General features: G+C 54.5%; 52 protein-coding genes, 1 other RNA gene, 1 pseudogene and 1 other annotated feature (2 of these 55 cut by a window edge). Of the genes and pseudogenes, 19 read left to right on the forward strand and 35 right to left on the reverse strand.

Annotation, left to right across the window (positions count from 1 at the left end):
* Nucleotides 1-58 carry the 3' portion of a YbaL family putative K(+) efflux transporter gene (gene ybaL / locus ACMV5H_RS05900; protein WP_024484415.1) on the forward strand. 1,634 nt of this gene lie to the left of the window's left edge, so only the last 58 of its 1,692 coding nucleotides appear in the window; the start codon falls outside the window, past its left edge; it ends in the stop codon at nt 56-58.
* Nucleotides 59-108: 50 nt separating this feature from the next.
* On the opposite strand, the gene ACMV5H_RS05905 is transcribed toward ybaL, so the two are convergent.
* The 11 genes from ACMV5H_RS05905 to ACMV5H_RS05955 form a co-directional block, all read right to left on the reverse strand.
* A complete protein-coding gene (locus ACMV5H_RS05905) occupies nt 109-1,413 on the reverse strand; it encodes an inosine/guanosine kinase (RefSeq protein ID WP_414821588.1) in 1,305 nt (434 codons plus the stop codon).
* A 111-nt stretch (nt 1,414-1,524) separates the two neighbouring features.
* Nucleotides 1,525-2,487: a ferrochelatase gene (gene hemH / locus ACMV5H_RS05910; protein ID WP_024484413.1), complete on the reverse strand. Its 963-nt coding sequence runs from the start codon at nt 2,485-2,487 to the stop codon at nt 1,525-1,527.
* Between the two features lie 127 nt (nt 2,488-2,614).
* Nucleotides 2,615-3,763, reverse strand: coding sequence for a glycerate kinase (locus ACMV5H_RS05915; protein WP_115158631.1), 1,149 nt, complete (start codon nt 3,761-3,763; stop codon nt 2,615-2,617).
* Nucleotides 3,764-3,898: 135 nt separating this feature from the next.
* The gene (locus ACMV5H_RS05920) at nt 3,899-5,032 is read right to left on the reverse strand and encodes a sugar diacid recognition domain-containing protein (protein ID WP_115158630.1); all 1,134 of its coding nucleotides are present in this window, start codon (nt 5,030-5,032) and stop codon (nt 3,899-3,901) included.
* Between the two features lie 112 nt (nt 5,033-5,144).
* Nucleotides 5,145-5,789, reverse strand: coding sequence for an adenylate kinase (gene adk / locus ACMV5H_RS05925; RefSeq protein WP_021805452.1), 645 nt, complete (start codon nt 5,787-5,789; stop codon nt 5,145-5,147).
* A 247-nt stretch (nt 5,790-6,036) separates the two neighbouring features.
* Nucleotides 6,037-7,902, reverse strand: a complete 1,866-nt coding sequence (htpG, locus tag ACMV5H_RS05930) for a molecular chaperone HtpG (protein WP_037375256.1) — start codon at nt 7,900-7,902, stop codon at nt 6,037-6,039.
* Nucleotides 7,903-8,044: 142 nt separating this feature from the next.
* Entirely contained in the window at nt 8,045-8,650 is a 606-nt protein-coding gene (recR, locus tag ACMV5H_RS05935; RefSeq protein ID WP_024484410.1) for a recombination mediator RecR, read from the reverse strand.
* Nucleotides 8,650-8,979 (reverse strand): YbaB/EbfC family nucleoid-associated protein, encoded by a 330-nt coding sequence (locus ACMV5H_RS05940; RefSeq protein WP_021180123.1) that lies wholly within the window; start codon nt 8,977-8,979, stop codon nt 8,650-8,652. The genes recR and ACMV5H_RS05940 overlap by 1 nt, the downstream gene beginning before the upstream one ends.
* Before the next feature lie 40 nt (nt 8,980-9,019).
* A complete protein-coding gene (dnaX, locus tag ACMV5H_RS05945) occupies nt 9,020-10,972 on the reverse strand; it encodes a DNA polymerase III subunit gamma/tau (RefSeq protein WP_414821589.1) in 1,953 nt (650 codons plus the stop codon).
* Nucleotides 9,623-9,687, reverse strand: a sequence feature (DnaX frameshifting element). It overlaps the preceding gene by 65 nt.
* A 352-nt stretch (nt 10,973-11,324) precedes the next feature.
* Entirely contained in the window at nt 11,325-11,876 is a 552-nt protein-coding gene (apt, locus tag ACMV5H_RS05950) for an adenine phosphoribosyltransferase (RefSeq protein ID WP_021180126.1), read from the reverse strand.
* A 147-nt stretch (nt 11,877-12,023) separates the two neighbouring features.
* Nucleotides 12,024-12,404 carry a DUF454 family protein gene (locus tag ACMV5H_RS05955; protein ID WP_059200032.1) on the reverse strand — a complete coding sequence of 127 codons (381 nt, stop codon included), beginning with the start codon at nt 12,402-12,404 and terminating at the stop codon, nt 12,024-12,026.
* 147 nt (nt 12,405-12,551) lie between these two features.
* Here ACMV5H_RS05955 and priC point away from each other — a divergent pair, with 147 nt between their 5' ends.
* Entirely contained in the window at nt 12,552-13,088 is a 537-nt protein-coding gene (gene priC, locus ACMV5H_RS05960; protein ID WP_059200031.1) for a primosomal replication protein PriC, read from the forward strand.
* 132 nt (nt 13,089-13,220) lie between these two features.
* The gene (gene rsmS, locus ACMV5H_RS05965; RefSeq protein ID WP_021180129.1) at nt 13,221-13,400 is read left to right on the forward strand and encodes a pleiotropic regulatory protein RsmS; all 180 of its coding nucleotides are present in this window, start codon (nt 13,221-13,223) and stop codon (nt 13,398-13,400) included.
* A 30-nt stretch (nt 13,401-13,430) separates the two neighbouring features.
* On the opposite strand, the pseudogene mscK reads toward rsmS, so the two are convergent.
* The 3 genes and pseudogenes from mscK to acrR form a co-directional block, all read right to left on the reverse strand.
* Nucleotides 13,431-16,830: pseudogene (gene mscK, locus ACMV5H_RS05970) on the reverse strand (mechanosensitive channel MscK).
* Nucleotides 16,831-16,927: 97 nt separating this feature from the next.
* Nucleotides 16,928-17,281, reverse strand: coding sequence for a DsrE/DsrF/TusD sulfur relay family protein (locus ACMV5H_RS05975; RefSeq protein ID WP_021805459.1), 354 nt, complete (start codon nt 17,279-17,281; stop codon nt 16,928-16,930).
* Nucleotides 17,282-17,302: 21 nt separating this feature from the next.
* Complete coding sequence (gene acrR, locus ACMV5H_RS05980; RefSeq protein WP_021180132.1) at nt 17,303-17,950, reverse strand: multidrug efflux transporter transcriptional repressor AcrR; 648 nt, start codon at nt 17,948-17,950, stop codon at nt 17,303-17,305.
* Between the two features lie 142 nt (nt 17,951-18,092).
* On the opposite strand from acrR, the gene sdeX reads away from it, so the two are divergent.
* The 4 genes from sdeX (at nt 18,093) to ykgO (ending at nt 23,007) form a co-directional block, all read left to right on the forward strand.
* Nucleotides 18,093-19,274, forward strand: coding sequence for a multidrug efflux RND transporter periplasmic adaptor subunit SdeX (gene sdeX, locus ACMV5H_RS05985; RefSeq protein WP_021180133.1), 1,182 nt, complete (start codon nt 18,093-18,095; stop codon nt 19,272-19,274).
* Nucleotides 19,275-19,291: 17 nt separating this feature from the next.
* Nucleotides 19,292-22,438, forward strand: a complete 3,147-nt coding sequence (acrB, locus tag ACMV5H_RS05990) for a multidrug efflux RND transporter permease subunit AcrB (RefSeq protein ID WP_094981187.1) — start codon at nt 19,292-19,294, stop codon at nt 22,436-22,438.
* Between the two features lie 158 nt (nt 22,439-22,596).
* Nucleotides 22,597-22,854 (forward strand): type B 50S ribosomal protein L31, encoded by a 258-nt coding sequence (locus ACMV5H_RS05995; RefSeq protein WP_021180135.1) that lies wholly within the window; start codon nt 22,597-22,599, stop codon nt 22,852-22,854.
* 12 nt (nt 22,855-22,866) lie between these two features.
* Nucleotides 22,867-23,007, forward strand: coding sequence for a type B 50S ribosomal protein L36 (gene ykgO / locus ACMV5H_RS06000; protein WP_115158626.1), 141 nt, complete (start codon nt 22,867-22,869; stop codon nt 23,005-23,007).
* A 107-nt stretch (nt 23,008-23,114) separates the two neighbouring features.
* On the opposite strand, the gene ACMV5H_RS06005 is transcribed toward ykgO, so the two are convergent.
* From ACMV5H_RS06005 to ACMV5H_RS06015, 3 genes are read right to left on the reverse strand one after another with little or no spacing between them, the layout of a single operon-like run.
* Nucleotides 23,115-23,993: a metal ABC transporter solute-binding protein, Zn/Mn family gene (locus ACMV5H_RS06005; protein ID WP_115158625.1), complete on the reverse strand. Its 879-nt coding sequence runs from the start codon at nt 23,991-23,993 to the stop codon at nt 23,115-23,117.
* Between the two features lie 25 nt (nt 23,994-24,018).
* Complete coding sequence (locus tag ACMV5H_RS06010) at nt 24,019-24,876, reverse strand: metal ABC transporter permease (protein ID WP_059200028.1); 858 nt, start codon at nt 24,874-24,876, stop codon at nt 24,019-24,021.
* On the reverse strand, nt 24,876-25,568 hold the full coding sequence (locus tag ACMV5H_RS06015; RefSeq protein ID WP_414821590.1) for a metal ABC transporter ATP-binding protein: 693 nt from the start codon (nt 25,566-25,568) through the stop codon (nt 24,876-24,878). The genes ACMV5H_RS06010 and ACMV5H_RS06015 overlap by 1 nt, the downstream gene beginning before the upstream one ends.
* A 379-nt stretch (nt 25,569-25,947) precedes the next feature.
* Here ACMV5H_RS06015 and ACMV5H_RS06020 point away from each other — a divergent pair, with 379 nt between their 5' ends.
* From ACMV5H_RS06020 to ACMV5H_RS06030, 3 genes are all read left to right on the forward strand, one after another.
* Nucleotides 25,948-26,301 carry a hypothetical protein gene (locus ACMV5H_RS06020; RefSeq protein WP_039995797.1) on the forward strand — a complete coding sequence of 118 codons (354 nt, stop codon included), beginning with the start codon at nt 25,948-25,950 and terminating at the stop codon, nt 26,299-26,301.
* Between the two features lie 156 nt (nt 26,302-26,457).
* Entirely contained in the window at nt 26,458-26,826 is a 369-nt protein-coding gene (gene tomB, locus ACMV5H_RS06025) for an Hha toxicity modulator TomB (protein ID WP_021180141.1), read from the forward strand.
* Between the two features lie 50 nt (nt 26,827-26,876).
* Nucleotides 26,877-27,080, forward strand: coding sequence for an HHA domain-containing protein (locus tag ACMV5H_RS06030; protein ID WP_021180142.1), 204 nt, complete (start codon nt 26,877-26,879; stop codon nt 27,078-27,080).
* A gap of 81 nt (nt 27,081-27,161) precedes the next feature.
* Here ACMV5H_RS06030 and ACMV5H_RS06035 read toward each other — a convergent pair whose 3' ends face one another.
* Nucleotides 27,162-28,088: a LysR family transcriptional regulator gene (locus ACMV5H_RS06035; RefSeq protein ID WP_414821591.1), complete on the reverse strand. Its 927-nt coding sequence runs from the start codon at nt 28,086-28,088 to the stop codon at nt 27,162-27,164.
* Between the two features lie 136 nt (nt 28,089-28,224).
* Between ACMV5H_RS06035 and ACMV5H_RS06040 the strand changes: the two genes are divergently transcribed.
* On the forward strand, nt 28,225-30,012 hold the full coding sequence (locus ACMV5H_RS06040; RefSeq protein ID WP_414821592.1) for an adenine deaminase: 1,788 nt from the start codon (nt 28,225-28,227) through the stop codon (nt 30,010-30,012).
* 73 nt (nt 30,013-30,085) lie between these two features.
* Here the strand turns inward: ACMV5H_RS06040 and ffs are convergent.
* An RNA gene (ffs, locus tag ACMV5H_RS06045) (signal recognition particle sRNA small type) lies at nt 30,086-30,182 on the reverse strand.
* Between the two features lie 209 nt (nt 30,183-30,391).
* Here ffs and ACMV5H_RS06050 point away from each other — a divergent pair.
* Entirely contained in the window at nt 30,392-30,706 is a 315-nt protein-coding gene (locus ACMV5H_RS06050) for an MGMT family protein (protein ID WP_414821593.1), read from the forward strand.
* A gap of 54 nt (nt 30,707-30,760) precedes the next feature.
* On the opposite strand, the gene ACMV5H_RS06055 is transcribed toward ACMV5H_RS06050, so the two are convergent.
* Nucleotides 30,761-31,249 (reverse strand): YbaY family lipoprotein, encoded by a 489-nt coding sequence (locus tag ACMV5H_RS06055; RefSeq protein ID WP_021180151.1) that lies wholly within the window; start codon nt 31,247-31,249, stop codon nt 30,761-30,763.
* Nucleotides 31,250-31,484: 235 nt separating this feature from the next.
* Between ACMV5H_RS06055 and tesB the strand changes: the two genes are divergently transcribed.
* Nucleotides 31,485-32,348, forward strand: a complete 864-nt coding sequence (tesB, locus tag ACMV5H_RS06060) for an acyl-CoA thioesterase II (protein ID WP_021805471.1) — start codon at nt 31,485-31,487, stop codon at nt 32,346-32,348.
* Between the two features lie 53 nt (nt 32,349-32,401).
* On the opposite strand, the gene amtB is transcribed toward tesB, so the two are convergent.
* The 5 genes from amtB to ACMV5H_RS06085 form a co-directional block, all read right to left on the reverse strand.
* Nucleotides 32,402-33,688, reverse strand: coding sequence for an ammonium transporter AmtB (gene amtB, locus ACMV5H_RS06065; protein ID WP_021180153.1), 1,287 nt, complete (start codon nt 33,686-33,688; stop codon nt 32,402-32,404).
* Nucleotides 33,689-33,725: 37 nt separating this feature from the next.
* Nucleotides 33,726-34,064 (reverse strand): P-II family nitrogen regulator, encoded by a 339-nt coding sequence (gene glnK, locus ACMV5H_RS06070; protein WP_004949337.1) that lies wholly within the window; start codon nt 34,062-34,064, stop codon nt 33,726-33,728.
* A gap of 273 nt (nt 34,065-34,337) precedes the next feature.
* The gene (locus tag ACMV5H_RS06075) at nt 34,338-36,107 is read right to left on the reverse strand and encodes a SmdB family multidrug efflux ABC transporter permease/ATP-binding protein (RefSeq protein WP_037375260.1); all 1,770 of its coding nucleotides are present in this window, start codon (nt 36,105-36,107) and stop codon (nt 34,338-34,340) included.
* The gene (locus ACMV5H_RS06080) at nt 36,100-37,875 is read right to left on the reverse strand and encodes a SmdA family multidrug ABC transporter permease/ATP-binding protein (RefSeq protein WP_059200020.1); all 1,776 of its coding nucleotides are present in this window, start codon (nt 37,873-37,875) and stop codon (nt 36,100-36,102) included. The genes ACMV5H_RS06075 and ACMV5H_RS06080 overlap by 8 nt, the downstream gene beginning before the upstream one ends.
* Before the next feature lie 80 nt (nt 37,876-37,955).
* Complete coding sequence (locus ACMV5H_RS06085) at nt 37,956-38,417, reverse strand: Lrp/AsnC family transcriptional regulator (protein WP_021180156.1); 462 nt, start codon at nt 38,415-38,417, stop codon at nt 37,956-37,958.
* A gap of 122 nt (nt 38,418-38,539) precedes the next feature.
* On the opposite strand from ACMV5H_RS06085, the gene ACMV5H_RS06090 reads away from it, so the two are divergent.
* On the forward strand, nt 38,540-39,589 hold the full coding sequence (locus ACMV5H_RS06090) for a PLP-dependent cysteine synthase family protein (RefSeq protein ID WP_094981194.1): 1,050 nt from the start codon (nt 38,540-38,542) through the stop codon (nt 39,587-39,589).
* Nucleotides 39,590-39,668: 79 nt separating this feature from the next.
* Here ACMV5H_RS06090 and cof read toward each other — a convergent pair whose 3' ends face one another.
* Nucleotides 39,669-40,490, reverse strand: a complete 822-nt coding sequence (gene cof, locus ACMV5H_RS06095) for an HMP-PP phosphatase (protein ID WP_414821594.1) — start codon at nt 40,488-40,490, stop codon at nt 39,669-39,671.
* Between the two features lie 131 nt (nt 40,491-40,621).
* Here cof and ACMV5H_RS06100 point away from each other — a divergent pair, with 131 nt between their 5' ends.
* Together ACMV5H_RS06100 and queC are read left to right on the forward strand one after the other, a co-directional pair.
* Complete coding sequence (locus ACMV5H_RS06100) at nt 40,622-42,328, forward strand: SgrR family transcriptional regulator (protein WP_414821595.1); 1,707 nt, start codon at nt 40,622-40,624, stop codon at nt 42,326-42,328.
* 164 nt (nt 42,329-42,492) lie between these two features.
* Nucleotides 42,493-43,191, forward strand: coding sequence for a 7-cyano-7-deazaguanine synthase QueC (queC, locus tag ACMV5H_RS06105; protein WP_414821596.1), 699 nt, complete (start codon nt 42,493-42,495; stop codon nt 43,189-43,191).
* A gap of 36 nt (nt 43,192-43,227) precedes the next feature.
* Here the strand turns inward: queC and ACMV5H_RS06110 are convergent, their stop codons facing one another.
* The 9 genes from ACMV5H_RS06110 to bolA all read right to left on the reverse strand — a co-directional run bounded on the left by ACMV5H_RS06110 (nt 43,228) and on the right by bolA (nt 54,022).
* A complete protein-coding gene (locus ACMV5H_RS06110) occupies nt 43,228-43,641 on the reverse strand; it encodes an acyl-CoA thioesterase (protein WP_039995774.1) in 414 nt (137 codons plus the stop codon).
* A gap of 196 nt (nt 43,642-43,837) precedes the next feature.
* A complete protein-coding gene (locus tag ACMV5H_RS06115; RefSeq protein WP_115158619.1) occupies nt 43,838-44,215 on the reverse strand; it encodes a ComEA family DNA-binding protein in 378 nt (125 codons plus the stop codon).
* Between the two features lie 210 nt (nt 44,216-44,425).
* Entirely contained in the window at nt 44,426-46,306 is a 1,881-nt protein-coding gene (ppiD, locus tag ACMV5H_RS06120; RefSeq protein ID WP_414821597.1) for a peptidylprolyl isomerase, read from the reverse strand.
* A gap of 170 nt (nt 46,307-46,476) precedes the next feature.
* The gene (hupB, locus tag ACMV5H_RS06125) at nt 46,477-46,749 is read right to left on the reverse strand and encodes a nucleoid-associated protein HU-beta (protein WP_004954599.1); all 273 of its coding nucleotides are present in this window, start codon (nt 46,747-46,749) and stop codon (nt 46,477-46,479) included.
* Nucleotides 46,750-46,966: 217 nt separating this feature from the next.
* Nucleotides 46,967-49,321: an endopeptidase La gene (lon, locus tag ACMV5H_RS06130; RefSeq protein ID WP_414821598.1), complete on the reverse strand. Its 2,355-nt coding sequence runs from the start codon at nt 49,319-49,321 to the stop codon at nt 46,967-46,969.
* Nucleotides 49,322-49,514: 193 nt separating this feature from the next.
* Entirely contained in the window at nt 49,515-50,786 is a 1,272-nt protein-coding gene (gene clpX / locus ACMV5H_RS06135; protein ID WP_021180166.1) for an ATP-dependent protease ATP-binding subunit ClpX, read from the reverse strand.
* A gap of 207 nt (nt 50,787-50,993) precedes the next feature.
* Nucleotides 50,994-51,617: an ATP-dependent Clp endopeptidase proteolytic subunit ClpP gene (clpP, locus tag ACMV5H_RS06140; protein WP_021180167.1), complete on the reverse strand. Its 624-nt coding sequence runs from the start codon at nt 51,615-51,617 to the stop codon at nt 50,994-50,996.
* Between the two features lie 421 nt (nt 51,618-52,038).
* Nucleotides 52,039-53,343 (reverse strand): trigger factor, encoded by a 1,305-nt coding sequence (gene tig, locus ACMV5H_RS06145; protein ID WP_414821599.1) that lies wholly within the window; start codon nt 53,341-53,343, stop codon nt 52,039-52,041.
* A gap of 364 nt (nt 53,344-53,707) precedes the next feature.
* A complete protein-coding gene (gene bolA, locus ACMV5H_RS06150; RefSeq protein WP_021805484.1) occupies nt 53,708-54,022 on the reverse strand; it encodes a transcriptional regulator BolA in 315 nt (104 codons plus the stop codon).
* A 353-nt stretch (nt 54,023-54,375) separates the two neighbouring features.
* Here bolA and ACMV5H_RS06155 point away from each other — a divergent pair, with 353 nt between their 5' ends.
* The 3 genes from ACMV5H_RS06155 to cyoA form a co-directional block, all read left to right on the forward strand.
* Nucleotides 54,376-54,954 carry a lipoprotein gene (locus ACMV5H_RS06155; protein ID WP_065683927.1) on the forward strand — a complete coding sequence of 193 codons (579 nt, stop codon included), beginning with the start codon at nt 54,376-54,378 and terminating at the stop codon, nt 54,952-54,954.
* Between the two features lie 48 nt (nt 54,955-55,002).
* Entirely contained in the window at nt 55,003-56,481 is a 1,479-nt protein-coding gene (ampG, locus tag ACMV5H_RS06160) for a muropeptide MFS transporter AmpG (protein ID WP_021805485.1), read from the forward strand.
* A 445-nt stretch (nt 56,482-56,926) separates the two neighbouring features.
* On the forward strand, nt 56,927-57,671 hold the 5' portion of the coding sequence (gene cyoA, locus ACMV5H_RS06165; protein WP_414821600.1) for a cytochrome o ubiquinol oxidase subunit II. Its footprint extends 209 nt past the window's final position; only the first 745 of its 954 coding nucleotides appear in the window; the start codon lies at nt 56,927-56,929; its stop codon lies beyond the right edge, outside the window.

The raw sequence follows: 57,671 nt of genomic DNA on the forward strand, positions 1-57,671 counted from the left end.
TATCCTCAAGCTGGATTCGCTGTCGGACGAAGAGAAACTGGCCGCCTGCCCAATCTGACGCCATTAAGCAGGTAAGAGCGCTAAAACAGCGCTCTTACCGGTTGTTGGTTACCGTTCCCAGTAAGACTCTTCCAGACTGTCTTCCCGCTCCGGCAACCCACGGGTCAAACGTGGAGAGTGCTGGTTAAGTACCTGATAGCTAACGCGGTTAGCATATTTGCAGACCTGCGCCAATGAAGAATAGGTCAGGTAGCTACGCACATGCTTGCTGGAGTTTGGCACGTTGTTACGGTGATAGCCGTTAGCGGCGATATCATGCAGCAGCGCAGACAGCGCACCGTCGCCCGCACCGTTGGTATTCATGATCTTTTCCGGGCCACCCATATACGGGGCGATATGCGAATAGACCTTGAGTGCGTTTTCGCAGCTTGCACGGCGCATCGCACGGCTGAATTCAAAGCGGTTAAACTCGGCGATAAGGCCCGGCAACAGCGGATGCTGGGTTTCACGCTTGTTGGCCTCTTCGGTGTAACCTGCCATATACAGACCGTTTGGCCCAGCGGTACACAACACCAAATCTACCCAGTCCAATGCCATCTCTGAGGCCATCAGCGGATCGCTCAACCCAGTGAGTTCCAACGCCTCATCTTCGTTCATCGCCAGAATGGAGACATGCTCTCTAAGAAAATCACGCCACCACACCGGATTATCCGCAATGACGTACTTGGTGCCCAGCGTCAGCACCACCGGTACATCATGCTTTTTGGCAAACTTTATCGCCTGCATGGTGGCTTCCGGCATGGGTTCACCGGGTTTGCAACGCACCAGATAGGAGGTCAGTACCAACGCGGCAGCCCCTGCGATCACCTCTTCAGGAATGCTTTCCGGGCGTAGCTGGTTCATCTGGCCTGGGCTGATGGCAAAGGTGCGCTCGCCGCTCTCGCTAATCAGCGTAAAGCAGCGGCCAATGGCTCCATCCACCGCTTGCAGGTAGTTGAGATCGGTACGGCTGGAGGTGTTGCACAGATAGCGATAGGCATAGCTGCCAATTTTGACGTTGCTGCACATCACGCCGAGCAGCACGGAACGATCGTCCGCCAGTACCGAGTAGTTGTGCAGGGTGTTACCGATGGTGCCACCGGCAAATTGATGGGTGATCAGGTTATTGTCGCTCAGTTCCTGATACAGCGCCTCGGCAACGTCGTCTTCAATGACCAGCGAATGGCCCAGGCTAAGGCCGTAGCGTTCGACAAACGCGTCATCCACTTTCGCTTCGATATCCACCAGCGTCTGATCGATACCGACGACATAAGAGGTACTGACTTCATTTTCAGGCTGTGTCTGCTGCAATAACGGATCGCGAGCGTTAACCGGAAAATAATGTTTGGATTTACGTTTACCAGGAAATTTCATGTGATTGGCGGTGAGTTGCGGTGAACAGGCAGGAATGTTAGCACATTCCTGCCTGATTGCTGCGTTTTCACGTGAGCATTTTGCCAACCGAGCGGTGAAAAACCGGCTTGATTACAGCCGTTGCCCCACCAGCTGTTGCATCATATCGATATGGGCGGCGTCATCATTGAGTGCCGGGATGTATTCAAACTTCTCGCCACCCGCCTCCAGGAAGATTTCGCGGTTCTGCTCTTTGATCTCCTCCAGCGTTTCCAGGCAATCCGCAGAAAAGCCGGGGCAGATCAGTTGGATATGCTTCACGCCTTGCGCTGGCAGACTCTTCAGGGTTTCGTCGGTGTACGGCGTCAGCCAAGGCTCCCGACCGAAGCGCGATTGATAGGTCATCATCACCCGATCTGGGGCCAGCGGTATGGCCGCCGCCAACGCGCGGTAGGTATCTTCGCAACGTTGCGGATAATCATCACCCAGCGTGGCGTAGCGTTTGGGAATACCGTGGAACGACATCACCAGGCGGTCGGGCTTACCGTGTTCGGCGAACGCCCGCTCAACGCTTTGCTGCAAGGCCAGGATATACGCTGGGTGCTCGGCATAGTCACGGATAAAGCCAATCGATGGCAGGCGGCGATAACCTTTCAGCACCCGCGCAACACCATCCCAGACTGCGGCGCTGGTCGAGCACGAATATTGCGGATACAGCGGCAACACCACCAGATTGGTCACGCCTTGCGCCAATAGGCTGTCGATCGCCTGTGCCAGACTGGGTGATCCGTAGCTCATACCTAGTTCCACCGGCGTATTCGGCATACGCGCCGCCAGCTCCCGCTGTTGGCGACGGCTGTAGACCAGCAACGGTGAACCTTCGTCCATCCAGACAGATTGATAAAGCTTTGCCACACGCGGTGAACGGATCGGCAGAATGATGCCGTTAAGAATTGGCCACCAGATCAGCGGCGCAGTGTCGACCACCCGGTTGTCACTGAGAAATTCTTTCAGATAGCGTTTTACCGCCTGCGGGGTAGGTGCCTCTGGCGTCCCCAGATTCACCAGCAATACCCCGTGTTTCTCTTGTTTCATTCCGATCCCCTTGTCCTTCCCGGCAAATACCCTGTTATTTCTCAGCGTATTAACAGCCACTCATGCGGCCTATTGTAACGGAAAAGCGCCGGACCGGAACCTATATCAGCAACAGGTAGAACAGGGGTTATTTTTGCGCCAGCTGCCAGACGGCAGCTACGTTGCGCGCCGTAACTTCCAGGTTATGGGCCGCGTCCGCCAGCGCTTCTGGCAGCGTCACGATGCGATCGATCACCGAGAAAGCGGCGTCGATGCCGTGTTGATGCACCACCTGATAGTCTTTTGACAGGCTACCGGCAATGGCAATCACCGGTAATTGGTGGCGCTTGGCTACCCGCGCAACGCCGATCGGGGTTTTGCCGTGGATCGACTGGCTGTCGAGCCGCCCTTCACCAGTGATCACCAGGTCTGCATCACGTACCGCATCTTCCAGATGCAGCGTTTCGATCACGATTTCGATGCCTGGCCGCAGTTCTGCCGCCAGAAAACCGATCAATGCCGCTCCCATCCCCCCAGCAGCACCTGAGCCTGGCACCTGCATGACCTTGCGCCCGGTGGTCTGCTCCAGGAGCGTACCGTAATGATGCAGCGCCTTGTCCAGTTGCTGCACCTTCTCCGGCGTGGCCCCTTTTTGTGGGCCGAAGATCGCTGAAGCCCCGTGATCGCCACACAGCGGGTTATCCACGTCACAGGCTACTGTAATCTTCACCTGCTGCAAGCGGGGATCCAATTGGCTGAGGTCGATATGCGCCAGTTGCGCCAACGCCGCGCCACCGGGCCGTAATTCTTGATTGTGCTGGTCGAGTAGCTTAGCGCCCAGCGCCTGCATCATGCCCGCCCCGCCATCGTTGGTTGCGCTGCCGCCGATCCCCAAAATGATCGAGTCTACACCTTGTTGCAGTGCCGCCAGGATCAGCTCGCCGGTGCCAAAACTGCTGGTCACTAACGGATCGCGTTCGTCACCCGCCACCAGATGCAGCCCGGACGCGGCTGCCATTTCGATCACTGCGGTTTTCCCTTCCCCCAGCAGACCATAAAATGCTGCTGTAGGTTTGCCCTGCGGCCCGCTAACCTGCACATTGATGATTTCCCCACCGGTGGCGGCCACCATCGCATCGACGGTGCCCTCGCCTCCGTCCGCCATGGGCAGCAACACATAGTGCGCCTGCGGATAGATTTGCCGGAAACCACGCTCGATCGCTTCTGCGACACCCTGAGCACTCAGGCTCTCTTTAAAGGAGTCGGGGGCAATTACCACTTTCTGTAGGGTGTTCATCGACAGTGCCTTAATCTTCAGAGGATGCCACTGCATCGGTTAGTGAATACCATACCTTGCCGACAACGGAAATTCTTTAGCGATAGACACAAACAAAAGGGTAAAAAACAACGTTATTTTGTGCATTCACACAATTCAATCCTGCATTAACATACCGATATACAGTTGCAAGACGTCCGCCAATTGGTTGATCTTCAGGCCAGTCGTTTTTTCTACGCGCTGTAGGCGGTAACGCAGGGTGTTAACGTGAATATGCAGCTGCGCCGCAGTCTTGGTTTGGTCACAATTCTGATTGAAATAGTGGCGCAGCGTGTTTCTCAGCATCCCTTTTTCATCCTGGGCGCTCAATTGCCGCCAGGGCCGTGAAAGCTCCTGGGCTCGCCAATCCTCTCCTAAATCGCACAGCAGCGAGGGCAGCGGGTAGTCATCATAAAACAGCGTGTGCTGGATCAGTTTGAGACGGTGCGCCATGGTTTGCACTGCTCTTGCGGTCTGAATGGAGCGATAGACGCCCTCCTCACCACTGTAAAAGCCCCCGACGATCAACCGCAGGCCAAAGCGTTGCTGGATCTCATTCTGGAGCTGCTGGGCCAGCTTGCGCTCCTGCTGTACGTCCCACACGCCCTGTTTCATACAGGCCGGGCGCAAGAGCACCAGTTCATTAAAGCTGGTCATGGTGATCAGCGCCTCACGCTGGGTGATCTCCAGCTCTGCCAGCAAGCCTCTCAGTACCTGCGGCTGCGGTTCATACAGCTCTAGCAGCCAGACAATGCGTGGCTGTTGCAGATCCAGCTCTAAATAGGCCGCCATCGCCTCGCGCGAACCAGGTTCACTGTGCCCTTGCAGCAGTTGGTTGGCCAGCTCTTCCCGGTAACGCTTTTCCCACTGATGTTGATCGAGCATCGCAGCCTGTTCCACCATCAGCTCTGCCGCCATTTTCACCAGCTCACCATAGGCTCGCACCTGGACCGGATCGCCGGAAACCCCAATCGCGCCCACCAGTTGATTACGAAAGCTGAACGGCAGATTGATGCCGGGCTGCACGCCCTTCAGATGGTGTGCCGTGGCCTCATCAATCTCCACCACCCGGTTTTCGGTCAGGGCCAATACCGCCCCTTCGTGTCGCTGATACAGGCGCGAGGCGTTGCCGGAAGCAATAATGACGCCGTTGCTGTCCATCACGTTGACCGAATGGTGAATGATGCTCATCGCACGTTGCACGATCTGGCGCGCGGTCGCTTCTTGCAAAAAATTTGTCTGCCTGGACATGCGGCTCTTCCTGTCGAGCGAAACGGTAGCACTGATAACCTAGCATGAAGCGGCAAAAAAAAACGCCAGGCAGCAACCGCAAGCCCAGCGTTTTCTACAGCCTTGACACCGATTAGCCCAGAATGGCCGCCAGCTCAGCGCTCACTTCCGTCACCTTACGGGTGCCATCGATCTTGTGGTAAGACGTATTACCCGCCTCGGCTTCTTTATGATAGTAAGACACCAGCGGCGCGGTCATCTGATGGTATTCCACCAGGCGCTTACGCACGGTCTCTTCCTGATCGTCTTTACGGGTGGTCAGCTCTTCGCCGGTGGCGTCGTCTTTCCCTTCTACCTTCGGCGGATTGAATTTGATGTGGTACACGCGGCCAGATGGCGCATGCACGCGGCGGCCAACGATACGATCGACGATCAGTTCGTCCGGCACGTCGAACTCCAGCACGTAATCCACTTTAATGCCGGCTTCTTTCATCGCATCGGCCTGTGGAATGGTGCGTGGGAAACCGTCCAGCAGGAAACCGTTACGGCAGTCTTCCTGGGTAATACGCTCTTTGACCAGCGCAATAACCAGCTCATCGGTCACCAGCTTGCCGGCGTCCATGATTTCTTTCGCCTTTTTGCCCAGCTCAGAACCGGCCTTAACGGCTGCGCGCAACATATCGCCCGTGGAGATTTGCGGAATGCCGTATTTCTCCATGATGAATTGAGCCTGAGTGCCTTTACCAGCGCCTGGAGCGCCCAGCAGAATGATACGCATTGCGTAAATCCCCTTGCTATGTATTTCCCTTCATTCTTCGGGCCGCGGCCGGAAGTCTATCGGGTTTGAGTTTTTATTAAATTTCGAAAACACTCAACCTTACCATTTCTGAGGGGGGTGGCTCAAGGTAGCGAGAGGAAATCGGTTGCGGAAAGATCGGGCTGAAACGAGGCAAGCAGGAGAAAAATTTGACGGGAATAGAAGAGATTACGCCCCAAACCCTAAGGTCTGGGGCGTATTTTGCTGATTAAGCGGACAACAGCTTATTCATGCGGCGGATAAACTGGTTTGGATCTTCCAGCGTACCCCGCTCTGCCAGCAGGGCCTGATCCAACAGCAGATCGATCCATTCGGCAAATTGTTCGTTATCGCCCACATCGGATGCGCGTTTGACCAACGCATGCTCTGGGTTCAGCTCGAAGATATACTTCACTTCCGGCGCAGCCTGCCCCGCAGCGGCAAACAGTTTGGCCATCTGGGTGCTCATCTCGTCGGCATCGGTGGTAACGATGGCCGGGGTATCCGTCAGGCGGTGCGTCAGACGCACGTCCTTCACGCGCTCACCCAGCAGCGTCTTGACCCGCTCGATAAACGGCTCCAGCTGCTTCTCGGCTTCTTTCTGCTCTTCGGTTTCATCCGCCAGTTTATCCAGCGCTTCATCCGCTTTGCTGACCGACTGGAACACCTTACCGTCAAACTCGGTCAGGTAGCTCATCATCCACTCATCGATGCGGTCAGACAGCAGCAGGACTTCGATGCCTTTCTTGCGGAACAGCTCCAGGTGCGGGCTGCTCTTGGCGGCGGCATAACTGTCGGCGGTGATGTAGTAAATCTTGTCCTGGCCTTCGGTCATGCGGCCAACGTACTCTTCCAGCGAGACGGTTTGCGCCGAGCTGTCATTGTGCGTAGAAGCAAAGCGCAGCAGTTTGGCGATGGCCTCTTTGTTGCCGCCGTCCTCCGCTGGCCCTTCTTTCAGTACCATACCGAACTGCTGCCAGAACTTCTGGTAGGCTTCCGCGTCGTCTTTGGCCAGCTTGTCCAACATCTGCAACACGCGTTTGGTCAGCGCGCCACGCAGGTTTTGGGTAACACGGCTGTCCTGCAGGATTTCACGCGAAACGTTCAGCGGCAGATCGTTGGAATCGATCAGGCCACGCACAAAGCGCAGGTAGTTCGGCATGAACTGCTCGGCGTCATCCATGATAAACACGCGCTGAACGTACAGCTTCAGGCCGTGTTTATGATCGCGATTCCACATATCCCACGGCGCCTGGGCCGGGATGTACAGCAGGCTGGTGTACTCCTGCTTACCTTCCACCCGGTTGTGGCTCCAGCTCAGCGGATCGGTAAAGTCATGGGCAATGTGCTTGTAGAACTCTTTGTACTCTTCTTCGGTCACGTCGGCTTTGCTGCGAGTCCACAACGCTTGCGCCTTGTTGATTTTCTCCCAGGTGACGGTGCCGTCTTCTTCATTCTTGGTTTCAATCTCTACCGGCAGTGCAATGTGATCGGAATATTTACCAATCACCGAGCGCAGACGCCAGCCGTCGAGGTATTCGTCTTCGCCTTCACGCAGGTGCAGGGTAATTTCGCTGCCGCGATCGGCCTTGCTGATATCGGCGATGGTGTAATCACCTTCACCGGCAGACTCCCAGTACACCCCTTGATCTTCCGCAGCACCGGCCGCGCGGGTACGCACGGTGACTTTGTCCGCCACGATGAACGCCGAGTAGAAGCCCACGCCGAACTGACCGATCAGTTGGCTGTCTTTCGCCTGATCGGAGCCGATAGACTCCAAGAAGGCCTTGGTACCAGACTTGGCAATCGTCCCCAGGTTTTCGATCACTTCTTCGCGGCTCATACCGATGCCGTTATCGGCGATCGTCAGGGTACGCTTCTCTTTGTCGAAGGACAGACGCACACGCAGTTCGCCATCACCTTCATACAATTCAGGCTTGGAAAGCGCGCGGAAACGCAGCTTGTCCGCCGCATCGGAGGCGTTGGAGATCAGCTCACGCAGGAAGATTTCTTTATTGGAGTACAGCGAATGGATCATCAAATGAAGCAGTTGTTTGACTTCAGACTGGAACCCACGGGTTTCTTGACCTTTCATACTCATTGATTACCTCAAAGACAGTAATGACCAAATCATGCAATGAGGATTAAATGGGGTTAACTCTGTGGTTTTTCAAGCGGCTGGCGGGGAATTTTTTATCAACGGATTACGGGGCAGAGGACTGCCCCGTAAAGAATCATCAGAATTTGATCGCGTGGCGTCCGGCCAGGGAGTGCGACAGCGTGGTGCCATCCACCATTTCCAGTTCACCACCCACCGGAACCCCGTGGGCAATGCGGCTGGCAAGTACGCCATATTGGCCACACATCTCGGCGATGTAGTTGGCCGTGGCGTCCCCTTCCACCGTTGGGTTGGTGGCCAGGATCACTTCAGTGATGGTTTCCTTCTCCAGCCGTTGCTCCAACCGATCCAGGCCGATATCGCCTGGGCCAATGCCGTCTAACGGTGACAGATGGCCCATCAGCACAAAGTAGCGCCCGGCAAACTGGCCGGTCTGCTCGATGGCGTGAATATCCGCCGGGCTCTCCACTACGCAAATCTGGCCGTTTTGCTGGCGGCGTACATTATTGCAGATGGTGCAGGTATCCTGCTCGGTGAAGGTACGGCAATCGGCACAGTGGCCGATCTCCGACATGGCACGGGTCAGCGCCTGTGCCAGCCGCATACCACCGCTGCGATCGCGCTGCAGCAGTTGGAACGCCATACGCTGCGCCGACTTCGGGCCAACGCCCGGCAGGCAGCGCAGTGCCTCCATCAATGATTCAAGGAGCGGGCTGGTTTGCATCAGAACGGCATCTTAAAGCCTGGCGGCAACTGCATCCCGCTGGAAACCGACGCCATCTTCTCTTTCTGGGTTTCTTCGATGCGACGTGCTGCGTCATTGAAAGCGGCAGCGATCAGATCTTCCAGCATCTCTTTGTCGTCTTCCATCAGGCTTGGGTCGATTTCTACCCGGCGGCAGTTATGTGCCCCGTTGATGGTCACTTTCACCAAGCCTGCCCCAGATTCACCCGTCACTTCCAATTTGGCAATTTCTTCCTGCATCTGCTGCATCTTTTCCTGCATTTGCTGGGCTTGCTTCATCAGGTTACCCATACCGCCTTTACCAAACATAGTCGTCTCTCATAGCATTGGCCGCGCACCGTGCGCCGCGTTAAATAGGGCGAATACTCTCTTCATCCAGATCTGCATCGAAGAACCGACGCAGAGTCTGGATATTGGTATCCGCAACGATGGACTGGCGAGCCTGCGCCAGTTTTTCTTCATAAATGGCTTGCCGCCACTCCAGCGGAGTCCGCTCCGCCGGATTATCGTCTTCCACCACGCTGAGTTCAACCGTGCGGCTATGTAACTCACTGAGTGCCTGCGCCAGTGTCTTCTGTGCCGAAGGCGAATTCAGATGACGCTGCGAAGACCGCAGGTGGAGACAAATGCTGTCCGGAGCCAGCTGCTGCTTAAAGGCGTTTAACGCCAGTTGCTGCACCAGTTTCGGTATTTTTAGCTGGTCGATCTCTGCCGCCCAAGGATCGCGCTCGATGGACTCAACCACCAGTTTAGCCGACAGCTCAGGCGTTTTTTCATGTTCGAGCGCCGTACGCAACGCTTTTGGCGTGGCCAGCGGTTCCGGCGCGGCTTCAGGTTCGGTAAGCGCACGCCAGCGATAGGCCTCCGGCTTGGCCGGCTTCTCCGTCACGATCTTTTCGGCCTGACGCTTCTGGCTGCGTTCGGTTACCGAGGCTAAACGCTCTAGTGCCGAGTTAGCCGGCCGCGCTATTCCTGGCGCCGCCGGCTCATTCTTTTTTGCGGTGGATGCCCCCTGTTGCCGCAGCAACTGGGTTCGCGCTTTAAGTAACTGCGCGGTAGCATCCGGTAAATTTGTTGGTTGAGTATTCTGCACTGACGCAGCCTGCCCCAAGGGAGGTGGGGCATCTGGATAGGGAGAAGGTGGCGCAACGGCCATATTCCCCTGCGGCTGTGCGGGCGCGGTCTGTACCATGGCCACCGGCTCTGGGATCACCGCTTTGGGGTGAAACGCCAGCGCGCGCAGCAGGGTCATCTCTACGCCCATACGGCGATCCGGGGCAAAGGCCAACTCTTTGCGGCCAACCAGCAAGGTTTGATAATAAAGCTGTACGTCCGTTGGCGGCAGGGTACGCGCCAGCTCACGTAACCGCTGCTCAATCGCAGCGTAATGATTGTCCAGCACCGAGGGCAGCAGTTGCACCATCGCAATGCGGTGCAGCAGCGCCAGCGTCTCCACCAGCAGGTTTTCCCAATCCACGCCGCGTGACGCTGCCTGGGCGACCTGCGCCATCACTTTTTCACCGTCGGCACTCACCAGGGCTTCCAGGATGGCCAGCGGCTGCTCATCATCCAACGTCCCCAGCATCTGGCTGACGGTGTCGGTCGTCACCTGCCCCTGCCCCATGGCAATCGCCTGGTCGGTCAGGCTGAGGGCATCGCGCATACTGCCATCGGCGGCGCGTGCCAACAGTTGCAACGCGCGGGCATCGCTGGTGATGTGCTCTGCCAGCAAGACGGTTTCCAACTGGGTGCGGATTTGTTCCACGTCCATCGCTTTAAGATGGAATTGCAGGCAGCGAGAAAGAATAGTGACCGGCAGCTTCTGCGGATCGGTGGTTGCCAATAGGAACTTGACGTGCGCAGGCGGCTCTTCCAGCGTTTTCAGCAACGCATTGAAGCTGTGGCGCGAGAGCATGTGGACTTCATCGATCAGGTAAACCTTGAAACGGCCACGCGCCGGGGCGTATTGCACGTTATCGAGCAGATCGCGAGTATCTTCCACTTTGGTTCTGGAGGCGGCATCGATCTCGATCAGATCGACAAAGCGCCCCTGCTCAATTTCACGGCAGTTATCACATTGGCCGCAGGGCGTCGCAGTGATGCCTGTTTCGCAGTTCAAACCTTTGGCCAACAGACGCGCAATGGTGGTTTTACCCACGCCACGCGTGCCAGAGAACAGATAGGCGTGATGGATCCGCCCCAGAGAGAGGCCATTAGCCAGCGCCGTCAGGACATGCTCTTGTCCGACAACCTCTGCAAACGTTTGGGGGCGCCACTTACGGGCAAGAACCTGATAGCTCATTAAGACTTCATCACTGATTTATGGAGTAATTTCAACCCAAGTAGTACACCACAACGTCGAGGACATTGCCATGTGGGCGGCCTGCTGGTACCGAGGTTGAACCGATACCCTTTATCGTCCGATGGCCACTCACACTTTAGTGTAACAGTACGCCCGCCGTCATTCCTATAACTTTGCATCATGCCTGCCAGGTGCAAACCTGTTAGCCCGTCAAGATAGGGAACGCTTTGGCATTTTTAGCAAGGAACTGATGGGGGCGAAACAGAAAATGTCAGAATACAGCAGAGAATACGGGGAAGTAGTGATTCTACGTCAACCCCGCAGCGAACCACGGGGTTGTCTATCGAAGCTATCAATGCCCGGCGAAGTCGAGCAGGCAGTAGCAATTGATACCCAGATTATTCAGGCGCGTTTCGCCCCCGAGGTCCGGCAGGTTGATGATGAATGCCGCGTCTGTCACCTCACCACCCAAACGGCGGATCAGCGTAGCGGTGGCTTCGATCGTGCCACCGGTGGCCAGCAGATCGTCAACGACCAGTACTTTGTCGCCAGCAACGATGGCATCGGTGTGAATTTCCAGCTTGTCGGTGCCGTATTCCAGCTCATAGCTTTCGCTCAGCGTCGCACGCGGCAATTTGCCCGGTTTGCGTACCGGCACAAAGCCAACGCCCAGCGCCAACGCTACCGGTGCGCCGAACAGGAAACCACGCGCTTCAGTACCCACCACCTTGGTGACGCCCGTATCGCGGTAACGTTCGACCAGCAGTTCAATACTGGAAGCATACGCCAGCGGGTTTTCCAACAGGCTGGTCACATCACGGAACAGAATACCCGGCTTCGGGTAGTCGGGAATGGTTTTGATACTGTCTCTAATATACTGAAGCTGTTGCGCAGTCGCGGTCATAGTTATTGCCTGATAAAACTACCTGATAACTTCCACACAGGCCTGCAACCACCACGCTTTGAACAAAAAAACGTCGGGAGGAAACCTGCGCACGAAAACGCCCAAATCTATGCAAAAAGGCGGATAAATGCAACTGACGCCGCACGATCAGCGCTGTTTTTGTTGCGGCAGGTCAATAACTGGCAGCCTGAGCATAAAGGTCAGCAAAATAACCAGGATCGCCAGCAGTACACCTCGCACCCACCAAAGGTTCACCAACCAGAGGGAAGCGGCAAAAGTCAGGACAATAACCAGCACCGCTTTCCACTTGGCTCCTGGCGGTAACGCCTTATGCTGTTGCCAATGCCGCAAATAAGAACCGAACCAGGAGCGATACAGCAACCAATGATGAAACCGCGGTGAAGAGCGTGCAAAGCACCAGGCAGCCAACAACAGAAATGGGGTCGTTGGCAGCAGTGGCAGCACCACGCCCAACGTTGCCAGCACCACGGCTAACCAACCCAGTATAATCAACAACCAACGAGTCATGCCTGTCCTTACCTATCATGATGGCCCGTTTACTGTAGCATCCTTGGCCATAATGCTGCCAGTTGGCGGCTTTATCCATCCGAAGCTTGTCTGATCTCTCTTTCACGGGCAAGCTTAGGCACTTACTGCCTTATCAAAGGATCTCACGTGACTACGCAACGCTTATTACAGGCGCTTGAACAACAGATCGCCGCCCTGGCCAGCGAAATCCAACCGCGAGGTGATACTCCGATCTCGCAGGCGCGGTTTGACGTTGCCCTGTTCTCCAACCACGGCACGCGGTTACGAGATTATCTGGCCGAGATACAAAAGAACTTTGCCCAGCTACAAACGGCGGTCAAAGACAACCGTACCGCCCACGTCGCCTTTCTGGCAGAAAAGCTGGTGGCACAGCTCACCGCGTTACAGCGCGAAATGGCAACCCAGACGATACGGCGTAAAAATCAGCCGAAGGAAGTGGCGGTGGTCGATTTGTACCATAAGCTCGCCGAACATCAGGATTATGAACGCCGCCTGATCGCCATGATCCAGGACCGCGAAAGTCTGTTAGGGCAACAAACCACCTTCGCCGCGCAGAAGAAACTACAACAGGAACTGGCCGCATTCGAGGGCAGATTAGTGCGTTGTCGGCAAGCGTTGGCGCGCATAGAGCGCAGTATCGAGCGAAAAGAAAACGGTTTTTGAATATTTGTCACAATATTTTAATGATTATTCCCCTCCCCGCGCCAGGTTCACTATACTCAGCCAAAGCACAATCTCGTCTCTCCTGCGTTTAAAACACGCGAAGATCCCTTTACTCACACCAACGTTGGACTTATGTCGCTAGAGAATGCCTCCCCAGAATTACAACTGGCGGTAGACTTGATTTACCTGCTGGAATGCAACGAGATCGATCCGGCAACGGCGCTGGCCGCGCTGGACATTGTCAGAAAAGACTATCAGGAAAAGATGCAGCGTGCAGGCATCACCTCACCATATTTGCCCGCGGGCCAATGATCATGGCCCGCTAGCGTTATCACCAGGTTCCTACACCGCAGGGTGATCACCGATGCCTGGAACCTGCGCCCGCTTGACCTCCTGCACTTCGTTGCCCTGCTGGTTATGCAGGTACACTTCCAACTGGTTGAAGGCGATATTAATGTCGTTCTCACGGCATAGGCGGTCAATCGCCCGGTTCAGTTCATCCACGGTATAGCTGCGATCGCGCAGCTCACGCACGTACAACCGCAGCTCATGATCCAGCGTGCTGGCACCAAAGTTGAGGAAAAAGACCATCGGCTCAGGATCCGTCATCACGCGCGGGTTTTCATGCGCCGCCTGCAACAGCACCGCCTTGACCTTGTCCAGATCGGAGCCATAGGCCACTCCCACTTTAATCAGCACGCGGGTAATGGTGTCTGACAGTGACCAGTTAATCAGCCGCTCGGTGACAAACGCTTTGTTAGGAATGATCACTTCTTTACGGTCAAAGTCCGTAATGGTGGTAGCGCGAATCCGGATCTTGCTGACCGTCCCGGAGTACGTGCCGATGGTGATGGTATCGCCGATCCGCACCGGGCGTTCAAACAGAATGATCAGGCCGGAAACGAAGTTGGCAAAGATTTCCTGTAAACCGAAGCCCAAACCTACCGACAGCGCCGCCACCAGCCACTGGAGCTTGTCCCAAGAGACGCCCAGCGATCCTAACGCAGTGATGGTCCCTACCGCCGTGATCAGATAGGTCAGAATGGTGGTGATGGCGTAAGACGCCCCCTGCCGCAACTGCAGGCGGGATAACACCAACACTTCCAGCAACCCCGGCAGGTTACGCGTCATGACGTAAGCGACGATCACCGCCAGGACGGCCACCATCATATTGCCCAACGTTACCGCCTGCGGTATCACACTGCCCGCCACGTTGCTGGAGTAATGCCATAGGGTAACGCTGTCGAGGTAGGAGATCACCGTGACCAGATCCGACCATATCGCATAAAACGCACTGGCGAAGATCAGAAACAGCACCATGGTGGTCAAACGCAGCGACTGCTGGTTGATTTGATCCAGCGCCAGTGGGGGTTCCTCTACCGGCTCGTTACCTTCGGCCCCCTCTTTCTCTTTGGCCTGGTTTTGGCGGCGCGCAAGGGCACGGCGATAGGCCAACCGACGAGCGGCCACGCTCAGGCCACGGATCGCTGCCAGATAAACGATATTCCACAGGAAGTACAGATAGAGGCTATCGATCCAACGGCCAGCCAAACGTAACGTGGTATAGAAGTAACCGGCAAACATCAGCCCTAGCAGGATCACCGGTGTGGCAGCCAGCGCAGTGACCATCAGCAACCGCACTTTATGGGAGTCTTTTTCACGCCAATGGTCGCGGCAGATAGGGAACACCAACACCGATAATAGCGCCAATGTCAGGATCACCACCACCTGGCCAATAACATCTTCGACCAATCTCAGCGGGGCTTTTTCGCCCAGCACTGACCAGAAGATCAGTGGTAACAGGGCAAGTCCCAACCTGAAGGTCTGGCGGCGATAGTGCGCACAGCGATCGGCCGGGATATTAAAATGCCGCTGCGAAATACCTCCCGGGGCCAGCATGCGGAAAGTGAAGCCAAACACCAACCAGAATAACGCCAGCTGTTGTGACAAGGCCCAGATAAAATCGCTGATGCTGAAATCGGCCCGATAGAACCAGAACCCGGCACCGAGCAACAGTAAAGAGCCCGGTAACACCTTTAATAAGGTGAGCAGAATGGCTTTCGGCGTATGCAGTTGGCTATCGCGCTTTAGCTGGCCGACATCATTGGCCAGCTTTTGCAGATGCCTGTCAATCAGGCGGTAGCGCCAGCGCAGTAGGCCAATCACTACCAGCAACGGGATCAGGAACACCAGGGCATGCAGTCCGCCCAACAGCAACTGTCCGGGTTCGAATTTAAAATCCAGCCCGGCCAGCTGTTCTTTCACCGCGCCAGGCAGCCCCTTGAGCCAAGCGAAATCGATAGGCTTGTTGCTGTTAACCCAGAAAATCTGCTGGGTCAGCGTGTCCTGTACCGAGCTATAGACGCTGGTCAATTGCTGCTGATTAATCTGCAGGTTGATGGCCAACGACAGTTGGTTATTGAGCTGTTTATTCAGTTGATCGAGCAGCTCACGGCGCATATCGACAATTTCATTCAACGCGTCAAGCACGTCGCCGTTGGCCTTTTCCTTACTGTCCGCCACCAGCTTATTGATGAAGTCATCGCCCTTGAACAGCTCATCGCGCTGCTGGTTGATCTCAAACTGCTCCAGCCGTAAATCCGCGATCTGGGTGCTCATATCCGCCACCAATGTGCCCGGCGGCAGGTTTTGCTGCTGCTGATAAAGAATGCGCGATAACACCAGGCTGCCCTTCAGCACCTGGATCTGCTCTTTCAGGTTTTGTTCCGATTGCAGGCCGCGATCGAGCCAGTTTTTCACCTGAATATTTTGCTGGAACAGGGTATTACTTTCTTGCGTGGCGGTGATCAGCCGCTGGCTGATTTGCCGGTTGATGTTCAGCTCTTTGCTCACCAGTTTGTCGCTCTGGATATCGCTGGTATCCTCCGGATTCTGCGCCTCTTTCGCCGTTTTTTCCGACAGCGTCAGCCGTTTGCTGTTTGCTGTTTACCACATCCTGCAACACCTGCACTCGGTGATCCAGGGCATCGATGTTCATGGTGGTGTAATCACGCTGCTTCTGGAGCAGGTCTTGTAACGTTGTGTTGGCATCCAGGCTTCTGCGTTGCAGGTCTATCTCAGCATTGAGCAACACCTGCTCCGTATTGAGCATGACCTGCTGGGTGCTGCGTAATACCTGCTGCCCCGGTGCACGATCGCTTAGCAGGTTACGGATTTCCTGCAGGCGCTGGGAAGCCGTGTACATACTGCTCTGTACGCGCTCTGGCTGGGTCTGCAGTGAGATAAGCTGGCTGTTGTAGGTGGAGAGGCTTTCCTGGGTGTCCTGCAGTTCGTCCAACGTCTGATACAGGCGGCTTTCCAACTGACGCAGGGAAAGCGGTAGCAGTTCGGCTCGCGTCACCGCTTCATCAGCCGGATTTTTCAGCGACTCCAGATCCCGTGTGACCTGTTGTAACTTGGCCGGGGCCTGCTGAACCTGCTGTTTAAGCTGATTGACCTCTTGCTTGATACGATCGATGCCGTCAAGCAGTTCCAGCGTGCGATTTAAGTCCTGTAGAGAGAGCTTTTCGACCGGCGTCAGGTTTTTCTGTTTGTTCAGCGCCTCTATCTGGCTCTGAATGTCACTGCGCGCAGGGAGGTCGCCGCTTTGTGCCGCGAACGCGCCCAAAGGCAGAACCAGCGCCGCCAACAACAAAAACCATAGCGTAATAATGCGGAATTGGCCCGCAGCGTAAGACAGGGAAACAGTTTGTACTACGGGGAGAATACGCCTGCGACTCATGATTTAGCGTCGGTTTAACCATCAAGCGTCAAGGTTATCACGATCGCAGGTCGGCGATGAATAAGAAAAGCATTGCAGGACATGAATCGCCTGGGACTCAGAAAGTCAGCACTTTCTCTGCCGCCAGCGTCCACTGAGCCAATTCCACCAGCGTGCCAATTTCTACGCCATCGGCCAGCTTCAGTTGGCTGACGCCACGGGCATCGGCACAGGTTTTACAGAGTTTGACCGGTACCTGTTGCGCCGTCAGAATTTCCAGCATCTGCTGCAAATGATAACCTTCACGCGGCTGCTGCCCGGCAATGCCCGCCACGACCGCATCGGACATCAGAAATAGTTTTAACTGCAGCTTGGGCTGCTGTTCTTTCAGGGTGATCGCCAGACGTAGCGCATTGAACAACGATTCCTGGCCATAAGCCGCACCGTTGGCAATCAGTAACAGAGATGACATTTGGATTCTCCTTATCGAGGTCTACCGGGCTGGCGCGTTCACACGTAGGGAAGGGCTAAGCTGCGCCATTTCTAGGAAGCTGTCGACCAAGATACTCGCCTCGGCTTTGAGATCAAAGCTTTCCGGCATAAACAGCCAGTTCTCCATCAGGCCGGTGATGTAAGCACGCAGGATGATTGCGGCCCGGCGGGTATGCAGATCGGCAGGGAGTTGCCCGTGATCCATACTGTTGCGTAAAACGCGTTCGATACGATCATAGCCTTCAAGGTAAAGCACCTTGCGAGCGTCATGTAACGGCATCATTTCGCCAATAAATTCGCATTTATGGAACACGATCTCCATCAATGCCCGGCGCCGACAGTCATCGACCGTAGCGGTCAGAATATAAATCAGAATTTCTCTTAAAATACGCAGTGGATTATCGGGATACTTTGCCTGATACTCTATCTCCAGATCGCCTATTTTCGACTCTGAGAGCTCCCAAACTTCATTAAACAGGTCTACCTTGTTCTTGAAGTGCCAGTAAATTGCACCACGCGTAACCCCGGCAGCGGTTGCGATATCAGTCAAAGAGGTTGCCGAAACGCCACGCTCGGAGAATTCCCTCACTGCGGCGTCGAGGATCTGTTGTCGTGTTTCTTGCGCCTGCTGTTTGGTTTTTCGTGCCATGATGTTGTTTTTTAGGGGCGGTGTGATTTACATACATTCGCGAATGTATGTACCATAGCACGCAGATAAAATTAACGCAGCAATGGGTTTTAAAGCTTGTGATCCATTGATCAATTTGAAATCGGACACTTGAGGTTTTTCTATGAACAAAAACAGAGGGTTAACGCCTCTGGCGGCAGTTCTGATGCTTTCAGGCAGCTTAGTGCTTACAGGATGTAACGATAAAGAAACCCAGCAACAGGCCCAACACCAGGCTCCTGCCGTGGGTGTGGTGACGCTGAAGGCTGAACCTCTCAATATTACTACCGATCTTCCTGGCCGTACCGCAGCATACCGCATCGCCGAAGTTCGCCCTCAGGTTAGTGGCATCATCCTGAAACGCAACTTTACTGAAGGCAGCGACATCAAGGCGGGTGTTTCACTGTATCAAATCGATCCAGCGACCTATCAAGCCGCTTATGACAGTGCCAAAGGCGACCTGGCCAAAGCCCAGGCCGCGGCAGAAATCGCGCGTCTGACGGTCAACCGTTACAAGCCTTTACTGGGTACTAGCTACATCAGTAAGCAAGACTTCGATAATGCCAACTCCACACTGCTGCAGGCTAACGCTTCCGTGATCGCTGCCAAGGCCGCAGTGGAAACCGCGCGTATCAACCTGGCTTACACCAAAGTGACTTCCCCAATCTCTGGTCGTATCGGCCTTTCATCGGTAACCGAAGGGGCGCTGGTGACTTCCGGTCAGGCCAATGCGCTGGCTACCGTGCAACAACTGGATCCGATGTATGTCGACGTGACCCAGTCAAGCAACGACTATCTGCGCCTGAAACAGGAATTGGCTAACGGCACCCTGAAACAGGAAAACGGCAAGGCCAAAGTGAAACTGCTGCTGGAAAACGGCCAGGCCTATGCGCAAGAAGGAACGCTTGAATTCTCCGACGTGACCGTTGATGAAACCACCGGTTCCATCACTATTCGTGCCATCTTCCCTAACCCGAACGATGCCTTGCTGCCAGGTATGTTCGTGCGCGCCCGTCTGGACGAAGGCGTGCGTACCGATGCCTTGCTGGTTCCGCAACAGGGCGTCACCCGTAACCCGCGTGGCGAAGCTACCGCGATGGTTGTCGGTGCGGACGATAAAGTGGAAGTACGTACGCTGACCGCCGCGCAGGCGATTGGCGACAAGTGGTTGGTGACGGCTGGTTTGAAACCGGGCGATCGCGTCATTGTTTCTGGCCTGCAGAAAATCAGACCTGGCGTTCAGGTGAAAGCGCAAGAAGTTGATAGCAAGCCACAGACTGCGTCTGAACCCGAGAAGAAGTCATAAAAAGGAGCCGGTAATACATGGCTAAGTTCTTTATAGATCGCCCCATATTTGCATGGGTAATCGCCATCATCATTATGTTGGCGGGCATCTTGTCGATCATGAAGCTGCCTATCGCGCAATATCCGACCATTGCGCCACCAGCAGTCACGATCTCCGCCAACTACCCGGGCGCTGACGCCAAAACGGTGCAGGATACCGTGACGCAGGTTATCGAACAGAATATGAACGGTATCGATAACCTGCTGTACATGTCCTCCAACAGTGACTCGTCCGGTAACGTCCAGATTACGTTGACCTTCAACTCTGGTACCGACCCTGATATCGCTCAGGTACAGGTACAGAACAAGCTGCAGCTGGCAATGCCGCTGCTGCCGCAGGAAGTACAGCAACAGGGCGTTAGCGTTGAGAAATCAAGCAGCAGCTTCCTGATGGTCGCGGGCTTTATTTCCGAAGATGGCAGCATGACGCAGGAGGATATCGCGGACTATGTAGGTTCCAACATCAAGGATCCTATCAGCCGTACCTCTGGTGTGGGTGACGTTCAACTGTTCGGTGCCCAGTACGCGATGCGTATCTGGCTTGATCCCAACAAACTGAACAACTACCAACTGACCCCGGGCGATGTTATCGCTGCGATCAAGGTTCAGAACAACCAGGTTGCTGCAGGCCAGCTCGGTGGGACTCCACCGGTGAAAGGCCAACAGCTGAACGCCTCGATCATCGCGCAAACCCGCCTGACCTCACCGGAAGAATTCAGCAAGATCCAGCTGAAAGTCAACCCGGACGGCTCGCAGGTACGCCTGAGTGATGTGGCCAAGGTTGAACTGGGCGGTGAGAGCTACAACGTCATTGCCCGTTATAACGGTAAGCCTGCTGCCGGTATCGGTATCAAGCTGGCAACCGGTGCCAACGCCCTGAACACGGCGTCAGAAGTCAAGGCAGAACTGGCCAAACTGGAACCGTTCTTCCCTGCAAGTCTGAAAGTTGTTTACCCTTATGACACCACCCCATTCGTTAAGATTTCCATTAACGAAGTGGTAAAAACCCTGATTGAAGCGATCATCCTGGTGTTCCTGGTGATGTATCTGTTCCTGCAGAACTTCCGCGCTACGCTGATCCCAACGATCGCCGTGCCGGTAGTATTGCTGGGGACGTTCGCCATCCTGGCAATGTTTGGCTTCTCGATAAACACCCTGACGATGTTCGGCATGGTGTTGGCGATAGGCCTGCTGGTGGATGACGCCATCGTGGTGGTAGAAAACGTCGAGCGTGTCATGGCTGAAGAAGGCCTGCCGCCAAAAGAAGCCACCAAGAAATCGATGGAACAGATCCAGGGCGCATTGGTGGGTATCGCCATGGTGCTGTCAGCGGTATTTATCCCGATGGCCTTCTTCGGTGGGTCAACCGGGGCAATCTATCGCCAGTTCTCGATTACCATCGTTTCCGCCATGGTGCTGTCGGTATTGGTGGCGTTGATCCTGACGCCTGCGCTGTGTGCCACCATGCTCAAACCGATCCCGAAAGGCGATCACGGCATCAAGACCGGCTTCTTCGGCTGGTTCAACCGCCTGTTTGAGAAGAGCACCCACCACTATACCGATAGCGTAGCGAACATTTTGCGTAGCACCGGGCGTTATCTGGTGATCTACCTGCTGATCGTGGTTGGTATGGCGGTGCTGTTCATGCGCTTGCCTTCCTCGTTCCTGCCGGACGAAGACCAGGGCATCCTGCTGACCATGGTACAAATGCCAGCGGGTGCCACTCAGGAACGTACCCAGAAAGTCCTGGACGAAGTTAACCGCTACTACCACGAGAAAGAAGGTAACAACATTAACTCGGTGTTCACAGTTAATGGCTTCGGCTTCAGCGGCCAGGGTCAGAACACCGGTTTGGCGTTTGTCAGCCTGAAAGACTGGTCTGAGCGTAAAGGTGAAGAGAACAAGGTACCGGCAATTGCTGCTCGTGCAATGGGAGCTTTCTCGCAGATTAAAGACGGCTTGGTATTTGCCTTTAACCTACCAGCGATTGTGGAACTGGGGACGGCGACCGGCTTCGACTTCCAGTTGATCGATCAGGCTAACCTGGGTCACGAAAAACTGACCGCAGCACGTAACCAGCTGTTGGGCATGGCGGCAGAACATCCTGATTTGCTGGTCGGCGTTCGCCCGAACGGCTTGGAAGATACGCCTCAGTTCAAACTGATCGTCGATCAGGAGAAAGCACAAACGCTGGGTGTTTCCCTGAGCGATATTAATACGACTCTCGGCACCGCACTGGGCGGCTCGTATGTGAACGACTTTATCGACCGCGGTCGTGTGAAGAAAGTGTACGTGCAGGCTGATGCTCCGTTCCGTATGCTGCCTGATGATATCAATAACTGGTATGTGCGAGGTAGCACCGGGCAGATGGTTCCGTTCTCCGCCTTCTCCACGGCGAAATGGGAGTTCGGTTCACCGCGTCTGGAACGCTACAACGGTCTGCCATCAATGGAAATCCTTGGCCAGGCTGCCCCGGGTAAGAGTACCGGTGAAGCGATGGACATGATGGAACAGCTGGCGGCGAAACTGCCAAACGGCGTCGGCTATGACTGGACCGGTATGTCCTATCAGGAACGTCTGTCCGGTAACCAGGCTCCGTCACTGTACGCCATCTCACTGATCGTGGTGTTCCTGTGTCTGGCTGCTCTGTATGAGAGCTGGTCGATTCCGTTCTCCGTTATGTTGGTTGTGCCACTGGGCGTCATCGGTGCTCTGTTGGCCGCGACCATGCGCGGGCTGGAAAATGACGTTTACTTCCAGGTAGGCTTGTTGACAACCATTGGGTTGTCGGCGAAGAACGCGATATTGATCGTGGAATTCGCCAAGGACCTGATGGATAAAGAAGGTAAAGGGCTGATCGAATCAACGTTGGAAGCGGTACGTATGCGTCTGCGTCCAATCCTGATGACGTCACTGGCCTTTATCCTCGGGGTTATGCCGCTGGTTATCAGCAGCGGCGCAGGCTCCGGCGCTCAGAACGCGGTAGGTACCGGCGTAATGGGCGGGATGGTGACAGCTACCGTCTTGGCAATCTTCTTCGTACCGGTGTTCTTCGTGGTGGTTCGCCGCCGCTTCAGTAAAAAGACTGAAGATATGGAACACGCCCATCCGGTTAAGCATCACTGATGCTTTCCTACTGACAACCAAGGCCGCGCAAGCGGCCTTTTTTATGCCTGCTAGTTAGCCAATAGACCCAACGCTGATCCACGCAATTTTGAGGTTGATCCCGATCCCAGAGAGGTGCATAATAATTGTTATAGTATAACATAACAATTGAGGTTATCATGAAGGCAGGCATCCATCCAGACTACCGCACCGTGGTATTTCACGATCTTAGCGCCGATACCTACTTCAAGGTGGGGTCGACCATCAAAACCGATCGCACTATCGAGCTTGAAGGTAAAAGCTGGCCCTACGTCACCATAGATGTCTCTTCCGCTTCGCATCCGTACTACACCGGCAAGCAGAAAGAGTTCTCAAAAGAAGGTAGCACCGCGCGCTTCCAGCAGCGGTTTGGCCATTTGGTTAACAGCAGAAAATAATCGGGGTTGATGATGCAAGTATTGAGTTCACTACGTTCGGCGAAGGGTCGCCATCCGGATTGCAAAGTTGTGCGCCGTCATGGCCGCATCTTTGTGATTTGTAAGTCCAACCCGCGTTATAAAGCGGTACAGGGACGTAAGAAGAAGCGTTAAGCCAAAGTGTCACTGGTAACCAAAGCCCCGTTGCTGCTCAACGGGGCTTTTTTATTGCCAAATGCCACTGCAAAGGAAAAACCCACCGCATGCGGTGGGAGGAAAATTTACTTCATGCTGCCAACAATGGCCTCGACGTTGTGTTTGAATGCCTGCACATAGCTGGCTGCCGGGCCTTGCGGTTTGGATAGTGCTTCAGGATACAACTCACCTCCCGCTTTCGCCCCCGTTGCTGCCGCGATCTGCTGCACCAAGCGCGGATCCGTTTGGTTCTCAATAAAGTAGGCATGAACCTTTTCCTGCCTGATCTGCTTGATCAACCCGGCAACATCGCTGGCGCTGGCTTCAGCCTCGGTAGAAAAACCGACCGGGGCAAGGAAAGTGACGCCGTATTCTTGGCCAAAATAGCCGAAAGCATCATGGCTGGTAAGCACCTTGCGCTTTTGCTGTGGCACCGCTGCGAACTGTGCTTTGGCCCAACCATCGAGCTGCTGAAGCTGTTGAATATATTCACCACCACGTTGGCGGAAATAGGCGGCATCGTCAGGATCCGCAGCGATCAGCGCATTCATCACGTTGGTCGCATACTGCACGCCATTGTTCATGCTGTTCCAGGCGTGTGGATCGGTGACCTGTTTGCCCTCTTCTTCCATGCTGCGCGACTCGATCCCTTTGGATGCGATGATCACCGGCCCCTGATAACCGGAAGCCTTCACCAACCGATCGATCCAACCTTCAAGCCCCAATCCGCTGACAAACACCACATCGGCCTGCGCCAGCTGCTTGCTGTCTTGCGGCGATGGCTCAAAACTGTGCGGATCGCCATCAGGGCCAACCAGCGTGCTGACCTTTACATGTTCACCCCCCACCTGTTTGACGATATCGCCAAGAATAGAAAAGCTGGCCACGGCCTCAACGGTTTTCGCCTGCGCTAACGGGCTGGCGAGCAGAGCAGCTGCCACCAGTGTTATGGATAAAGATTTCATGTTTTCTCCTTGCAGATAGCACTTCTCAATGACGCGCACGGCGCAACATCCCGCCACGCGTCCCAAACAAAATCGACATTAAAAACATCACGCTGGCACTGAGGACAATCGCCGGGCCTGCGGGCAATGAAGCGTAGTAGGACCACTCCAGACCAACCAGGCTGGCGAGCAACCCAATCCCCATAGCCACGGCTAATGTCTGCGGTAAATCTCGCGCCCAGAACCGGGCGCAGGTCGCCGGTAGCATCATCAGCCCCACCGACATCAGGGTGCCAAGGATTTGAAAACCGGCCACCAGGTTGATCACCACCAAAGCAAGAAAAAGCCCGTGGATCCACGCCAGCGAGCCTGGTGCACTGACGCGTAAAAAAGTGCTGTCAAAGGATTCAATCACCAGAGCCCGATACAGCACTGCCAGCATCATCAGCGAAATACTGGCGATAATGCCTACCATAACCAACGCCTGCGCATCCACCGCCAGGATCGAGCCAAACAGTACGTGCAGCAGATCAACGCTCGAGCCGCGTAAAGAGACCAGCGTGACGCCCAACGCCAGCGACCCCAGATAGAAACCCGCAAAGCTGGCGTCCTCTTTTAACGGGGTTTTGCGGCTCACCAGCCCGGACAGCATGGCTACGGCCAACCCGGCAATAAATCCCCCTACGCCCATGGCTACCAGTGACATGCCAGAAATCAGATAGCCGATTGCTGCACCGGGTAATACCGCATGGGAAAGCGCATCACCCACCAGGCTCATCCGGCGCAGCAATAAAAACACGCCTAGTGGTGCAGCGCTCAGCGATATTGCCAGGCAAGCAACCAATGCACGGCGCATAAAACCAAAAGAGACAAAAGGATCGAGCAGCAGATGGAGTAGCGTCATTACGCGGCCCCCCTCTGATTAGCCGCCGTCGAATAATGCGCTAACACGCGCTCGGCGTTATCCCAATGGCAGAGTTCAGGGGTGAGCAACAACGCTTCGGGGAAATGGTTGGCTACGGTAGACATATCGTGCAATACGGCAATCACCGTTCTTCCCTGCCGGTGTAACTGCGCAATGACCTGCAGCAACAGTTGAGTGGTTGCCGCATCGATGCCGGTGAAGGGCTCATCCAGTAAAATCAGTGGCGCTTGCTGGACCAGTAAACGGGCAAATAGTACGCGTTGCAGCTGCCCACCGGATAACTCCCCCACCGCCTCACGCGCCATGGAACTCATGCCCACGGTGTCTAACGCGCCAGCAATAAGCTGCATGGAGCGTTTATTCACACCGCCAAACAGGCCGCTTTGCGGCCAGCAGCCCATAGCGACCAAATCCTGAACCAGAACAGGAAATTGACGATCCAGCTCCGCCAGTTGTGGCAAATAGGCCATCGCCGGAGCCTTCCCGCCCGCAAAATATAGCTTGCCGCCCAGCAGCGGGTGCAACCCGGCCAACGACTTCATCAACGTAGATTTGCCGGCGCCGTTAACGCCAATCACCGCCGTTAATGAACCGGCGGCAAAACGACCGCATAACGGCGGAAACAGAGGGGTGTGGTCATAACCCACGATGGCATTTTGTAGCGTTATCATGGCAGCGCAACCGCCCACGCAATGGCTAGCCATAGCAAGGTCAGCAATACGCTAACGGCTCCGCAGCGCAAGACTGCGGCTGAGGTAAACAGGGTAACGGGAAGGAAAGGCAGCATGGTTATCGCCAAAAAGATGACAAAAATGTAATAATATAACATCACATAATCTAGAGATCCTCAAGTCGTTCAAGTGCCAATAGTGCAACGGAACGTAACATTTCCAGGCTATCGAGCTGATGCTGCTGGGTGAGCGGCAGAACTATCGAGCGGTAAAAATCTCAAAGCTGGGTAAAAAAGCGTTAACCAGTGAAAAGTTTGCCCATCAAGGCTGGAAAAGGAGTAAGATAGAGGCATAGAATGTGATACAACCAGATATCCAAATGCTAGTAACGCTAAGCCGTTGTTCCGAAGTAGACACACTTTCTGTGAAACAATTAAGGAAAGTGGTCGATAATCAATTATCTGACTTGGTACCGGTGCTCACCAGTGGGCTAAGCTTTTACTCCGAGAATGCACGCTATGTGGAAGGCTCATTAGAAATTATTGAGATTAACTGCATCGGTAATAGCGAGTATTCAATGAGTTACCGCTATCAGTGGTCGATTTTTAACGCATGCCTGGATATCAGTGGTGACGAATACATAAATGATTCTGTCACTTTTACCGTGACGGAAAAGGGTTTGGTGTTTGAGGTTATCGACAACTCACGGCCATCAACCGCTGACGAATTGTAAGTTTCGGTAATAGTAACAGGCTAAATGGCAAAAAATGATTTATATTTAATATGCTGAAAGTTTATTAAGCCTGAGCTAAGCTTCACAACATATGATGTAAATCAATGTACTCACAGAGTGTTATCAACACCGAAATTAAGACTGACGGGGGATGATATGGATGAGTATTCGCCTAAAAGGCACGATATTGCTCAACTCAAATTTTTGTGTGAAAATTTGTACGACGAAGGCATCGCTACCCTGGGTGACAGCCATCACGGCTGGGTAAACGATCCAACGTCCGCCGTCAATCTGCAGCTTAATGAGCTGATCGAACATATTGCTTCGTTTGTAATGAGTTTTAAAATTAAATACATGGACGAAGGTGATTTATCGGAACTGGTCGAAGAGTACCTCGACGATACCTATACCCTGTTTAGCAGCTACGGTATTAATGACTCCGATTTGCGTCGCTGGCAAAAAACCAAGGCACGCACATTCAGATTGTTCTCAGGAGAGGGCGTCTGTACCACAATGAAAACTTAGGGGATAATTATCCTCAAATAAATTTATGGTTAATAAGACTAAAGGTTATCATGACAAAAATTGACTATCTGATGCGTTTGCGTAAATGCACCACGATTGAAACCCTTGAGCGCGTGATCGAGAAAAATAAGTACGAACTTTCTGACGATGAGCTAGAGCTGTTCTACTCTGCCGCCGATCATCGCCTGGCCGAACTGACCATGAACAAGCTATACGATAAAATTCCGGTCGCCGTTTGGAAATTTGTAAGGTAATCAAAGTAGCCTTGCGTTGAGCCGATAATATTATCGGCTTCAATGGTCGCTCAGATTAAGCATTATCTTAAAAACTCAAGTTTACTTGCCCCTGAGTTGAAAATCGTGCAGTAGCAACTGGAAACAGTTTTCAATTAAAGGTGAGTGACTTTGTTTTGCGCTGCGCATAAGTGCCACAGTGCGGTTAAGTAATGGCTGTTGTAATTGAATAACGGTTAATTCTTCATCGTTTAAATGCGTCGTATAAAGCTGCGGCAAAATAGCCACCGCTAATTGTGACCGCACCAAACCATACAGCGTTTCCAGAAAATCGACCTGATAACGCGCCGTTAAGTTCAGACGATGGCTTTCCGCCAGTGCCGATACCAATCGACTGCTATTCCCTTTCGAAAATACCGCAATATCTCTGTTTGCCAATTGCCGCCAGGGCAGATGATATGGATCCGCCAAGGGATCGTCCCGGCGCATCACCGCCACAAACGGATCTTCCTGCAACGGATAAATCTCAAGCCGATCTGGCACCGAGCTGTCCAAAGCCCCTATGCCGAAATCTATCTGCCCATTTTCCAACTGTAGCAGCAGGGAATCATTGGTTTGATCGTGGAATTCTACGCGTAACCGCGGGAAATGTTGCGCCAGCAATCGCGGTACCGCAGGAAACAGCAGGTTGCTCACCGAAGGCACCAGACCGATACGTAACGTGCCATCCCCTCCGGCCAACATGACGCGCTGCATATCATCAAAGGTAGCGTGAGCCACATTCAGCAGCCGTTGCGCATGCGGCAGGATCGCCGTGCCTAGTTCCGTCAGGGTCACAGCAGAGGCCGTTCGATTGACTAACTTCCCGCCAAGCACGGTTTCAATTTGCCTCAACGCACTGCTTAACGCGGGCTGGCTGATCGCCAGACGGCTGGCGGTATCAGTGAAATGTCGTAGCTGCGCCAGGGTCACAAAGTACTGAATTTGCTTGAGGGAAAGCGCGGGTAACCGTCGCCATGGCTCGGACATAACCTAACCTGCCAGAAAAAGAGGTAAACGTTTACCACAGCATAAACGTTTCTTATCACGCAATAAATTAAATCATCTGTGCAAAGCTTACGCCCCCGCCTACAGTAACTCCCTTACTCTTATTCCGGGGATTATCATGACCACCTTTTCTGTCAGTAACGGTGAACGCCAACGTGCCGTACAGGCTGCGCTGGGGAATACGCCGTTTGATCTCTTGCTGAGCAATGCCAACCTGATCGACATGGTCACCGGGGAAATTCGCCTGGTTGATATTGGCATTGTCGGCCCGCTGATCGCCAGCGTTCATCCTTGTGGCTCCTTGCCAACGGCACATCGGACACAAGACCTGGCGGGAGCCTACCTCAGCCCTGGTCTGATCGATACCCATGTGCACGTTGAGAGTTCCCACCTGCTGCCAGAACGCTATGCCGAGATCGTCGTCGCACAAGGCACCACCACCATCTTCTGGGATCCGCATGAATTGGCGAACGTGCTTGGCGTTGCGGGAGTGCGCTACGCGGTGGATGCCAGCCGCAACCTGCCCCTGCGGGTGATCTGTGCAGCGCCTTCCAGCGTGCCTTCGACGCCTGGGCTGGAAATGTCCGGTGCCGACTTTGGCGGCAATGAGATGGATACCATGTTAGCCTGGCCCGAAGTGGGCGGCGTGGCGGAAGTGATGGATATGCACGGCGTGCTGCACGGCAGCGAACGGATGCAGGAGATCCTCAACGCCGGGCTTAACAGCGGCAAATTAATTGAAGGCCATGCGCGCGGTTTGAGTGGCCCGCAGTTGCAAGCCTATCTGGCCGCAGGCGTGACCTCCGATCATGAGCTGACCTCTGCTGCCGATGCTCTGGAGAAATTACGCTCCGGGCTGACGCTGGAGATCCGGGGCTCTCACCCTTATCTGCTGCCTGAAATCGTTGCGGCATTAAAATCGCTGCCGCACTTCTCCTCCCAAATCACCCTCTGCACTGATGATGTCCCGCCCGATATGCTGCTGGAGAAAGGCGGCGTTATCGCCCTGCTCAATCTGCTGATTGAACACGGATTATCGGCCACCGATGCGCTACGGATGGCTACGCTCAATGCCGCCATACGCTTGCAACGTAACGATCTGGGCCTGATTGCCGCAGGAAGGATCGCCGATCTGGTCGTCTTTGACTCCCTGGAACACCTCCAGGCCAGCCGGGTTTACGTTGCTGGCCAGTGTCTGGCAGAGCAAGGCAAAATGCTGGCTCCAGTACAAGCTACGCCAGGCGTATCCGCACCACGTGACACGCTCCATCTGCCACCATTGGCCGCAGATGATTTCATCATGCGGGTTGCAGCCATTCGTCACGGCCAGGCCACGTTGCGCCATATCAAAGGGGCACGTTTCACCCAATGGAATGAAACCACGGTAGAAGTCCGCGACGGCAAGGTACAGCTCCCGCCGGGATTCAGTCTGATTTGGGTACAGCATCGCCACGCCCGGCACCCAGCCAAGCCTCAGTTGGCATTGCTGGAAGGTTGGGGCGAGCTACGCGGGGCGATTGCCACCAGCTACTCTCATGATTCACATAATCTGGTGGTGCTGGGCCGCGATCCTAATGACATGGCGCTGGCCGCTAACGCGCTGATCGCTACCGGCGGCGGCATGGCTCTCAGCCAGAACGGTGAAATATTGGCGCAGGTGGCCATGCCGATCGCCGGTATGCTTTCCGATCTCCCCGCTGCACAGCTGGCGCAGCAGTTTAAAAACCTGCGCGATCTAAGTGCCAAGGTTGCAGACTGGGAACCACCTTACCGGGTGTTCAAAGCGATTGAGGGCACCTGCCTGGCATGCAATGCCGGACCGCACCTGACGGATTTGGGCCTGACCGACGGCACAACACGCCAGATCGTTGATCCGCTGGTTGCCTGCTGGGAAACCCCGGCATAAATAATATATAGGTAAGGCATCGGCGGCTTGTCGGTGCTTTTTTTGGGGGGAGAAAGCTAGAAATTGGTGGAGGCCCTGCCAGCTACATCCCGGCACACACGTCACTCGCTACGGCTGCTTCCTTCCGGATCTGACCGAGTTCACCAGTTAGTGTTGCGGGAGAACCAACAGGGCCCCCATTGACGGCTTCTTGAATTGCGAAGCGGTGGGCATTATCGGTGATGGCCAGGCAAATAGCAAGCCAACCGGGAGCAACCGCTGTTTTCTTACCCATCTCCCCCTATCGCGCACTCGTTTGGATTGGTTACCAAGCAGCAATGTTGCTAAATTGTCAGGAGCGAAATATTCGCCGCCCAACTCATCACGCAGGAAGAGAGCCATGCAACCAGAAGACGCAACCTTCAGCCAGCGCATATTTCATATCCTGGCCGCCATTCCTCCTGGCAAGGTCACCACCTACGGCGAAGTTGCACGGCTGGCAGGCTCACCCCGGGCGGCACGCCAGGTTGGCGGCGTATTACGGCGTTTACCAGAGGGCAGCACCCTACCCTGGCACCGGGTCATTAACCGCCACGGGCAGATCTCACAGCAGGGTGAAGATTTTCAGCGCCAACGGCAGGCGTTACTGGCAGAGGGAATTATTTTCGGCCCGCAGAGCACGGTTGATTTTGAACTGTATGGTTGGCACGGGTAAAAAAAACAGCCTCTGGCCAGAGGCGCAAAGGCTGTCAGATGCAGGCACTGCTGCTTACGGAGCTGGGGTCGGAGTGACCTGAACCGGAACGTTTTGTACCGGTACCAGCAGCAGATCGGCCTGGGTCCCATTGCGGTTAATCACTTCCTGGATCGTGTCGGTGATAAACATCAACTGGCCATTCACCGTAATCGCCGCGCTCAGGATGATACGCGCATTAGGCTGAATGTCCGCAGGGTTATACGGTAGCGTAAAGCGGAACGGACTCTGCATACCCTCGGTACGTATCGCCTGCTGTGAAATCACTCGTGAAGGGGCATCAGCAAGTGATGCATCGGACAGGGTCACGGTCAGTACCGCATCCGGTGGCAGCGCGATACGCTGACGAATATTAACTGAGCCCTTGACCACCGGGCCTTGGATCTGCGTTTGCGAGGCCGCAGCGTTAGCCGTCTGCGTTGGCACATCCGCATTCTTGTGGGCACAGCCTGCCAGTGTGATCGTCAATGCAGCTGCTCCCCCTACCATTTGCCAGAGTTTCATGGGTCGGTCTCCTTTATTATTAGTTACATGCTAGTGGCTTAAACCACCACACTGATTAAACCTAGCACAAAATACTAACAACTGCCTATCGGACTAGACCTAAATAGCCCGAAGGGCTCATGACGCATGCCTCTGGCTGCAACAGCTTCCTCCGCCGAAATAACGCAATATATTGACGTCCTGCCATCATATTCAGCACACTGCGCAACATGATAACTAAAAGGATCGCCACTTTATGAGCCAGGCACTGCACAACCTCCTCGAACTGCTGGATTTGGAAAAAATTGAAGAAGGTTTATTTCGTGGCCAAAGCGAAGATCTGGGGTTACGCCAGGTCTTTGGCGGTCAGGTGGTCGGCCAGGCGCTGTATGCTGCCAAGCAAACCGTTCCTGCGGAGCGTATCGTTCACTCCTTCCACAGCTATTTCCTGCGCCCTGGGGATAGCAGCAAACCGATTGTTTATGACGTAGAAACCCTGCGCGACGGCAATAGTTTCAGCGCGCGGCGCGTTAGCGCCATTCAAAATGGCAAACCCATTTTCTATATGACGGCCTCTTTCCAAAGCCCCGAGCAGGGTTTTGAGCACCAAAACACCATGCCGGATGTTCCACCGCCGGAAGGATTGATGTCGGAGTCAGAAATTGCACAAAAGCTGTCGCATATGCTGCCGGAAAAGGTGCGCGACAAATTCATTGGCCCGAAGCCGATCGAAATGCGCCCGGTGAAATTCCACAACCCGTTGAAGGGCAGCGTGGAAGAGCCTTATCGCCATGTCTGGTTCCGCGCCAATGGTACCATGCCGGACGACCTGCGGATCCATCAGTATCTGCTTGGCTACGCCTCTGACTTCCACTTCCTGCTGACGGCGCTACAGCCGCATGGTGTCGGTTTCCTAGAGCCGGGAATGCAGGTGGCGACCATTGACCATTCAATGTGGTTCCACCGTCCGTTCCGCATGGACGATTGGCTGCTGTATGCGGTAGAAAGCACCTCAGCCTCAGGTGCCCGTGGCTTTGTGCGCGGCCAGTTCTACACCCGCGACGGTGTGCTGGTAGCCACGACTGTGCAAGAAGGCGTGATCCGCAAGCGCGATATTTAAATGAAAAAGGGGCGATGTTTCCATCGCCCCCTCAGGGTTTAATTCAACGTATTTTACTGGTTGTAAGCATTCTCGCCGTGGCTGTTCACATCCAGGCCTTCGCGTTCCTGCTCTTCCGGTACACGCAGCCCCACCACGGCCCCGGCGACCTTAAAGGCGATAAACGCGGCCACGCTTGACCACACCAGCGTCACAACAACGCTCATCAACTGGACCCATACCTGATGCCCCATGGTAACGCCATCGGCATAGCCCGTTCCGCCCAGTGATGAGGCGGTAAAGACACCGGTCAACAGACAGCCAACGATACCGCAAACCCCGTGCACACCAAACACATCGCAGGTGTCGTCTACTTTCAGCCATTTCTTCAGCGTAACCACGCCCCACAGACCAGCAATACCACCTACCAGGCCGATAATCAGCGCACCGCCTACACCCACGGTACCTGCCGCTGGCGTAATCGCAACCAGACCAGCGATACAGCCCGAGCAGGCTCCCAGCAGAGAAGGTTTGCCCCGTACGACCCACTCGGCAAAGGTCCAGGAGAGGATTGCACCGGCAGTGGCTATTACCGTATTGAGGAACGCCAGCGCTGCAATACCGTTGGCCGCACTGGCTGAACCGGCGTTGAAGCCAAACCAGCCGATATACAGGATCGAGGCTCCGGTAAATACCATCGGCAGGTTGTGTGGCTTGAAGGCCTCTTTACCATAGCCGGCACGTTTACCCAACAGATAGGCCCCCACCAGACCAGCGCTCGCGGCGTTGATATGCACCACGGTACCGCCCGCAAAATCCAACGCGCCGTCGGTTGCCAGGAAACCACCGCCCCAAACCATGTGCGCGATTGGCAAGTAGGAAATCGTGAACCAGATGGCGGCAAAAATAACCACCGCAGAGAAGCGGATGCGCTCAGCAAAGCCGCCCACCACCAACGCCACGGTAATGCAGGCGAAGGAGCACTGGAACGCCACGTGGATCATCTGGCTAAAGGTGCCGGTCAGGCTATCTATCCCGATCCCTTTGAGCATCACCGTCTGGAAACCACCGAAGAACGCGTTACCTTCGCTGAACGCCAGGCTGTAGCCGTAAATAACCCATAGCACACACACCAGGGCAAAGGTGACGGTCACCTGAGTCAACATTGAGAGGACGTTCTTCGAGCGCAACAGACCGCCGTAGAACAGCGCCACACCCGGTAAAGTCATAAACAGCACCAGCGCGGTGCAAATCATCATAAAGGCGTTGTCCGCCTTGTCTGCCACCGCCGGAGCGGCCAGAGCCAAAGAAGGAACCAGGGTTACCAAACTCAGGCCCAACGTGGATAACAGTCTTTTCATTATCAATCCATCCCCATTCAGTTGACTGAGCCTGCGATCACAGAGCCGCTTCGTCGGTTTCGCCGGTACGAATTCGAATCACACGTTGCAATTCGGCAACGAAAATTTTGCCGTCACCGATCTTGCCGGTGTAGGCCGCCTTGCTAATCACATCAACCACTTCATCCAGTTGGTCATCGGCAATAGCGATATCAATTTTGACCTTAGGTAAGAAATTGACGCTGTACTCTGCTCCGCGATAGAGCTCGGCATGACCCTTCTGGCGGCCAAAGCCTTTGACTTCGGTTACGGTCAGCCCCTGAATACCTACAGAGGATAAAGCTTCACGCACGTCCTCTAACTTGAATGGTTTGATCACCACGGTAACCAGCTTCATATTGCCTCTCCACGATTAAGCCCAAAAACTTACCCCCGGTACGAGTCACATAAAGCAAAGGCTGTGCCACAAATTATTTTTTATTTAAATTCAATTGATTATATAGAAATACCCACAACCAGAGGCCAGCACTGGACGAAAGCAGAGATCGCAGCCGGAAGATTGCGCACTTTTTTGGTGCATTACGCGTTGGGAAAGTGCAGTAGGAGGGAGTTGAAAAGCGCTATTGCCTGTTGGTGGTGCGGGCTCCTGGAGCGGAGCCCTTGCTTAAGATTATGCGGGCTGAGTTTCGACAGCAGCCAACTCTTCGCCCACCAGCTGTAGCTGATACATCTGGTAGTAGCGGCCCTGTTGTGCCAACAACTGCTGATGGTTCCCCTGCTCCACGGCATGACCGCGATGCAGTACCAGAATAGAGTCGGCATCCACAATGGTTGAAAGGCGGTGGGCGATCACCACCAGCGTCGTCTGCTCGCGGATCAGCCGTAAGGCGCGTTGGATCGCCTGTTCGGTGCCGGAATCTATATTGGCAGTCGCTTCATCCAGGATCAGGATCTGCGGTGCCTGGACCAGCACACGCGCCAAGGCCAACAACTGCTTCTGTCCTACGGACAGGTTATTCCCCTGCTCCCCCAGGCGCGTATGGATCCCCTGAGGGAAGCTACGCACCAGTTCCCCCAGTTGCACCGTTTCCAGCGCCTGCCAGACCGCCTCTTCGCCGATAGAGCGACCAAGCGTGATGTTTGCCAGCACCGATTCCGCCATTACCACCGGATCTTGCTGCACCATGGCAATGCCTTGGCGCAGGGTACGATGAGAAAGGCTGGACAACGGGCGGCCATCCAGACGAATTTCCCCTTCGCTCAGCGGGTAATAGCCCATCAACAGGTTAGCCAGGGTGCTCTTTCCGCTGCCGGTATGGCCCACCAGGGCAACAAAACCCCGTGACGGCACCTGCAACGAGATATGTTGCAGCACTTTTTTGTCGCTACGGTAGGCAAAGCTCAGGTCGCTGATATCGATACGGCCACTCGCCAACGGGCGATCGTCACTGCCATAGCTCTGCTGGCTGCGATCCATCAGCTCGAAAATACGCTCACCGGCCACCACGGCCTGCTGCAAAATCGATTGCTGGGCGGTCAGCTCAATCAACGGTTCGTTCAAACGGCCAAGATAGTTGATGAAGGCATACAGCACCCCCACGCCAATCGCGCCTTCACCGCTGAAGCCAAACAGCATCAACAGGCCACATAGCACCAAGGCAGAGAACAGGCTAAGCAGTGGCCGTAACAGAAAACCATCCAGGCGCAGCGTCTGCATCCGGGCGGTGTAATGCGAGCGGCTGGCCGCACTCATGCGCTCGCCAAAACGGATCTGCTGACGGAACTGCTGGATCACCCCCATGCCGCTGATCACTTCGTTGAAGCCATCGTTGATATCCGCCAGGTAGCTACGCATCCGCCGCACGATCGGCGTGCTGTAATATTGATAGATCCCCATCACCACCATCACCGCCGGGAAAATGCAGATCGCCACCAGCGCCATGCGCCAGTCCAGGCTGAACATCGCCACCAGCATCGCCCCGATCAGCGCCGCACTTTTCAGTACCGTGGACACCACCATCACATACAGATCTTTGATCACTTCGGTATCGTTGGTCACCCGCGAGATCAATTGCCCAACAGGCTGGGTATCAAAGGCGCTCAGCGGTTGGCGCAGGGCTGCATCCATCACATCGGTGCGTAACCGTTGTACCACCCCGACCGCCACCCGATTAAACAGGATGGCCTGGAAATAGTGCAACGCCGCAGCAAGCAGTTCCAGCAGGATATAAGCCACCGCCAGGGAACTGACGATCATCAGCGGCAGCTGTCCTTTGGCAACGTAGTTATCAATAAAGTAGCCGATCAGAATTGGCCCGGCGACTTCCGCCGCCGCCGCTACCCACAACATCAATACCGCCAATCCCAGGGGTTTACGATAAGGCGAGCCATAAGCCAGCAAACGTTTCAGCGTTGGCCACATAGTTTGTATCTTACTCATCGGCCAAAACCTCCTCGGAGCTATCAGGAGCCTCATCCAACGCCGCTTCCAATTGCTGATAACGATGCATGTCGCGATACCAGCCAGGCTCACTAGCCAATTTCCCATGCTGCCCGCGCTGTACCACCGAGCCGTGTTGCATCACCAGGATTTCGCTGGCTTCCGTCAGGGCCGAAAGGCGGTGCGCGCTGATGATCACCGTGCGGTTTTGCCCCCAACTGCGCAGGTTATGCAGGATCTGGTGTTCGGTGCGCCCATCCACCGCCGAGAGGGCATCGTCGAGGATTAGAATTTCCGCCTCCAGCAGTAGCGCCCGCGCGATGGAGATACGCTGTTTTTGGCCGCCAGAAAGCATCACGCCGCGCTCACCCACCTCGGTCTCGTAACCCTGAGGCAAACGCAGAATATCTTCATGCACGCTGGCCAGGCGCGCGGCCTGTTCAATCTGTTCCTGAGTGGCCGCCGGGTTGCCCAAGGCGATATTATTGGCCACGCTATCGGAGAACAGGAACGGCGTCTGGCTAACGACCGACAGGCGTGAACGCCACTCGTCGAGCTTGATCTGGGTGAGTGGCAAGCCGTGATAGCTGATATGGCCGTCATCAATATCAAACTGACGCTGGATCAACGAAAGCAACGTCGATTTACCCGAACCGGTAGGCCCACACAATCCCAACATTTGCCCAGGCTGCAGCTGTAACGCCACGTCATGCAGCGCGGGTTTGTTGGTTTGCGGATAATGGAAAGCGTTGATTTCCACACTCAGGTTGCCGCGCCCGGCGGGCAGATCGAGTTCACCATCCTTCACGGCCGGTGCCTCTTCCAGCAGGCTGCGGATACGGCTATAGGCGGCACTGCCGCGCTCGACGATGTTGAACATCCAGGCCAGCGCCAGCATCGGCCAAATCATCAGGCCGAGGTACATGACAAAGCTGGTCAGCTGCCCCAGCGTGAGGGAACCGTTAACCACCATCCAGCTACCGCCGCCGATCGCCAGCAGGTTAGCCGCACCGATAGCGATGTAAATCGTCGGATCAAAGCGCGCATCAATTCGCGCCACGTGCATATTCTTCGCGCCGGTTTGCGCTGCCACTTCGGCAAACTGGTTGGACTGATGATCCTCCAGGCCAAAAGCCTTGATCATACGGATGCTGGTCATGCTCTCCTGTGCCTGATCGTTAAGGCTGGAGAACGCGGCCTGCGCCGACTTGAAACGCTGGTGCAACTGATCGCCATAGTATTTGATGACGATCGCCATGATCGGCATCGGGATCAGTGAAAGCAGGGTCAATTGCCAGCTGATCTGGGTGCTCATCACGATCAGCACCGCCAGCCCCATCACCAAAGAGTCCACCAGCGTCAGCACGCCTTCACCGGCCGCAAACACTACGCGGTCAACGTCATTGGTCGCTCTGGCCATCAGATCGCCGGTACGGTGGCGCAGATAGAAGGCCGGGTTCTGGCGGCTGAGTTGACGATAGAAGTTTTCCCGCAGTTCGACGGCCAGTTGGTAGGAAGCCCCAAACAGCAGCACTCGCCACACGTAGCGCAGCAGATAAACCACAATGGCGGTACCAATCATTAACCCCAGCCAGGCCATCAGTACCTTGTTGGACATCTGATCCTTGGTGACACCATCAACAATGATGCCAACCAGCTTAGGCGGCAGCAGTTGCAGGATGGCAATGGCAATCAGTAGCACCACGGCCCCGAGGTAGCGGCGCCACTCGCGGCGGAAATACCAGCCGATTTGAGCAAAGAGTCTCACGCAGTTTTATTCCAGACAGTATCCGACAAATTCCCGGCTGCAGCCCTGCAACCTTAACATTCAACAGTAGAGTGACGATTTCACTCTGGCACGGGTAGCGCCGTGGTGTATTTGATTTTTTCCATCGCGAAGCTGGAAGTGACATCAATCAGCCCCGGCACGCCGGTCACCAGGCGTTTATAGAAATTGTCATAGCTTTTCATGTCCGCTACCTCGACCTGCATCAGGTAATCATACTCCCCCGCCATACGGTAAAACGCCAACACTTCCGGCATCTGCGCGGTGAGATCGACAAATTTCTGATACCACTCGCTGCTGTGCTGCTGGGTTTTTATCAGCACAAACGCCGTCAGGCCAAGCCCGAGCTTTTCATTATCCAGCAGCGCGACACGCGCGCGAATGTAACCTTCATCTTCCAGCCTTTTTAGCCGTTTCCAGCAAGGCGTTGAGGTCAGATTCACCGCTTCGGCCAGCACTTGCAGCGATTGCGTACAGTCCTGTTGCAGCATGCACAACAGTTTACGGTCTGTTTTATCCAACATAAGGTGATTTCATAGAAAATATTTCTCCCATTAGGCGATTAAACAGGAAAAATGGCAATCCTTTTTTCTCGCTGAACCGCTATGCTACTGCATAAATTAAGACCCTATTTTGAGGCCAGATCATGACAAACGCTTGGGTAAAATATGCTATTGGTGAAATAGAAGCGGATTTCCAACGCTCCGCCGATACGCACTTGATCCGCTTGAACCTGCCGGAATTTCCCGGCATCTATCTTTACCTGAAAGATGAAAGCACCCATCCCACCGGCAGTCTGAAACACCGCCTGGCGCGTTCGCTGTTTCTTTATGGGCTCTGTAACGGTTGGATCAACCAGAACACGCCGATTATTGAAGCCTCATCGGGCAGCACGGCGGTATCTGAAGCCTATTTTGCTCGCCTGCTCGGCCTGCCGTTTATCGCGGTAATGCCTTCCTGCACGGCTAAACGTAAGGTCGAGCAAATCGCCTTTTACGGTGGCCGCAGCCATTTTGTCGATCATGCTGCCCAGATTTATGCGGTGTCAGAGGAGTTGGCCAAAGAGCTGAACGGCCATTATATGGATCAGTTCACCTTTGCCGAACGCGCCACCGACTGGCGTGGTAACAACAACATCGCCGACAGCATTTTCCGCCAGATGGAGCGCGAACCGCACCCGGTTCCGAAACACATCGTGATGAGTGCAGGCACTGGCGGCACTTCGGCAACGCTGGGGCGCTACATTCGCTATCAAGGGCATGATACCCAGCTCACCGTGGTCGATCCGGAAAACTCGGTGTTCTACGACTGCTTCCATCATGGCGATCGCACCCTCATCGGCAGCTGTGGCAGCCGCATCGAAGGGATTGGTCGCCCACGCGCCGAACCGTCGTTTATCCCTTCGGTGATCGACAACATGATGCGCGTGCCTGATGCCGCCAGTATCGCCACCATTTACTGGTTGGAAGGTATTCTTGGCCGCAAGGTAGGCGCGTCCACCGGGACCAACGTCTGGGGAGCACTGCAACTGGCCAGGCAGATGCGGGATAAAGGCGAGCAAGGTGCCATCGTCACCCTGCTATGCGACAGCGGTGAACGCTATCTGGATACCTATTACAACAGCGACTGGGTCAGCAACCATATCGGCGATCTGACGCATTACAGTACCCAACTGGCTAACTTGTTAGAAAAGTAAGTTATTAAGTTATTAATACGAAGTTCAGGGGATAAAAAAAGCCGGGTAGTCATACCCGGCCGGCTGTAATGCTAATACCTCAGAATTCGGGGGAATAGGTGAGGTGTGGTGAACGCAGCCAATGTTGTAAATAGTGAGCCACCGCCTGCTGTTCGCAGTGGCCGATAACCTGTAGTTGGGGCAGTAACGATTTCAACTGTGGCAGGGCATTGCCCATCACCACGCCGTGCCCGACTCCCGCCAGCATTTCCTTATCATTCATCGCATCGCCAAAGGCCATGCAATCAGCCAGCGTCAGCCCCAGATGGCGGCTCAGCCTGTCCAATGCTGCTCCCTTGTTGCACGCCTTTGGCAGCACTTCGAGGCAATCATAGGCCGAGAAGCACAAATCGACACGGGTACCGAAATGTTCACTCAACTGTGCCTGGAGTTTGACCAGTTCTTCATGAGGGGCACAGAAACAGACTTTGCTGTTGCCAAACGCGGGCAGACGTCGCAAATCGGTGAGTTGGAAATGAAAGCCACTGAGATGATGTGCAGCCAGCATTTCCGGCACCGCGGTTTCGGTCAACCATCCCTCATCACGAAACACGTGCATGCTGGCAGAGGTGCGCCAGTGGGTATGCAACACCTCTTCGGCAATCTCAGCCGGTAAGTCGGTAGCATGCAGTTGCTGCCCTTGCTGATCATAGACACGAGTACCGTTACCGGTGATCAGGTAACCTTGTAAACCCAGTTGCGCCATGATCGGCTGGGCATCGAGGTAATGCCGCCCGGTGGCAAAGGTCACCACCATTTCCCTGTCGATAAGCTGCTTTAACGCGCTCAGCGTTTCCGGCCCGACACGGTGATCGGGGGTCAGCAGGGTGCCGTCCATATCGAAAGCGGCCAGGCGATACATAGGAACCTCGTAAATGTGAGCACAATGGCAATCAACGCAGTATGGGGTGGTATTTGCGGAAGTAATAGTGAACAATTTGCCTAAACGCTTCCTGATTTATCTTTCATCACTTGTCCCCTTAGGATAACGCTATGCGCCTGGTTCATCGCCTCGGTCAGTATCAACGTTTGTACCACCAGCTAGGCAGCGCGCCGGTGGCGATCACGATCGGTGAATTAGCTGCGATCTTCTATTGTAGCGAGCGGCATGCACGCACTCTGGTGCAGCAGTTGCAGCAACAAGGCTGGCTAAGTTGGCAATCACAGGCCGGCAGGGGGAAACGCGCGCAGTTGCAGTGCCTGAAAACCCCCGATGAACTGCGGACTGCGCATCTCCAACGTTTACTGCAACTGGGCGATCATCAGGGGGCCTTGGAAATGGCGCAGCTGGCGCCACAGCATCTGCAAGAGTTGCTAAGCCCCCACCTCGGCGGCCAATGGCAGGAGGGCAGCCCTACGCTGCGTATCCCTTATTACCGCACATTGGAAAAGCTCGATCCGTTGACGCTAAGCGGCCGTGCGGAACAGCATCTGGTGGCGACCGTTTATGCCGGTTTGACGCGCTTCAATACCGGTTGCCCCGAGCCACAGCCCGATCTGGCCCATCATTGGCAGATTAGCGAAGACGGCCTGCGTTGGCAGTTCTTTCTGCGCAGCCAGCTGCGATGGCATAACGGCGAGGCCTTGACGGGCCAACAACTATTGCAAACCCTCAACGCCCTGCAACACCATCCGCGCAGTCAGCCATTATTGAGCAGCGTGGCGGCAATCAGCCTGCCGCATGCGCTATGCGTCCAGTTCGATCTGCAAATGCCCGATTATTGGCTGGCGCACCGGCTGGCGGAACTGCCCTGCCTGATGACACATCCAGAGTTACCGAGCCTCGGCGCAGGCCCGTTTAAGCTGGCACTAAACGAGCCGCATATGGTACGGCTGGAACAGCATCCTTACTACCATCTGCAACATCCTTATCTTGAAAGCATCGAATACTGGATCACGCCAGAGCTGCCAACCCGCAGTACCGACACCAGTTGCCAGCACCCGGTACGCATCACCATCGGCCAGCAGGAAGAACTGGCACAGGCGCGGCCGGTACAACGCAGTATGAGCCAAGGGTGGTGCTACCTGGCAATTAACCAGCGCCGTGGCGTACTGAGTGAGGCACAAGGGCAAAAGCTGCTGATGCTGATCCAGCGCTCCGGGCTGCTGGCCAGTTTGCCCATCCAGCAAGGCGTGATCATGCCAAGCCATGAAATGCTGCCGGGCTGGGCGATCCCTGAGCATGATGTCAGACAGGATGTTGAGCTGCCCCCTCGGTTGACGCTGCTGTACCATCCACCGATCGAACTAGAGAGCGTAACTCAGGCTTTGCAACAATTGCTGGCGGAGCATGGCTGCCAATTAGAGGTCCGCTATTATTCCGGCAAACGTTGGCAAAGTACCGAGCAGATAGCCCAAGCCGATCTGTTGCTGGCCGATAACCTGATTGGTGAAGCTCCGGAAGCGACGTTAGAAAGCTGGCTACGTCGCGATTTGCTGTGGCAAGGGATTTTGCGAGAAGAGGATTGGCAATACCAACAGCGAACCCTGCAACAGATCCAGCAATGCCCAGCACCACCGCAACGTTACAGCCAGCTAAAAGCGTATTATCAACAGTTGATGGGGGCCGCGATCCTCACCCCCCTATTCAACTATCAGTATCAGGTCAGTGCCCCTCCCCGTATACATGGCGTGATGCTCACCGCCTACGGCTGGTTTGATTTTTGCCAGGCTTGGCTGCCACCGCCGCTGGATGATTAGGTTGCCCTACGCTGTGGCGAGCATTTCTGATAGCATCCCCACATGTGTGTTATAAAGCCCAATAGCGCCAGGTTCAGGCCAGTAACGCTGTAACCTGGCAGTAAAGGGCATAAACCGGCCGCCCGAATGTGCATCGGGAATGGCCCTAGCCAGAAGGTAGAATTATGAAACGCGCAGTCGTCGTTTTTAGCGGTGGACAAGACTCCACGACCTGCTTGATCCAGGCATTGCAACAGTATGATGAAGTTCACTGCATCACGTTCGATTACGGCCAGCGTCACCGCGCCGAAATCGAGGTGGCCCAGGCCCTATGCCAAACCTTGGGAGCCAAGGCGCACAAGGTTTTGGACGTTGGGTTGCTCAATGAGTTGGCCATCAGCAGCCTGACTCGCGATAACATTCCGGTCCCCACCTACGACAGCTCGCAGACCGATGCCTTGCCAAGCACCTTTGTGCCGGGGCGCAACATCCTGTTCCTCACTCTGGCGGCAATTTATGCCTACCAGGTGGAAGCCGAAGCCGTGATCACCGGCGTGTGCGAGACTGATTTCTCGGGCTATCCGGATTGCCGCGACGAGTTTGTTAAGGCCCTGAATCAGGCCATCGTGCAGGGGATCGCCCGTGACATTCGCTTTGAAACTCCACTGATGTGGCTCAACAAGGCTGAGACCTGGGCGCTGGCGGACTATTATCAACAGTTGGAACGTGTTCGCCATGAGACGCTCACCTGTTATAACGGCGTTCAAGGCGACGGTTGTGGTGAATGTGCGGCCTGCCACCTGCGCGCCAACGGATTGCAGCAGTATCAGCAGGACAAGGTCGGCGTGATGGCCAGCCTGAAGCGGAAAACCGGCTTGGTTTGAACTCGTTTATGGGCGGCGATAGCGTCGCCCAGTCAATCAGGCCTGCTGATCCTTTTGTTGTAGTGCCACCAGGTGTTCACGCAGTGCGCCTTCAATCGGCAGTGCCCGCTGGGTTTTCAAATCGATACAGACAAAGGTCAGCGTCGCGTCGGCGACCACGGTCCCCTCCGGCTCCAGCAATACCTGCTGGCTCAGCACGCCGCTCTTGCCATTGAGTTGCAGCATCTGGCTATCGATACGCAGCTTATCCCCCAATACGGCAGGCTTACGATAATTGATATTGATGTTCACCACGATAAACGCGATGTTGTTTTGCGTCATCCAGTGGAAAGCATCCAGATCCTCCAGCCATTCCCAGCGCGCCTCCTCCAGAAATTCAAGATACCGGGCATTATTAACGTGTTGATAGACATCAAGATGATAGCCACGAACTTTGATATAAGTCTGCATAGTGAAACAACCGCTCCTGCTCTGGTGATAGCGAATTAATACCGGCATACCCGTTCAGTATTATCCCTCCTTGCTGGCAGCATGCTTGTACCGCAGGGCTTGGCAAAGAGTTTGCGATGGATGACTGGTATGACCTGTAAAATGTAGCAGAGCAGCGCGGCTGCGAGAGCACTTTGCCACGCAGCCGCGAGCGGGATCACATTTTCAGCCGATCACGATTTCTTTCCACCAGGGAGGGGCCGATCCCCGGCACCTCCTGTAGCTGGTCTATTTCGCTAAACGGCCCGTTCTGTTCGCGGTAGCGCACTATGGCCTCCGCCTTTTTCAGCCCTACGCCGTTCAACACGGTGGCTAGCGCCTCTGCATCTGCCTGGTTAATGCTGACCTTGGCTTCACCCTCGCTTTGCGCTTCAAGGCTGACCTTAGGCGACACCACCGCGGCCTGTGGTTGCCCTTGAGAGGGTTTCTCTGCGGCAATGGCCGAGCTCCCTATCAGGCCAAACAACGCCGCCGCCAAGAGTAGCTGGCGAATAACGGTAAAACGGATAATGGCTTTATTTTCGCTAAGTTGCATGCTGTATCCTCCTTGTGTTTGACAGCTTGGATACCTTGCCGCAGCGGCGGAAGATCGGCAAATGGCAGAGTTTAAATGTGGAAAAGGCCGCGAAAGCGGCCTTTGAGTATTGCAAGCTGTTGCAAAGAAATGCGGTGCTTATTCCCGTCCACTGCAGGGAGGAATACGAGCGCAGCATGCTGCGCCCCCTACAAAACCAGAGAGCGGAGATTACGGCTGTTGCTGCTCAGCGGCACCCATTTTGATCTTGGCTTCTTTGCGCAGGTTAGTCAGCAGGGCATCGAAGGTCACGCTAGCGCTTCCTTTCTCCATGTTGCTGACGAAGGTTTTCATTTCGTCTGCTGGCAGAGTGCCTGGCTTAACGCTATCCAGAGTGATCAACACCACGTTCCCTTGAGCATCCTGTGACATGCCGTAAACCACTTTACCGGCTTCCGGGTGCGGCAGTGCGAAAACGGCTTCCACAAGTTGGCTGTCTTCCGGGGCGCGTGCCATTTTCTGTACGCTGCCGAAGCTCAGACCAGCGGCTTTCATCGCCTCATCGCCTTTGCCCTGCTTCAGCTCAACCAGCAGTTTTTCACCCTGCAGCTTGGCTTCTTGCAGTGCCTTGTTGTGTTTGACCATCGCGGTTACGCGATCTTTCACCTTGTCGAAAGGTTCAATCCCTTCCGGCTGATGGGCCACAACGCGAACCACGAATGCACGGTCACCGTCAACGGTGATGACGTCAGAGTTGCTGCCTGGTGCGCCGTTCTCGCCAATCAGCGAACCATCGAAGATGGCCTGCACAACCGGCTTGAAGTTCAACGCAGCAGGTACCGAGTCACGGGTAAACCATTCGGTGTTAGCCGCCTTGATACCCGCAGCTTCTTCCGCTGAGGCCAGGGACTCGTTATCGCTGGTCGCCGCCTCGCTGACTTTCTGCTGCAGCGCATAGTAGGCATCTACCGCTTTTTCCTGCTTGAGCTGCTTGGCGATAGCATCATGCACTTCGCTCAATGGCTTCACCAGCGCTGGCTTGATATCATCCAGGCGCACGATCAGGTAACCCACTGAAGACTTCACTACGCCAGACAGTTGGCCTTTCTCGGTCAGGTTTGCCTGTTTCAGTTCGTCTGCCGTGGTATCTGGTTCCATCCAGTCCATTTCGCCACCGGTACGGCGCGAGATGATGTCGGTAGATTTCTCTTTCGCCAACGCAGCGAAATCGCCACCGTTTTTCAGCTCTTCCAATACCGCTTTGGCATCCGCTTCGGTTTTCAGCTGGATCACGCTGAATTTTTTGCGTTCCGGCTGGCCAAAGCTGCTCTGGTGCCCATCGTAATAGGCGCTGATATCCGCTTCGGTAACGGTCACAGTATCCTGCAATGCCGCGGCATCCAGCGGGATAAAGCTCACTTTCACCTTCTCTGGCGCGATGAAGCTGTTTTTATTCTGCTCGAAGAAGGCCTTCAGCTCTTCGTCGGTGACGGTTTGCTTGGCCATCATGGCATTGAGATCGATCGTCGCCAGACGCACATCGCGCTCTTGCAGAACCAGGGCAACCATAGACTCTGCTTCGCTGGGTGGGACGATATCGGAACCGCCAAAGCCCTGGATCATCTGCTGGTTGATTAACCGCTGGCGTGTATATTGCGCATATTGATCGGCGCTAAAGCCCGAACGGGTAATCAGGTCGAGATATTTGGCGTTGTCGAACTTGCCGTCCGTCTGGAAATAGCTTTCTTGACGGATGGCCTCTTTCACCTGATCGTCACTGGCGCTCAGGCCCAGCGTCTTCGCGTACTGGTCCAGCAGCGACTTGTCGATCAGTTGAGACAGCACCTGCTGGCGCATCTGCTGCATGTAGCCTTCGTTGCCAGCCATGGCAGAGAAACGGTCACCCAGTTCCTGCTGCATCCGGCTACGTTCACTCTGGAAAGCCTGTTCCAGCTGGGCGCGTTCGATCACCTGGCCATTTACTTTCGCAGCGTAATCGCCGGCACTTCCCTGATAGCTGACTACTCCAGTCAAAAGAAATGACAAGATAATCAGCCCCAGGATGATTTTTAGCACGACGTGGTTAGCAGCCGCGCGTAAATTGTCCATCATAGTGTGACAACACTCCGCTGTGATATGGATTAACAACCCTTGTGCAGGCGCGTTCCCTGCGACAAAAATAAAAAAAGCGCATCAACCTGATGCGCCTTATATCTTACCTTACCAATACCGCTGCGTCAGGTGATTGTTTACCGGCGACGCGATGCGATTAAACGCCGTAATCAGTTTACTGCGTCTTTCAGGGCTTTCCCTGCACGGAAAGCCGGAACTTTGGCTGCCGCGATTTTAATCTCTTTACCCGTTTGCGGGTTACGGCCGGTACGAGCTGAACGCTCACGCACGGTGAAAGAACCGAAACCAACCAGAGCCACGTCATCCCCTTCTTTCAAGGAATCGGTAACGGAAGCAATAATGGCGTCCAAAGCACGCCCTGCTGCCGCTTTAGAAATATCAGCACCCGCGGCAATTTTGTCGATCAGTTGTGACTTATTCACTCTATCATCCCCTCTAGAATTCAAAACGTCGCACCGAAAAAATCCCTACGGTTACGACAGCGCTGCTGTTATATCAATCCCGTCGTGCCTTGGCAAGCCACCAAACGGCAGCGAAACGCGAGCCGACAGGGATCTAACTTAGCGGCACAAAAAAATACTGGCAAGTCCGAATTGGCTTGCCAGCATGAGTTTTATCAATGGTTTTTGCTATACGTCACTATTTTACCGCTACCGGCTGTGCGCCGAAGGCCGGATTGACCAGTGCGATGTTCAAAACTTCATCGATCCGCTGTACCGGATGGATCTCCAGATCGGCAATGACGTTGTCCGGGATCTCTTCCAAATCGCGCTTGTTCTCGTAAGGGATCAGCACGGTTTTGATACCGCCACGGTGTGCCGCCAGCAGCTTCTCTTTCAGGCCGCCAATCGGCAACACATGACCACGCAAGGTGATCTCGCCGGTCATCGCCACATCGGCGCGCACCGGGTTGCCTGTCAGGCAGGAAACCAGCGCGGTACACATTGCAATACCGGCGCTTGGGCCGTCTTTCGGCGTCGCCCCTTCGGGCACGTGGACGTGGATATCACGTTTTTCATAGAAATCGGCGTTGATGCCCAACTTCTCTGCACGTGCACGTACCACGGTCAACGCGGCCTGGATCGACTCCTGCATCACTTCACCCAAAGAACCGGTGTAGGTCAGCTTGCCTTTGCCCAGTACGCAGGCAGTTTCGATGGTCAGCAGATCGCCGCCCACTTCCGTCCACGCCAGCCCGGTTACCTGGCCTACGCGGTTTTCGGTGTCTGCACGGCCGTAATCAACACGCTGAACGCCCAGATAGTCCTTGAGGTTCTCGCCGTTGATCTCGATGTGTTTGAGCTTCTTGTCCATCAGCAGCGACTTGACCGCTTTACGGCACAACTTGGAAATTTCACGCTCCAGGCTACGCACCCCGGCTTCACGGGTGTAATAGCGGATGATGCCGATAATGGCACTGTCATCTACCGTCAATTCGCCTTTCTTCAACGCGTTGCGTTCAAGCTGCTTCGGCAACAGGTGCTGTTTGGCGATGTTCAGCTTTTCGTCTTCGGTGTAGCCAGAAAGACGGATCACTTCCATACGGTCCAGCAGCGGTGCCGGGATGTTCATCGAGTTCGAGGTCGCCACGAACATCACGTCGGACAGATCGTAATCCACTTCCAGATAGTGATCGTTAAACGCCACGTTCTGTTCCGGATCCAGCACTTCCAGCAGGGCTGAAGCCGGATCGCCACGCATGTCGGATGACATCTTGTCGATCTCATCGAGCAGGAACAGCGGGTTTTTCACCCCAACCTTGGCCATTTTCTGGATCAGTTTACCCGGCATGGAGCCGATGTAAGTCCGGCGGTGACCGCGAATCTCTGCTTCGTCACGTACGCCGCCCAGCGCCATACGGACATATTGGCGGCCGGTCGCGCGAGCGATCGACTGCCCCAGCGAGGTTTTACCCACGCCAGGAGGCCCTACCAGACACAGGATCGGACCCTTGATTTTGCTGACGCGGCTCTGCACTGCAAGATACTCAAGGATGCGGTCTTTGACGCGTTCCAGGCCATAGTGATCGGTATCGAGCACTTCCTGCGCCTTGAGCAGGTCTTTTTTCACCTTGCTGCGCGCATTCCACGGCACCTGGATCATCCAGTCGATATAGCCACGCACGACGGTCGCTTCCGCAGACATCGGCGACATCATTTTCAGCTTTTGCAGTTCCGCTTCGGTTTTCTCACGCGCTTCTTTCGGCATTTTGGCCGCTTCGATCTTGCGCTTCAACGCCTCGTGTTCATCCGGCGTGTCGTCCATCTCGCCCAGTTCTTTCTGAATCGCCTTCATCTGCTCATTCAGATAGTACTCGCGCTGGCTCTTTTCCATCTGTTTCTTGACGCGGTTACGGATGCGCTTCTCAACCTGTAGCAGGTCAATTTCCGACTCCATCATCGCCATCAGGTACTCAAGACGCTCGGTGATATCGAACATTTCCAGCACCGACTGCTTGTCGCTGAGCTTCAGCGGCATATGCGCAGCGATGGTATCCGCCAGGCGTGCAGCGTCGTCGATGCTGTTCAATGACGTCAGCACCTCCGGTGGAATTTTTTTGTTCAGCTTGATGTAGCCTTCAAACTGATTGATCGCCGTGCGCACCAGGACTTCCTGCTCACGCTCGTCGATAGCCGGTGATTCAAGATATTCAGCCTGGGCAGCGAAGTGTTCGCCGCTGTCGGAAAGCGTGGTAATACGCGCACGCTGTAAACCTTCGACCAGCACCTTGACCGTGCCGTCCGGCAGTTTCAGCATCTGTAAAATCGATGCAACGGTACCGACCGAGAACAGATCGTTAATGCCAGGTTCATCCGTCGAGGCCTCTTTCTGCGCCACCAGCATGATCTTTTTATCGTGATCCATTGCGGCTTCGAGGCACCGAATCGATTTTTCCCGGCCAACAAACAACGGGATCACCATGTGCGGATAAACCACCACGTCGCGCAATGGCAACACGGGGATTTCAATGCGTTCGGAACGCTCAGGGTTCATAGAGCTCTCTCTTAGTTTAATTTCCGCCAGGATTAGGGGGATCTCATGAGACGCCAGCATCAAACGTTTCACAAAATCTGGATTATGAGTATATGGGGATGAATCTCTGACATTCAACGGTAACAATGTAGAGAAAAAGAAAAGGGGGATAAAATCCCCCTTTTACGATTAACTTTCTGGTTTGACTGGCTAATTATTCGCCAGAAGCCTGCGCTTCCGGTTTGCCGTAAATCAATAACGGCTTGGATTGGCCAGCGATCACCGATTCGTCGATCACCACTTTATCTACGCTTTCAAGCGACGGCAGATCGTACATGGTGTCCAGCAGCGCGCCTTCGACAATCGAACGCAGACCACGGGCCCCCGTCTTACGCGTCATGGCCTTCTTGGCGATGGCGTTCAGCGCTTCCTCACGGAATTCCAGATCGACCCCTTCCAGATTGAACAACGCCTGATATTGCTTGGTCAGGGCGTTTTTCGGCTCTTTCAGGATCTGGATCAGTGCCTCTTCGCTCAGTTCGCTGAGGGTGGCAACCACCGGCAGACGACCGATGAATTCCGGGATCAGGCCAAATTTGATCAAGTCTTCCGGCTCTGCCTGCAACAGCAGTTCGCCTTCGGTGGCTTTTTCAGACTCACCCTTCACCGTGGCACCAAAACCGATACCGGAACCGGTGTTAACGCGCTGGCCAATCACCTTATCCAGGCCGGCAAACGCACCGCCACAGATAAACAGGATCTTGGAGGTGTCCACCTGCAGGAATTCCTGCTGCGGATGTTTACGTCCACCCTGTGGTGGAACCGCCGCAATAGTGCCTTCGATCAGCTTCAGCAGCGCCTGCTGCACGCCTTCGCCCGAAACGTCACGGGTGATGGACGGGTTGTCTGACTTACGTGAAATCTTGTCAATTTCATCGATATAAACGATGCCGCGTTGGGCTTTCTGCACGTCATAGTCGCATTTCTGCAACAGTTTCTGGATGATGTTTTCCACGTCCTCACCCACGTAACCGGCTTCGGTCAACGTCGTGGCATCGGCCATGGTGAAAGGCACATCCAGGAAACGTGCCAGCGTTTCTGCCAGCAAGGTTTTGCCGCTACCGGTTGGGCCGATCAGCAAAATATTGCTTTTGCCCAGTTCGATGCCATTGCTGGTATCGCCGTTACGCAGGCGTTTGTAGTGGTTATAGACCGCCACCGCCAGCACTTTTTTCGCCTGTTCCTGGCCGATAACATAATCGTCCAGGTGGTGACGAATTTCGTGCGGTGTCGGCAATGAATTACGCTCGCGATGCGGCGCAACTTCTTTAATCTCTTCGCGAATAATGTCGTTACACAGATCAACACATTCATCGCAGATATACACTGACGGACCGGCAATCAGCTTACGCACTTCATGCTGGCTTTTGCCGCAGAAAGAGCAGTACAGCAACTTTCCTGAACCGTCTTTGCGCTTATCTGTCATGAGTCAAACCTCTTCTTTTGTCTTTGTCCCGCACCATTACGCGGCGACAATGCGCCCAAACTTTATACCGGGAACGCCGATAACGCTGTTTAAAGCGAGCCAGGCCCGCTCTGAATACTATAGCCTATCTGCCCGCAAGCCGCGCGCTACCCATAACCCTTCAGGCGGCAGGTACGCTCTACAGCTTGCGGCCCTTTGGGTATAGTTTTAGCTGCGGTGCGTCAGAATGCTGTCGACCAGACCGTATTCTACCGATTCTTCCGCCGTCATGAAGCGGTCACGTTCGGTATCACGTTCGATCTGCTCCAGCGATTGGCCGGTATGCTGTGCCATGAGCTCATTCATCCGAGCCTTCACCTTCAGGATCTCACGCGCATGGATTTCAATATCCGTTGCCTGGCCCTGGTAGCCGCCCAGCGGCTGGTGGATCATCACTCTGGAGTTTGGCAGGCAGAAACGCTTACCCTTGGTGCCTGCCGTCAGCAAGAACGACCCCATGGAACACGCCTGCCCCATACAGATGGTGCTGACGTCCGGTTTGATAAACTGCATGGTGTCATAGATTGACATACCCGCCGTGATCACGCCGCCCGGTGAGTTGATATACAGGAAAATATCTTTTTCTGGGCTTTCTGCCTCAAGGAACAACATCTGCGCCACGATCAGATTAGCCATATGATCTTCAACCTGGCCGGTCAGGAAGATAATGCGCTCTTTCAGCAGGCGGGAATAAATATCGTAAGAACGCTCCCCGCGCGAAGTCTGCTCTACCACCATCGGCACCAGTGCCATGTTAGGTGCAAATTGGTCTCGTTCGCCACTGTATGACATTACCGTCTCCTAATAGAAATTGCCTTGGCGCCATTGTCTGTCGATTCTACTTGAGAACGGCCATCATGACTACGTTCAAGCCATCGACAGGCTCCACACTGATTTGACGGCGCTATCATTCCGCCAGGCGGATAAAGCGGCCCATACTGTTGTAGGAATTGGGGGGTCACAGAGCGAATTTCAAGCCCGGTGAACAATTTCACCAACATCCCTGTGTGGCAGGCAAGGTCACAACCACTGGCCTTCCGCTACCGCCACTCATCCTCGTCCTAATAAATATAGTGCATATTGCCACAGTTAAGCCGAGATTAATCAGTCACGTGGCAAAAGAAAAGCCCGTAACCAAAGTTACGGGCCTTGTAAGGAACTCCCTGCTACGGCAATGGACCTGCCATCAGGCCGTTCCTGGCATCAACCAGCATTAAGCTTGTTGAGTCTGGTTCATCAGCTCGCTGAAGGTAGTGGCTTTTTCGGTCACTTTCGCTTTAGCCAGCAGGGCTTCTACCGCTTGTTCTTCCAGAGCAACGTTACGCATGTTGTTCATCAGCTCTTTATTTTTGCTATAGAACTCAACAACTTCGCTCGGATCTTCGTAGGCGGAAGCCATTTCTTCGATCAGGGTCTTAACGCGCTCTTCATCGGCTTTCAGATCGTTGGTGCTGATCACTTCGCCCAACAGCAGGCCGACCACAACGCGACGTTTGGCTTGCTCTTCGAACAGTTCGCGTGGCAGTTCCAACGCTTGCTTCTCGTTGCCACCAAAACGCTGTGCAGCCTGACGACGCAGAACGTCGACTTCGCCGTCGATCAGTGCCGCTGGCACGTCGATTTCGTTAGCGTTGACCAGACCGTCGATAGCCTGAGTCTTGATGCGGTTACGCACGGCGCCTTTCAGTTCGCGCTCCATGTTTTTACGCACTTCGGTACGCAGACCGGCGAGAGAACCATCAGCCACGCCGAAACGCTTGATGAACTCTTCAGTCAGTTCTGGCAGCTCGCGCTGTTCAACTTTCTTCAGCACGATAGCAAACTTGGCCGCTTTCCCTTTCAGGTTTTCAGCGTGGTAATCTTCTGGGAAGTTGACGTCGATGGTGAACTCTTCACCGGCTTTATGACCCACCAGACCTTCTTCGAAGCCTGGGATCATGCGGCCCTGGCCCATAGCCAGAACGAAATCGGCAGCTTTACCGCCTTCAAACTCTTCACCGTCGATAGAGCCGGTGAAGTCAACGGTCACGCGGTCTTCAGCAGTGGCTGCGCCGTCGGTGTCTTTCCAGGTCGCTTGCTGCTTACGCAGAGTTTCCAGCATGGTATCAACATCGGCGTCGTTAACTTCAACTACAGGTTTTTCAACCTCGATGCTTTCCAGGCCTTTCAGCTCAACTTCTGGATAGACTTCGAATTCCACGGTGAAAGCGAAATCTTCGCCTTCTTTATACTCGCCCGGTACGTAGTTTGGTGCACCGGCCGGGTTGATTTTCTCTTTGATGATCGCGTCAACAAAGTTGCGCTGCATCAGATCGCCCAGCACGTCCTGACGGACGGAGGCGCCATAACGCTGTTCGACGATGTTCATTGGCACTTTGCCTTTACGGAAACCGTCGGTACGTACGCTTTTAGCTGCGTTGATCAGCTCTTTCTTTACTGCCTGATTGATAACATCAGCGGGTACAGTAATAGAGAGACGGCGCCCAAGGCCTTGAGTGGTTTCTACTGAAACTTGCATCTTGTTACCTCAAAAAAATCACAGTGCTCGGTCAACTCCGTTCCAAGAACCAGGACGGCTACATTAAAAACCGAGTTCCCTGATGTCGAGAGCGTTCCGAAACCATTCCGGAAAAAATAGACGCGACATTATAGCGGCGCAAGCGTAGCTAGTCGAGGATGGCAAGGCAGCACTGGCGCGTTAAAAATCACACTTTTGCCGATTTTTCGCCCAAATACCTTGATGCCATGGCCATCAGAGCTGCAAACGCCTTCGGCTTTGTCGTCGTCAAAAACAGCAACGGCCCGCAGGCCGTTGCAAAATTCGTCAGTAGTAATACCTTAAATACGGGTAAAAGTTCCACTGATACCGTAAATTTTAGGTATTAAGCCAGTGTGCCCGCCCCACGACAAGGTGGTGAAGCCGGAACCGTATCCTGCAGCCCTTCCCACTCTTTCAGGGTATAGGTATGCAATGCCAGCGCGTGTACGCCGTTTTCCAGTTCCTCCGCCAATACGCCATAAATGGAGCGATGCCGGGTCAGGAAACGTTCGCCGACAAAGCGGTCGCTCACCAACACCACTTTGAAATGACTTTCGGATCCCGCAGGAACGTTATGCCGATAGCTCTCATCAGTCACTTCCAGATACGCGGGTTCAAACGCCGCCCTTAACTTTGCTTCTATTTGCTCGCGGATCATAGGATCTCCTTACAACACCGGCAGGCTACCAGGTTCTACTTTAATATTAGTCGGTTTTGCCCCCTGCAGAACATGGCTATCGTAAATCCCACCGCTCTTTGCTGTAAAAAGCATCAACAAAAGCGGCTCAGTTGAGGTTTATCCGATTGAGCCTCGCAAAAAAGCCTGTTTTTATTCTGGTTGAGGAAAAATTTACGTCACGGCCACCTTCAACACTTCCCCCCGTTGTTGGCAATGCTATGATGGCGGCAATTTATCGTTGACTCTAGCGCTTTGATTATCAAGCACCCACAACCCTGCCCGCGGGCTTGAACAGCACCGGGTATAAAACCACGATTGATGAGACAGTCATAATGTTAAAAAAACTTTGTCTTCCGCTGCTGGCTGCACTGCTGTTGGCTGGCTGTGCTGCCAGCACCAATACCCTGAACGTAACCCCGAAGATCGTGTTGCCACAGCAGGACCCAACCCTGCAAGGGATCACCATCAGCATTAACGGTGCCGATCAACGCCCAGACCAGGCGCTGGCCAAAGTGAACCGTGACGGCCAACTGATCACCCTGACCCCATCGCGCGATCTGCGCTTCCTGCTTCAAGAAGTGCTGGAAAAGCAAATGGGCGCGCGTGGCTATATGATTGGGCCATCAGGTGCGGTTGATTTGCAGATCGTGGTGAATACGCTGTTTGCCGACGTTTCCCAAGGCAACCTGCGCTACAACATCACCACCAAAGCGGATATTTCAATCATCGCGCAGGCCAAAAACGGCAACAAGCAGGTGAAGAACTACCGTTCTACCTATAACGTGCAGGGTGCCTTCACCGCCAGCAATGAAAAAATCACCGATGCGGTCAACACCGTGCTGGGTGACGTCATCGCCGATATGGCGCAGGACACCAGCGTCAACGACTTTATCAAGCAAAACGCACGTTAATCAGGCAATGCGTTGCCTGTACCTTCGGGCAACGCAGACCAGGATCTCATGTCGAAACAGTATCTGAATATTTTTACCCAGCGTAATTCCGTCATTCTGTTGGTGTTGGGCTTTGCCTCAGGGCTGCCGCTGGCATTGACCTCCGGCACGCTGCAAGCCTGGATGACCGTCGAAGGCCTAGATCTGAAAACCATTGGTATCTTCTCACTGGTAGGTCAGGCCTACGTGTTCAAGTTCCTCTGGTCTCCGTTTATGGATCGCTACACTCCCCCGTTCCTTGGGCGGCGGCGTGGCTGGCTGTTGATCAGCCAGTTGCTGCTGGTAGTGGCCATCGTGGCGATGGGGTTTATGAATCCGTCACAGCACCTGTGGTGGCTGGCCACGCTGGCGGTGGTGGTGGCATTCTGTTCTGCCTCACAGGATATTGTTTTTGACGCCTACAAAACCGATCTGCTGGCGGCCGAAGAACGCGGTGCCGGGGCCGCAGTGTCGGTACTGGGTTATCGCCTGGCAATGCTGGTTTCCGGCGGGCTGGCCCTGTGGCTGGCCGATCGCTATTTCGGCTGGCAGGCGACTTACTGGTTAATGGCCGGGCTGATGCTAATTGGCGTAGCCGCTACGCTGATGGCACCAGAACCGGACGACAGCATTCCTGCACCGCGCACCCTCGAGATGGCAGTAGTCGCTCCGCTGCGTGACTTCTTCGCCCGTAACAATGCCTGGCTGATCCTGTTGCTGATCGTGATGTATAAGATGGGTGACGCCTTTGCCGGGAGTTTGAGCACCACCTTTCTGATCCGCGGCGTCGGCTTCGATGCCGGCGAGGTCGGCCTGGTGAACAAAACGCTCGGTCTGTTTGCCACCATCGTCGGGGCCCTGTTCGGCGGTGTCCTGATGCAGCGTCTCAGCCTGTTCCGCGCGCTGATGCTGTTCGGCATTTTGCAGGCAGTGTCCAACATCGGTTACTGGCTGTTGGCGATCACCGCTAAAAACATCCTGACGATGGGCAGCGCCATTTTCCTGGAAAACCTGTGTGGCGGTATGGGCACGGCAGCCTTTGTCGCCCTGCTGATGACCCTGTGCAACAAATCCTTCTCCGCCACCCAGTTTGCCCTGCTCTCGGCGCTCTCCGCCGTTGGCCGTGTTTACGTCGGGCCGATTGCCGGTTGGTTCGTGACCGCCCATGGCTGGCCACTATTTTATCTGTTCTCCATCGCGGCTGCGGTTCCAGGCCTGTTGCTGCTGTTAATCTGCCGCCAGACATTGGAGTACACGCAACGCACCGACAACTTCATGCCACGCACTGAGTTTCGTGCCGCCTACCGCTGGGCATTGCGTCTGTTGGGCATCGGCTGCTCGCTGCTAGGCGTATGGCTGCTGTTGCTGATCGCCAACGCGCTGAATTGGACCAACTGGCCCGACCTCGCCGTGCAGCTCCTGCAAACCGGTGCCATGCTGAGTCTGGTGGGGATTATCATGGGCAGCCTGTTGGACTACCTGGCGTTGCGCCGAACGCAATTAGCGTGATTTTTTTGTTGGCCGATAAAATTCGGCCAACAAAAAAGCATCAGAAAAACGAATTTATTTCGTTAAAAATTTAATATTTTCGCCAAAGCTATTTTTTTACCCGAGTAAAACGCTCGGAAATAGATTTTAATTCACCTCAACAAAACAAAAATTTTACATTAAATAAACCTTTTTCCGCCTATTCAAACATCGCCACCGCTGACGCCATATCCTGACATACCCTTGATTTTCCATGACATAGTATCCACCCGGAACGATTCAGCTCACCAACACGTTGTTGCCATTAGTAAATTGTCACCTTACGTTACATGTGTGACCCCCTTAACAGAAAGTGTCAACAAGCCGCTGACACTCTCTTAAGTATGTTTACAGTACTGCAACCTTCCCGTAAAATGCCCGCACACATGAAACGACAATATAGAGCCTTGGTAATTGGGGTCGTTAGATGAGACTTAAGAAATACAATAAAAGTATTGGGATGTTAACCTTAATTGTCGCCACCGTTCTGCTAAGCGGTTGCGATATGGTGTTGATGGATCCCAAAGGAGCAATAGGTGTTGAGCAACGAAGACTGATCCTCACGGCAATCGGCTTGATGCTGATCGTTGTGGTGCCAGTGATCTTCATGGCATTTGCCTTTGCCTGGAAGTATCGTGCTTCCAACAAGAGCGCCAAGTACAGTCCGAATTGGTCACACTCCAACAAGATTGAAGCGGTCGTCTGGACCATTCCAATCATTATCATCGCCATCCTTGGCACCATAACCTGGAAAACAACCCACGCGCTGGATCCATTCAAGCCGATTGTCGCCGACAGAAAGCCAATGACCATCGAAGTGGTATCGTTAGACTGGAAATGGCTGTTCATCTACCCAGAACAGGGTATCGCGACCGTTAATGAGCTGGCTTTCCCGAAAGATGTTCCCGTCGAATTCAAAGTCACCTCTAACTCGGTAATGAATTCGTTCTTTATTCCACAGTTAGGTGGACAGATTTATGCGATGGCCGGGATGCAGACCAAACTGCACCTGATCGGCAACGAGTCTGGACAGTATAAAGGCATTTCCAGTGGTTACAGCGGTGCGGGTTTCTCCGGCATGAAATTTACTGCGATTGTTACTCCGACCGAAGGCGACTTCGATCAATGGGTTAACAAAGTGAAGGGGTCTCCTAATACCCTTGACACCACCA

The organism is Serratia sp. N21D137 (genome assembly GCF_047530005.1).
Taxonomy (GTDB): Bacteria; Pseudomonadota; Gammaproteobacteria; order Enterobacterales; family Enterobacteriaceae; genus Chania; species Chania fonticola_B.

Bases quoted from the DNA above. Each gene is read 5' to 3' on its own strand.
- ACMV5H_RS06075 (WP_037375260.1), bottom strand. From the start codon at position 36,107: ATGAGTAAGATACAAACTATGTGGCCAACGCTGAAACGTTTGCTGGCT.
- ACMV5H_RS06110 (WP_039995774.1), bottom strand. From the start codon at position 43,641: ATGCAGACTTATATCAAAGTTCGTGGCTATCATCTTGATGTCTATCAA.
- ACMV5H_RS06005 (WP_115158625.1), bottom strand. From the start codon at position 23,993: ATGAAATCTTTATCCATAACACTGGTGGCAGCTGCTCTGCTCGCCAGC.
- apt (WP_021180126.1), bottom strand. From the start codon at position 11,876: ATGACCGCGACTGCGCAACAGCTTCAGTATATTAGAGACAGTATCAAA.
- recR (WP_024484410.1), bottom strand. From the start codon at position 8,650: ATGCAAACCAGCCCGCTCCTTGAATCATTGATGGAGGCACTGCGCTGC.
- amtB (WP_021180153.1), bottom strand. From the start codon at position 33,688: ATGAAAAGACTGTTATCCACGTTGGGCCTGAGTTTGGTAACCCTGGTT.
- ykgO (WP_115158626.1), top strand. From the start codon at position 22,867: ATGCAAGTATTGAGTTCACTACGTTCGGCGAAGGGTCGCCATCCGGAT.
- tesB (WP_021805471.1), top strand. From the start codon at position 31,485: ATGAGCCAGGCACTGCACAACCTCCTCGAACTGCTGGATTTGGAAAAA.
- ACMV5H_RS05955 (WP_059200032.1), bottom strand. From the start codon at position 12,404: ATGACTCGTTGGTTGTTGATTATACTGGGTTGGTTAGCCGTGGTGCTG.
- ACMV5H_RS06010 (WP_059200028.1), bottom strand. From the start codon at position 24,876: ATGACGCTACTCCATCTGCTGCTCGATCCTTTTGTCTCTTTTGGTTTT.
- bolA (WP_021805484.1), bottom strand. From the start codon at position 54,022: ATGATCCGCGAGCAAATAGAAGCAAAGTTAAGGGCGGCGTTTGAACCC.
- clpX (WP_021180166.1), bottom strand. From the start codon at position 50,786: ATGACAGATAAGCGCAAAGACGGTTCAGGAAAGTTGCTGTACTGCTCT.
- ACMV5H_RS06155 (WP_065683927.1), top strand. From the start codon at position 54,376: ATGTTAAAAAAACTTTGTCTTCCGCTGCTGGCTGCACTGCTGTTGGCT.
- ACMV5H_RS06085 (WP_021180156.1), bottom strand. From the start codon at position 38,417: ATGTTGGATAAAACAGACCGTAAACTGTTGTGCATGCTGCAACAGGAC.
- ACMV5H_RS06100 (WP_414821595.1), top strand. From the start codon at position 40,622: ATGCGCCTGGTTCATCGCCTCGGTCAGTATCAACGTTTGTACCACCAG.
- clpP (WP_021180167.1), bottom strand. From the start codon at position 51,617: ATGTCATACAGTGGCGAACGAGACCAATTTGCACCTAACATGGCACTG.
- ppiD (WP_414821597.1), bottom strand. From the start codon at position 46,306: ATGATGGACAATTTACGCGCGGCTGCTAACCACGTCGTGCTAAAAATC.
- tig (WP_414821599.1), bottom strand. From the start codon at position 53,343: ATGCAAGTTTCAGTAGAAACCACTCAAGGCCTTGGGCGCCGTCTCTCT.
- ACMV5H_RS06090 (WP_094981194.1), top strand. From the start codon at position 38,540: ATGACAAACGCTTGGGTAAAATATGCTATTGGTGAAATAGAAGCGGAT.
- sdeX (WP_021180133.1), top strand. From the start codon at position 18,093: ATGAACAAAAACAGAGGGTTAACGCCTCTGGCGGCAGTTCTGATGCTT.
- ACMV5H_RS06020 (WP_039995797.1), top strand. From the start codon at position 25,948: ATGCTAGTAACGCTAAGCCGTTGTTCCGAAGTAGACACACTTTCTGTG.
- ACMV5H_RS06115 (WP_115158619.1), bottom strand. From the start codon at position 44,215: ATGCAACTTAGCGAAAATAAAGCCATTATCCGTTTTACCGTTATTCGC.
- ACMV5H_RS05905 (WP_414821588.1), bottom strand. From the start codon at position 1,413: ATGAAATTTCCTGGTAAACGTAAATCCAAACATTATTTTCCGGTTAAC.
- dnaX (WP_414821589.1), bottom strand. From the start codon at position 10,972: ATGAGCTATCAGGTTCTTGCCCGTAAGTGGCGCCCCCAAACGTTTGCA.
- ACMV5H_RS05995 (WP_021180135.1), top strand. From the start codon at position 22,597: ATGAAGGCAGGCATCCATCCAGACTACCGCACCGTGGTATTTCACGAT.
- glnK (WP_004949337.1), bottom strand. From the start codon at position 34,064: ATGAAGCTGGTTACCGTGGTGATCAAACCATTCAAGTTAGAGGACGTG.
- ACMV5H_RS06015 (WP_414821590.1), bottom strand. From the start codon at position 25,568: ATGATAACGCTACAAAATGCCATCGTGGGTTATGACCACACCCCTCTG.
- queC (WP_414821596.1), top strand. From the start codon at position 42,493: ATGAAACGCGCAGTCGTCGTTTTTAGCGGTGGACAAGACTCCACGACC.
- ACMV5H_RS06040 (WP_414821592.1), top strand. From the start codon at position 28,225: ATGACCACCTTTTCTGTCAGTAACGGTGAACGCCAACGTGCCGTACAG.
- ACMV5H_RS06030 (WP_021180142.1), top strand. From the start codon at position 26,877: ATGACAAAAATTGACTATCTGATGCGTTTGCGTAAATGCACCACGATT.
- ACMV5H_RS05940 (WP_021180123.1), bottom strand. From the start codon at position 8,979: ATGTTTGGTAAAGGCGGTATGGGTAACCTGATGAAGCAAGCCCAGCAA.
- tomB (WP_021180141.1), top strand. From the start codon at position 26,458: ATGGATGAGTATTCGCCTAAAAGGCACGATATTGCTCAACTCAAATTT.
- rsmS (WP_021180129.1), top strand. From the start codon at position 13,221: ATGTCGCTAGAGAATGCCTCCCCAGAATTACAACTGGCGGTAGACTTG.
- acrB (WP_094981187.1), top strand. From the start codon at position 19,292: ATGGCTAAGTTCTTTATAGATCGCCCCATATTTGCATGGGTAATCGCC.
- ACMV5H_RS06050 (WP_414821593.1), top strand. From the start codon at position 30,392: ATGCAACCAGAAGACGCAACCTTCAGCCAGCGCATATTTCATATCCTG.
- acrR (WP_021180132.1), bottom strand. From the start codon at position 17,950: ATGGCACGAAAAACCAAACAGCAGGCGCAAGAAACACGACAACAGATC.
- ACMV5H_RS05975 (WP_021805459.1), bottom strand. From the start codon at position 17,281: ATGTCATCTCTGTTACTGATTGCCAACGGTGCGGCTTATGGCCAGGAA.
- ACMV5H_RS05920 (WP_115158630.1), bottom strand. From the start codon at position 5,032: ATGTCCAGGCAGACAAATTTTTTGCAAGAAGCGACCGCGCGCCAGATC.
- ACMV5H_RS06055 (WP_021180151.1), bottom strand. From the start codon at position 31,249: ATGAAACTCTGGCAAATGGTAGGGGGAGCAGCTGCATTGACGATCACA.
- hemH (WP_024484413.1), bottom strand. From the start codon at position 2,487: ATGAAACAAGAGAAACACGGGGTATTGCTGGTGAATCTGGGGACGCCA.
- ampG (WP_021805485.1), top strand. From the start codon at position 55,003: ATGTCGAAACAGTATCTGAATATTTTTACCCAGCGTAATTCCGTCATT.
- ACMV5H_RS06035 (WP_414821591.1), bottom strand. From the start codon at position 28,088: ATGTCCGAGCCATGGCGACGGTTACCCGCGCTTTCCCTCAAGCAAATT.
- ACMV5H_RS05915 (WP_115158631.1), bottom strand. From the start codon at position 3,763: ATGAACACCCTACAGAAAGTGGTAATTGCCCCCGACTCCTTTAAAGAG.
- htpG (WP_037375256.1), bottom strand. From the start codon at position 7,902: ATGAAAGGTCAAGAAACCCGTGGGTTCCAGTCTGAAGTCAAACAACTG.
- adk (WP_021805452.1), bottom strand. From the start codon at position 5,789: ATGCGTATCATTCTGCTGGGCGCTCCAGGCGCTGGTAAAGGCACTCAG.
- cof (WP_414821594.1), bottom strand. From the start codon at position 40,490: ATGTATCGCCTGGCCGCTTTCGATATGGACGGCACCCTGCTGACCCCC.
- lon (WP_414821598.1), bottom strand. From the start codon at position 49,321: ATGAACCCTGAGCGTTCCGAACGCATTGAAATCCCCGTGTTGCCATTG.